We start from the raw sequence: 57671 nt of genomic DNA, 5'->3' as shown, positions 1-57671 counted from the left end.
AATCGAACTTTGGGTAAGAAGCTTGGTGATTCTCATGCAAGTGATTTACTTGAGTTGGTTGAAGACGTCATTAAAGATGCTACAAGTGAGCAAATGTATGTTGATGGTCAGATTAATTTACTTAATAACACTTCTTTGGATGATGTCTCAAGTTTACGCTCTGTTTATGAATTAATTGATCACAATGATTTGATTTCAGATATGGTTGATCAATGTATGAACTCAGACAGTGGTAAGTATCCAATTCGTGTTAGTTTGGGTTCAGATTTGCCAAGTGATTTACTTAAGGACTATAGTCTGCTCACTGCGGAATATAGTGTTGGTTCACATGGTAAAGGCGTAATTGCTTTACTTGGTCCTAACAATATGCCATATTCGCAAGTAATTGGTCTTTTGGAATATTTTAGAAATGAACTTGCTAAGAAACTACTTGAGTATTATGGTAGATTCAAATAAAGGAGGTTAGCCGTGAGTAAAGAAAAATATGCTAGTGAAAAAGATCTAAATAAAGATCAAACTAAAGCTGAAGAAAAAAAGTCTGATACAAAGGCTAATACTACAGATAAAAGTAAGAAGCCTGAGACTTCAAAGAAGCTTGAAACAGAATTAGCAAAAATAAAAGAAGAACAAAAAGAACTAGAAGACAAGTACCTTCGTAGTCAAGCGGAAATGCAGAATATGCAAAATCGCTACAACAATGAACGTGCTCAATTGATTAAGTATGAATCGCAATCCTTAGCTAAAGATATTTTACCAGCGATGGATAATTTAGAAAGAGCATTGGAAACTAAGGTAGATGATGAGGCTTCGCGTCAACTTAAAAAGGGTGTTCAAATGACTTTGGATGCGCTTGTTAAAGCCATGAAGGATCATGGAATTAGTGAAATTGATGCTGAAAAAGCACAGTTTGATCCGAACTTACATCAAGCAGTTCAGACTGTTGCAGCTGAATCTGATGATCAAAAAGATCACGTCGTTCAGGTTCTACAAAAGGGATATTTATATAAAGATCGCACATTAAGACCAGCAATGGTTGTTGTTGCTCAATAATTGAAAGGATGATTATTAATGTCAAAAGTTATCGGTATTGACTTAGGAACTACTAACTCAGCAGTTGCAGTTCTTGAAGGAAAAGAACCTAAGATAATTACTAACCCAGAAGGTAACCGTACTACTCCATCTGTTGTTGCTTTTAAAGATGGTGAAATTCAAGTTGGTGAAGTTGCTAAAAGACAGGCAATTACCAACCCAAACACAATTTCATCAATCAAGCGCCACATGGGTGAAGCTGACTACAAAGTTAAAATTGGTGATAAGGCTTATACTCCTCAAGAAATTTCAGCAATGATTTTGCAATACATTAAGAAGTTTTCTGAAGACTACTTAGGTGAAAAGGTTACTGAAGCTGTTATTACAGTTCCTGCATACTTCAATGATGCACAACGTCAAGCAACTAAGGATGCTGGTAAAATTGCTGGTTTAGATGTTAAGAGAATCATCAACGAGCCTACTGCTTCTTCACTTGCTTATGGTCTTGATAAAGATGCAGAAGATGAAAAAGTTTTAGTATACGACCTCGGTGGTGGTACTTTCGATGTTTCAGTTTTGCAATTAGGTGATGGCGTCTTCCAAGTATTGTCAACAAACGGTGATACTAACCTTGGTGGTGACGACTTTGATAACAAGATTATCGATTGGCTAGTTCAAAACTTTAAGGATGAAAATGGTGTTGATCTTTCTAAAGATAAGATGGCTTTGCAACGTCTAAAGGATGCTGCTGAAAAGGCTAAGAAAGACTTATCCGGAGTATCTTCAACTCACATCTCACTTCCATTCATCTCAGCAGGCGAATCAGGTCCACTTCACCTTGAAACAGATTTAACTCGTGCTAAATTTGATGAATTAACTGCTGATTTGGTTGACCGTACAAAGATTCCATTTGATAATGCCTTAAAGGATGCAGATTTAACTGTAAATGACATTGACAAAGTTATCTTAAATGGTGGTTCAACTCGTATTCCAGCTGTTCAAGAAGCGGTAAAGAGATGGGCTGGCAAAGATCCTGATCACTCAATTAACCCTGATGAAGCTGTTGCCTTAGGTGCCGCAATTCAAGGTGGTGTCATTTCAGGTGACGTTAAGGATGTTGTTTTACTTGATGTTACTCCACTTTCACTTGGTATTGAAACCATGGGTGGTGTCTTCACTAAGTTGATCGAAAAGAACACAACTATCCCAACTTCAAAGAGTCAAATCTTCTCAACAGCTGCTGATAATCAACCAGCCGTAGATGTTCATGTTTTACAAGGTGAACGTCCAATGGCTGCAGATGACAAGACTTTAGGTCGTTTTGAATTAACAGATATTCCTGCGGCTCCTCGTGGTGTTCCTCAAATTCAAGTTACTTTCGATATCGACAAGAACGGTATCGTTAACGTATCTGCTAAGGATATGGGTACTGGTAAGGAACAAAAGATTACTATCAAGAGTTCATCTGGTTTGTCTGATGAAGAAATTCAAAAGATGCAAAAAGAAGCTGAAGAGCATGCTGAAGAAGACAAGAAGAAGAAAGAAGAAGTTGATCTTCGTAACGAAGTTGACCAATTAATCTTCTCAACTGAAAAGACTTTGGATGATGTTAAGGATAAAGTATCTGAAGAAGATACCAAGAAAGTCAAAGATGCTCTTGAAGCTTTAAAGAAAGCTCAAAAAGATAACAACTTGGACGAAATGAAGACCAAGAAGGATGAATTATCTAAGGTTGCTCAAGACTTGGCTGTTAAGCTTTACCAAGCTAATGGTGGTGCTCAAGGTGCTGATGCTGAAGGCCAAGCTGGTCCTCAAAACCCTGGTTCACAAGATGGCAATTCAACAGGTGGTTCTGCTGACGAAGGTGAATTTCATAAAGTAGACCCAGACAAGTAAAGGGTTTATAATTAAATAAATTAGAAAAGAACTGCCGCAATAGTAGTTCTTTTCTTTTGTAAAGTAAGGAGCTTTTAGATGGCACAAGAAGATTATTATGACGTGCTAGGTGTTAGTCGTGATGCCAGTGATAAAGAAATTAACTCTGCTTACCGTAAATTAGCTAAAAAGTATCACCCTGATATAAACCATGAGCCAGGTGCTGAAGAAAAGTATAAGAAAATTAATGAAGCTTATGAAGTTCTTCATGACCAACAAAAGCGTGCACAGTATGACCAATTTGGTTCTGCTGGTGTAAATGGTCAAGGTGGCTTTGGCGGTGGAGCAGGTCAGGGCTATGGTGACTTCAGTGGTTTTGGTGACTTTAGCGATATTTTCGGTGATATCTTTGGTAATGGTGCGCGTCAGCAACATGTTGATCCAACTGCACCTACTAGGGGCGAAGATTTAGATTATACTTTAACCATTGATTTTATGGATGCAATTACTGGTAAGAAGACTCAGGTTTCATATACTCGTAGCGAAACCTGTTCAACTTGTCAGGGTAGTGGCGCTGAAAAAGGAACACATCCAACAACATGTGACAAGTGTCAAGGAACTGGTTATATGACCATTACGCAACAGTCTTTAGTTGGTGTTGTACGAAGACAAACAACATGTGACAAGTGTCATGGCCGTGGTGTAATTATTGAGCATCCATGTCAGACATGTCATGGTAATGGTGTTGTTGATGGCAAGAATACGATTGAAGTTAATATTCCTGCAGGTATTGATAATGGCCAACAATTGCGCTATGAAGGTCAAGGTGAAGCTGGTAAAAATGGTGGACCTTACGGGGACCTATACATCAGTTATCGAATTAAGCCTTCAAAAGAATTTGAACGTAGTGGTAACACAATTTATACAACAGTACCGATTTCATTTGCACAAGCTACTTTGGGTGATGAAATCAATGTTAAAACCGTTCATGGTGAAAAGAAGTTGAAGATTCCAGCTGGTACTCAGCCAAATAAGAAGTTCACTTTACATGGTGAAGGTGTACCATACTTACGTGGCAACGGTAATGGTGACCAAGTAACCACGGTTCAGGTTCAGATTCCTAAGTCAATTAATGAAAAGCAAAGAGAAGCGCTGGTTGAATTTGTCAAAGCCGGTGGAGGATCAATTACCCCACAGGAGAAGGGTTTCTTTGAACGCTTAAAAGATAAATTACAATAAACTGTCAAAGCAATGAGTTTAATAACTTGTTGCTTTTTTGTTTAAGCGGGATTAAAAGATTAGCTGAGATGACAATTAAAAGTTTTATCCCTTTTAGCGAATTTGCTATAATAGGAAAGATAGAGTAAAGGGTGCAATTTATGGATATTAAAAAATTACAAGATTATCAAGAACACATTCGCAATTTTTCTATTGTGGCACATATCGATCACGGAAAATCAACAATTGCTGATCGAATTTTAGAGCTGACTGATACAGTTTCAGAGCGACAATTAAAAAATCAAATGCTGGATGACATGCCACTTGAGCGTCAACGTGGTATTACCATCAAAATGAACTCTGTAGAAATTAAGTATCATGCAAAAAATGGTGAAGACTATATTTTCCACTTAATTGATACGCCAGGTCACGTCGATTTCTCTTATGAGGTTTCGCGTTCTTTGGCCGCCTGTGAAGGAGCATTGTTGGTTGTAGATGCTTCTCAGGGTGTTCAAGCACAGACTTTAGCTAATACATATTTAGCAATTGATGACGATTTAGAAATTTTGCCAGTAATCAATAAAATTGACTTACCTTCCGCAAATCCAGAGCAGGCTAAGGAAGAGATCACTGAAATGCTAGGTCTAGACGCTTCGAACGCTGCCGAGGTTTCTGGTAAGACTGGACAGGGAATTGACGAATTACTCGAACGGATCGTAAAGGATATTCCTGCTCCGTCAGGTGATTTAGAGGCTCCTCTTAAAGCGTTAATTTTTGACTCAAAGTATGATGATTATCGAGGCGTAGTTCTTTCCGTTAGAATAGAAGAGGGAACAGTAAAACCTGGCGATCAGATTAAGATTATGAATACTGACCAAGAGTATGAAGTTACTGAAGTTGGTGTCTCAAGTCCTCATCCAGTAAAAAAAGATTTATTGATTGCTGGTGATGTTGGTTACTTAACTGCTAATATTAAATCGGTTCGAGAGACACGAGTGGGTGATACGATTACTTCAGCTGAACATCCAACTGCAGAACCTCTTCCTGGCTATCGTCAAATACCACCAATGGTATATTCTGGTATGTATCCAGTTGACAATGCTAAATATGACGACTTAAAAGAAGCTCTCCAAAAGCTGCAGTTAAATGATGCTGCATTGGAATTTGAACCAGAAACTTCAACTGCTTTGGGATTTGGATTTAGATGTGGTTTTCTAGGCTTACTACACATGGATGTGGTTCAAGAACGGTTAGAACAAGAATTTGATTTGGATTTAATTATGACCGCGCCTTCGGTTGATTATCATGCAATTATGAATGATGGTTCAACCAAAGTAATTGATAATCCAGCCGATTTACCATCAGCAGGAGAATATAAGGAAGTTCAAGAACCTTATGTTAAGGCAGAAGTAATGGTTCCAAACGATTTTGTCGGACCAGTAATGGAACTTTGTCAACGTAAGCGCGGTGAATTTGTCACAATGGATTATCTTGATAAATACCGTGTCAATGTGATTTACAATATGCCACTTGCTGAAATAATCTATGACTTCTTTGATGATTTGAAGTCTTCGACTAAAGGTTATGCTTCACTTGATTATGAAATTACGGGATATCGTGCAACTGATTTAGTTAAAATAGATATTTTGCTTAATAAGCAGGTAATTGATGCATTGAGTTTTATTGCGCATAGGGATGAGGCACAAGATCGTGCACGTCAAATGACCTCTATGCTTAAGAAGTTAATTCCGCGTCAAAACTTTGAAGTTGATATTCAAGGAGCAATTGGTGCAAAAATTATTTCACGTGCTACAATTAAGCCTTATCGAAAAGACGTTACCTGGAAAATTCACACGGGTGACCCAGACCGTCGTGCTAAGTTATTAGATAAGCAAAAACGTGGTAAGAAACGAATGAAAGCCGTTGGTCGTGTAGAGGTACCACAAGATGCTTTCATGGCTGTCTTACGAATGAATGATGACGATTTAAACTCTAAATAATAAATTGTTTAACAAAATAAGCAAGGCTGCGACTCTATTATCTGATGGATATTAATCCTTATGTATTTTTAGAATATAATCAGATAATGGTGCCGCAGTTTTAATCTGGTATTTTTTATCAAGCAGATAAAGATAAGTGTAAATAGAAAAAAGGCTTAATTAATTTAATGATAGATTGGAAACAGCGCACAGGAGAAGAGCTAGCTCCTGAACTAGTTGAAAAATACCAACTTGGCAATACTGAGGCAAAATTATTTTCTTTGCGTGGTATTAACACTGATGAAAAACTGAATTTTTGGTTTAATGCAACAGAAGAAGACTTAGCAGATCCCAGCTTAATGCACGACTTGGATAAAGCAGTTGCAAGAATCAATGATGCAATTGACAACGGAGAGAAAATAACAATCTATGGTGACTACGATGCTGATGGCATTACCGCAACCAGTATTATGATGGAAACCCTGGCTATCTTAGGTGCAGATGTTCATTTTTTCATTCCTAATCGTTTCCGTGATGGTTATGGTCCCAATATGGCAGCTTATGAAAAAATCGTTGCAGACGGAACCAATTTAATTATTACTGTAGATAATGGGATAACAGGGGTTGAAGAGGTAGCTTACGCTAAGACTCACGGGGTCGATACGATTATTACTGACCACCACAAAATTCAAGAAGATGTACCGGATAGTTATGCAATTGTGCATTGTAATTTTCCTGGCCAAGATTATCCCTTTGACGACTATTGTGGTGCCGGTGTAGCTTATACAATCTGTCGGCAATTAATGCAAGATCCAATGCCGGAACTATTAGAACTTGCAATGATTGGAACAATTGGTGATATGGTAAAAGTTTCTGGTGAAGGTCATATCATCGTAAAAAGAGGACTCCAACAGCTGAATCAGACAGAGCGCCCTGGATTACGTGCTTTAATTAAAAATTCTGGCTTAAATTTTGGACAAATCAACGAAACAGATATCGGTTTCAATATCGCCCCACGACTTAATGCGGTTGGTAGACTTGCTGATGCAAGCTTAGCTGTAGAATTATTACTAAGTGAGGATGAAGAAGAAGCCCAAGAAATTGCAGACCAGGTTGAGAAGCTAAACGATGAACGTAAAGAACTAACGGTCGAGGTTTATCAAAATTGTTTGGAGCAAATCAAAGCAAAGGGCTGGCAATCCAAAGGGACACTAGTAATTTATAATCCTGAATTCCATGAGGGCGTTTTGGGCCTTGTTGCAAACAAGGTTGCTGAGCAGGTGCATAAACCAACAATCGTTTTAACTAAAAATGATGATGGAATTATTAAGGGATCTGGACGCTCTATTGCAGGTTTCAACCTATTTAATGCTCTCGATCCGCTTAAAAAGGATCTATTCTTAAAGTTTGGTGGCCATGATTTTGCCTGTGGTCTTTCTATGGAAGAGAGTAAAATTGAGGCGCTAAGAAAGGCATTTGAAGATAGCTATCATGGCGTTCATGAGCAAATTGTAAAGCCGTATGATATGGAATTGCCTTTTGAAGAACTTACGATTGATTTAATTGATAAAATCGATCAAGTCGGTCCATTTGGAACGGATAACCCGCAACCCATTTTCTGCATATCTCAACCACAAATTAGTGGCTGCTTTTATATGGGCAAAGAGAAAAATCACATTAAAGTAACGGTAACTAAAGGAAATGGAAAACTTGAGGTTGTTGGCTTCAACAAAAAATATCTGACAAAAGTTCTGTTGCCATACATTGATCAGATGTTTATTCAACTCGGTAAGAACACTTTTCGTAATCAAGTTAAGCTGCAAGGCATTATGGAAGGGATGATCTTTGCTGCGCCTAAACTGGCTGTTCCTGCTCCAGTAGTTGATTTAAGGCAAGAAAAATATGTCATGGGTTTTGCTGACCGCTACATGTTATTCGATAAGAAAAACAAATTTGCAGCAATAAATAATTTCGACCTGGATGAAACCAAAATTACTTTAGCCAGTGAATATGATGAAGATGGAGAAGTGGTCGTTTTACTTGATGCTCCTCATAATCAGAATGAGTTAGATTTTGCACTTAGCAATAACTTTGAGCAACTGTACTTGCGCTTTTTAATGGATCAGCTACCTGTAAAGAATATTCCAGATAATAATGCATTTGAGAGTGTTTTACGCTATGTTTATTCCCATCCTGGACTAAGTGCAGAAGATTACCGTCAGGTAGGGCCATTTCTCAATCTAGACTATAATAGTATTCTATTCATTCTTCGGGTACTTTTTGAACTTAATTTCGTTGAAATGAAGCAAGGAAAAATTGTAGGCGTTAAAAATCCGGCTAAGATGCCTTTGACTGCTTCTAAATATTACAATGGTATTAGCTCACAGCTAAGTTTTATCAAACAACTTCGACAAATGCCAAGCAGTCAATTGTTAATGTACGTGAATAAGCAATTAAAACAGCATTAAGACAGATGCGCAAATGTGCAAAAAATGGTAGAATGAGTAAGTAAAACAGCTTAAGTTATAAGATTGTATTTTTGGAGGTTTTTCTTCTTTTGGCAAACGATTTTAAAGAACACATTGCAAGTGTTAATAATTTCCCTAATGAGGGTATTGTATTTCGCGACATTACCCCGATTTTGCAAGATGGAAAATTATTTCGAGAGGCCACTCATGAGTTGGCTGAGTATGCTAAAAATAAGGGTGCTGATGTTATTGTTGGTCCTGAAGCGCGAGGATTTATCGTTGGCTGTCCGGTTGCAACCGAATTAGGCGTTGGTTTTGTTCCTGCCCGTAAGCCACATAAATTACCTAGGGATGTTGAACGTGCTTCTTATGATTTGGAATATGGTTCAAATAGTCTAGAGATGCATAAAGATGCCCTTAAACCAGGTCAAAAAGTGGTAATTTGTGACGACTTACTAGCGACTGCAGGAACATTAACAGCTTGTAAGCAGTTAATTGAAAACCTAGGAGCTGAACTAGTTGGCGCTGCTTTCTATATTGAATTACCTGATTTGCATGGTCGAGAAAAGTTACCTGATTTAGATGTCTTTTCATTAGTTCAATATCACGGCGCTTAAAAAATAAAAAGATTGCACTTTCATAAGTACAATCTTTTTTTGTACTCTTTTTAGAGCAAAATTTTTAACATCAGTGAAAGAGCAAACTATACTAAATATGTTTGAAGGAATAGTTATGGCAAGGAAAATGCCATGATCTTTTCATTTAATTTGGAATGTCGAAATGTTGTTAAAAAAAGAATTAGCCAGCAAAAATAATTCCTAAATGAAAATCATTTTAAGTTCCAAAAAAAGTGTTCAATTTTTTTTACAAGTGAGATTCGAGTGGATATAATGGTACGGTATTTCAAAAAAGGGGATAGAGTAATTTGCAATTAAGAAAAGCAACAATGGCCGATTTTGACCAAATTATCACTATTTTAAAAGACGGTGCTAACCAGTTAGCTGAACGTGGAGTCAATCAATGGCAAGGTGATTACCCTTCAAAAGGCCAAATTGAAGAAGATATTGAACACGGTTGGGCTTTTTTGGCTGAATCTGATGATCATGAGACAGTTGGTGCTATTGCAATTGTTGATGGTCCAGATCATGTTTATGACCATTTAGATGGTAAGTGGCTGTGTGATACTGATAACTACGTAGTAATTCATCGTGTTGCAATTAAATCGAATCATGCTGGAAAAGGCTATGCTACTCAACTTTTGCAAGCTGTAATTAACGACATTAAGGATAATCGTAAAGAAATTGATTCCGTCAGAATAGACACACACGAAGATAATAAGGCAATGCAACATTTAATAGATAAAATGGGCTTCACCAAAGTTGGTCTCCTTCATGGGGTTTACCGTCCAAATGAAACCTCATATGTCTATGAATTGAAAAAGTAATAATTAGTTTTGATGAAGACTCCCAAGTATTTGGAAGTCTTTTTTCTACTAGAAATAAAAAACGCACCAAATTAATTTGATGCGTTTAATAAATATGTATTTAACTTTGCTTACTTTTACCTGTTCTTCATTATTGGTTGGTAAAAGAGGTCAATGATAATTGCAGCTACTAGTGCCACCAAAAATGTAATTGCCAGATTAGTCCAACTAATCTTAACCATTGCAATCCCCAAGATTGCTAAGATGACTGTTAGGATGACGTCACCTAGCTGAGTTAAACCGACAGCTTTGGAAGGATAATCTTGCCAAAAGTAACGTTTTGTTCTTGTAATTAAGATCAGGAACATTGCACTCAAAACAAGATATACGTAAACCATGGTTGAAATCGTCCCGTGATTCCAGCCATGAGTATTCAGATAGGCAATGGCTAGGATACCAATTAAAGTCCAACCAGAAGCTAGTGAAAAAGCAATTTTTGCCAATCTAGCCATATTCCAATTTTCTGGTTTGTAGGTAATATGCGTTCGGTCAGTACCAATCATCATCGTTACCATATTATTCATAATAGTATAAATAACCATTGCGTTTAGAGCCATTGGAATGTAGCCAAAGAAGAGGTAGCCAAAAGTTAGTAACATGGTCAGTTCAGCTGTTCTTGCGAGCTTGGTAAGAGACCAAGTAGTCATTCGTTGGTATACGCGATGTCCCGCATCGAGAATTTTAACGATTGAAGTTAGTCCATCCGTTAAAAGAACCATTTTACCAGAGCGTTTTGCAACGTCGGCCGCATTTGAAACAGCAATTCCGACTTCGGCTTGTCTAAGGGCAGGTGAGTCGTTCACCCCATCGCCAGTCATTCCGACAATATAGCCTTTTTGCTGGAAAAACTTAACCATTTTTAGCTTATCTTCTGGTAAAACGTCTGCAATTCCGGCTAACTTGCTGGTATCAGTTTGATCAGTAAAATCATGAATTGAAATTACTTCGCCTTCTAAGCCAACTTCTTTAGCAACCGCCTCAGCAGTTTTTTGGTTGTCACCAGTTAACATAATAGGCATAACACCACGTTTTTTAAGTTCAGCCAAAGCTGCTTTTGAATCGGAGCGAACTTTGTCTTGTAAAATAAAGACACCGGCTAACTTGTCATCAATTAGTAAGGCAACGGAACGGCCTGCACCAAAATCAATGTCCTTAACTTTAGCAGTAGCAGATTTATCAATAAGTGACAGTTGCTTAAAAGAACCTAATTTGACATTATATCCAGCAATAGTAGCCATTGAGTAGCCAGTACTTGAAGTAAACGGTGTAAAGTCATCAGGTGCTTTGATCTTTAGACCAAGACTAGAAACGTAATCATCGATTGCTGAGTCAATGATTTTTTTATTACGTTGGTCAGTTGCGGCAGCAGCTAATTCTAAAACTTCGTTATCAGTCATCTGACTAAAGTTAGTCCAATTGGCAACTGCAGTCTTGTTTTCAGTAATAGTTCCAGTTTTATCAAGTAAAATTAGATTTAAGTTGGCAGCATCTTGAATACCAGTTAAATCAGCTGTCAAGACACCTTCTTTACTTAGTCGAGTTGCTTCAAATGAGTTCGAGAGGGCAAAGGTTGAGGGCATTGCGACAGGGATAGAGGCAATAAACATCATTGCCAAGAAAGGCAACATTTCGATAAAATTGCTTATCTTCCCACCCTTAAAGAAGAAAGCAATGACTATCACTAGGGTTAAGATTCCATCTAAAATACACAAGTAGTAAATAATTTTGGTTAGAAGTTGCTGTAAGTGTCCAGGAGCAGCAGAGTTGTTAATTAGATTAACGGTCTTACCTGAGCGAGAATTAGCACCAGTTGCAGTTACCGTTGCTAAGCCACTGCCTTCAACAACAGTGGTTCCAGCATAAGCAGTGTCTTTTACCTGCTTTCTAACAGTTTTTGCTTCACCTGTAATTGAGCTTTCATCTGTAGAAATTTGTCCATCGATTAGCTTCACATCAGCTGCAAGAACGTCTCCAGCTTGAATACTAACTAAGTCACCAGGTACAAGGTACTTTGAATCAATATTTTGCCATTTACCATCGCGCATTACGGAAACAGTTGGAGTTAATTTATGCGAGATATTATTTAAAACTCGCCTTGACTGTTTCTTTTTAGATGCTCCGTTCCAAGCCGCAAATAATAGCATGAGTAGGACAAAGAGCGACTGGATCCATTTGCCTAAAATGCACTCTAGTAACAATGCTGCTTCCAAAATCCATGCCGATAAATTCCATAATTTTGATAAAAATTCCTTGAAAAAGTTGAATTGAGGTTCAGGGACTTCATTTAAACCATTTTTAGTAAGGAGTTCATCTGCTTCGGCTTGAGTTAAACCTTTAATATTTTCAGACATAATTTATCCTTCCTTAGTTTTTAAATACTTATCTAAATTAGCATAAAAGGGGCTTTTTTTCTAGCTAAAGGGTTAGCTCATATTAGTTTTTTACCGACATTATACATAACTGAAAAGTAATTTTATCTGCATACAAAAAGCCTGCATTGCTGCAGGCTTTTTTCAGGGTAACAAATTAGTCTTTGTCAACGCTGTCTGGGAAAGTAGCTAAACGCTCGCCTTCACCAAGTTCTTCTTCGATTTCAAGTAAACGGTTGTACTTTTCAACACGTTCTGAACGAGCTGGGGCACCAGTCTTCAATTGTCCACCGTTGATAGCAACAGCGAAGTCAGCGATGAATGTGTCACCAGTTTCACCTGAACGGTGAGAAATCATAGTGTTGTAACCATTCTTACGTGAAAGACGAATAGTTTCCAAAGTTTCAGTAACAGTACCGATTTGGTTTAACTTGATCAATGATGCGTTACCAGCACCTTCCTTGATAGCTTTAGTTAAAAGCTTAGGGTTAGTACAAATAAAGTCATCTAAAACAATTTGAATTCTGTCTTTGTGGCTTTGAGTGAACTTGATCATACCTTCAACGTCGTTTTCGTCGTAAGGGTCTTCGATAGAAATTAATTCTGGGAATTCATCAAGTAACTTGTCGTAGTATTCAGCTAATTGATCATCATCGAATACTTTGCCTTCAAAGTGGTACTTGCCATCTTCTTTGTTGTAGAAGTATGAAGCAGCACAGTCACAAGCAATAGCAATATCTTCGCCAGGCTTGTAGCCAGCTTTAATGATAGCTTCGTGTAAAGCTTGTAAAGCTTCTTCAGAGTTCTTCATGTTAGGAGCGAAACCACCTTCATCACCAAGGCCAGTTTCGTAACCCATATCTTCAAGAACTTTCTTCAAAGTATGGTAAGTGTTAACGATCTTTTCAAAACCATCACGGAAAGAAGTCTTCTTAACTGGAGTGATCATGAATTCTTGAACGTCAATACCGTTGTCAGCGTGCTCACCACCGTTAATAACGTTGTGGAAAGTTTGTGGCATTTCAAGGTCAGTACCGCCAAGGTATCTGTACAAAGGTTGGTTGCTGTCCTTAGCAGCAGCGTCAGCTGTAGCCATTGACACACCTAAAATTGCGTTAGCACCAAGTTCTGCCTTGTTTGGTGTACCGTCTAATTCGATCATTACACGGTCAATGTTAGCTTGGTCGTGAGGGTCTAAGCCTTTCAAAGCTTCAGCAATCTTAGTATTAACATTGTTAACTGCTTTAGAAACACCTTTACCACCAACGCGATCGCCACCGTCACGTAATTCAACAGCCTCATTTTCACCAGTTGAAGCACCTGATGGAACTTCAGCTTTACCTACGACACCGTTTGAAAGGGTAACAAAAGCCTCTACAGTTGGGTTACCACGTGAATCATAGATTTCCAGTGCATGAACATTTTCAATGACTGATTTTAACATCTAAAAACCTCCTAAATAATACATGCTGTACCAAGTAGGTACATACATTAAGAGGAGCAAAGGGCTCCATCTCTACATGACAAATTTTAGCCTAAGTTTGTGATTATGTAAACATTTGTAAACGATTTCTAGCATTAAAAAAATTTAAAAAATAATTAGTCGCTTTTTTAATTCAATTGAATTATTATTTAGCTATACATTTTTTAAAAAAATCAGTTTATTTTCTATACAAGGTGTTTATTATGGAAGAAGTAAAATTAATAATCGATTCTGGTGCCAATGAAAAAGCTAGTGAGAATTTAACCGTTGTACCATTGACCGTTACTATAGCGGGTAAGGATTTTCTTGATAATGAGGACCTTAACATGGAAGAATTTCTTACTAGTATGGAAGAAAACACTGAGGAAGGTAGAACTTCTTGTCCAAGTATCGATGAATGGCTAAAAGCCCTTGAAGGAAGTAAAAGAGCTGTTATGCTAACCATTACCAGTGGCCTCAGCGGCAGTTTCTCATCCGCTTATCAGGCAAAACAAATTTATGAAAAGGACAATCCTGGTAGTAAGGTAATTGTTGTTGATTCAAGGACTGCGGGTCCAGAAATATCGGTTATTCAACGTGAAATTAAACGCTTAGTAGAAGATAAATCAGTTCGTTTTGTAGATATTGAACAAAAAATTTCAGAGTATAAAACCCATACTCACTTATTAGTTATTTTGCAATCATTACACAATTTGGCCTTAAACGGTCGGGTCAACATTGCTGTAGCTAAGATGGCAAAAATGTTGAATATTGATGTTGTTGGCACTGCAAGTGAAGAAGGTAAGCTAGAACCAATTTCAAAAGTGCGAGGAATGAAACGAGCTTTTAAAGAGCTTTTGAAGTTAATGGATGAACGGAAATACAAAGGTGGCCCTGTCATTATTGACCAGTGCAACAACGAAAAAGATGCCAATAGTCTTAAAGAAAAAATTCTCGCTCTATATCCCCAAGCAGAAATAGTCATTCGTCCAATGCGTGGTTTGTGTGCATTCTATGCTGAAGAAGGAAGTCTGATGGTTGGCTTTGATGATCTATAAAGTGCCAAACACTTTTTGCCAATTTTGTAATTGCATATAAAATAACAGCATAGTAAAAGCCCTAGTTATGATAAACTAGGGCTTTTTGTTAGGAAGATTATTTATTTCTTATGATATTTCAAAAAATTGTTCTTAAGTATCTTTATAGTTGGTAAGCTACTTAGATAGCTTTAATTTTAAAAAAGAATAATAAAAATACCGCAGTATTGTTGTAATGACTGCGGCATTTTTTACAAGCCTAAATTACTAATAATAAAAATTGTTGACAAATACTAAAACAAAAAACAGCTAGAGAGGTTGCACCTAGAATATCAGAAGGAAAGTGGGCTTTTAAACTAATACGAGAAATTACAACCATCATCCAAATTAAAATAAGAATCAATAATAATTTGCTACCTAATGTATCTGCAAAAAGTCGCCAAACGATTAAAGCCATGATTGTTGTTCCCAAAACGTGTCCGCTAGGGAAACTATAACCATCTTCTAAACTAGAATGCATTATTGGTCTTTTTCGGTGCATCCATTTTTTTAAAACAATGCCGACAAAGTCGGTAAAACCAAGCGTAAATAAAGCCCAGAATGCTAATAAAGTTTCATTTTTACTCATTAAAAAGCTAGCAAGAAATACATCCCAAACCACTAATAATTTAGGATCATTAATGAAAGCAACGATTTGCCAACTAATTCCGTCACGCTGTCTGACCAATTTGTGATGTAGCCAGTGATCTAACAGGTTAAAGCGCCGTGAATTTCTAACATTGAAAATAAGTAACAGCAGAATTAAAGCGGATAAGCTGGCAAGCCAAATATAAATATCCAAATTACAACCCTACTTTCAGATAAATACCGATTGTATTTTATCAGCTTAATAGTGTTAGTTCCAACTAGGTACATAGCCTTGAACAAAACTTAAGAAATAAATACTTTGTAACTAAATTGGCTAGTTTTTTAAAATGTTGTGTATTCTGTTTAATACTATAATTTCATAAGAAAACATTGGATAGTGGGAGATAGAATGAAGAAGTTTATCAAGAAAAATCAAGTGGCAATCATTTTTTCAATTGCTATACCACTAGTTACCTTTTTATTTGTTGGTGATAAGACCAGTATAGGTGACTGGTTAGGGTTCTTAGGGTCTTATATTGGAAGTATTATCACAGTTATCTTTTCTTACGTGAATACGCAGTATCAATTAAAATCAAGTGAACGGCAAAAGGATATGCTAGCTCTGCGCGGCTTGTTTAATTCCTCTAAAAAATTGTCATTAAGATTCACACGTTATATAGTTTATTAAATCAACTAATGCAAAAGTCGGATAAGCCGTTAGATAAAAAAGTTCTTGCTGTCTTTTTTGAACAGTCAGAAAAATTCTTTGATGAGTCAAAGGATTATCTTGATAACTACAATTCTGCAATCATGGCAACAACCGAGGAAATATCCGGAGAATTGAAGTCTTACAATAGTAATTTTAGTGAAGAAGCTGACAAGACATTTCTGACATTTACAAAATGCTTAGTGCAGGAGATAAGAAAAATACTCAAGGTAATAAAGATGTAGTTGAAGTAAAAAAAGACTACCTAGAAGAAGTAAAACGACTAGAGAAGGAACTAACAATAGTCCATAGAAAAATTAGAAAGCTATATAACCAACTTAAGTCAGGCAAATAATAGTATAAAAATGGGATTGGAGTATTAATAGTAATGAATAAAGTTTATCGATTTCAAAAGCAAAAAGGGAATACAACAATAAAAATGAAAATAGATTTGAGAGTAAAGACAATTTTAAAAACGATAATCATTAGCGTGATTGCAGTAGCTGTGATTTTCAGTTTGGTTAAACTGCAGGGCTAGTTCTAAATGATTTTGCAAATATAATGAGAGAGCTCAATTTGATTAGATCGCAAGTTTAGACAGATTAAGAAAACAATACAATAGAATTGCTTTTGACTCTTTGACAAATTTTACTGCCAAAGAGTGAATGAATATAATCAAGTAGATAATAAACTACTTGATTTTTCTTTTGCCGTAATATAATAGGAGACTTTTAAGGATAATAGTGTTTACTTGACATTAATGAAGGAAAAATTAGAATTAACTGTATAGAATAAAATACTGAACAAAAGGAGATAGAAATTGAATAATAAAACAAACAGGCATGAAACTGTTGGTGAAGCTTTACGTGATATGCACATCATGAACATGCTTTTGCGCTTGCAGACAATTCTACTAACCACATGGGAGATTTGGTTATATATGGACTTACCTATCTTTTCTTGATTCTATTACCTACTGATATCTTTGAAGTTGGCTGGCTATTTATTCTTGCAACACTCGTAGCAGCTATTAGTTTGGTTCGTTTTCAGAACTTTTTAAAGCATAAAATAGCTTCTGGTAAAATGACGACTTTTTGGGTAAATGCTAGCTTGCTTTCAACTGGAATTCGAAGTTTTGTATTTGTTAATGCTCCTTTAACTTTTTTGAGTATTTCTCTGAAATCAAGTGCTAGCATGTTTTTTTCGTTAGTCATCGGTTTAATTACCGGATTTGGCGGAATAGCACTACAGTACCACTATTTAGTAAGGAATAAAGTTATCGACAAACAGAAGGAGTCAAGAAGACAAACGGCCCAAAATTTAGGCAACTATATCAGTGAGACTGCTAAAAAGAGTTATGCCGATCGCTTTTATTTTTTGGATATTGTATGTGGCTATGTGATTTGCCTGAATTATTATTCATATTACAGTATCAACGTAACTAGTTATAAAGTCTGGCAGTTTGGCTTCACAACAGTTGTAGTCCTTTTAGGTACTTGGTTATTTCAAAAGTTCCTATGTTACCGAATTAGCAAAAACCAAATTAGTAAAAGTTTTAAGTGGTGTTCTTTATTAATGACAGGAGCACGTGGTTACTTGATAGTCACAGCTCCCTGGATTGAAATTTGTTTGCTTACAAATGCTCCGATTAATCGGTTGATAATTAATCTCTTGGGCTGTTTTGCTGCAATAATTGGAGTAGGTTTACAGTATTTATTTTTAGTAAAAACAGGGATATTTAAAAGCTTAGTTTAAAAAATCAGTAAAAGTAATTTCTGAAATCTTCCTCAAATTTATGTGGCTAAGTTATTTAAACAAGACAAAAATTTTTCATTTTTGGCATAAATATGAAATTGACTTGACTGCCATGAGGCAACACTATCCTGTTCAGTTCTGCAGTATTTTATTCTAGCTGTAATTGAGGGATTTTGGATTAATTTCGCTCTATTTGTAGCAGTAAGTTTAAAAAAGCAACCACTCAGATGGACCATAACATCAAGCAGTACTTAATCTATGCTTAAAAGGCACGTATATTTAACAATTGGGCTATGTATATTGTATAAGTACAAAAAGATGCTTCGCTAACCGACATTGTAAAATAGAGACATTCAAACAAGAATTGATACATAAGTTTATGATATAATATAAAGCCGAAAGAGGTGGTTATATATGAAAGTTTGTTGTAAGTGTTCTGAGAATTGTAATAAGAATAAAAAGGAGTCTTTAAGAGCAATATATGGTAATCTCAAAAAATCAAAACTTCTTGGAGACGTATTTCTTATATTTTTGGGAATTATTATTTTAGTGAGTGGAAACGAAATTTGCTTTTGCATATCTTCTTTAGTCATTTTAATATGCAGTGCAAGGATTACATATAAAATACTGTTTAACGCAAAAGAGAAATTCAACCAACATACTACTATTCTGATGGGAATAGGGTATTTTCTTTTGACAGCTGTGGTGCTTTTTGGTAATTTGTACTATCGAGGAAGTTTAGAACTATTCAAGAGCTATATATTTGCACTCCCTATTTTGGTTCTCTTATTTGCACTATATTTTTGGCTTGTTTATTTAGCTTGCTGCTTAAAGGTGGTAAAGAAAATAGGAAAAGATAGATATGTTTTTTTAGCAAAAAGTGCTGAATCAATGTTAGAAGCAGTGTTAGTTTGCTTCTCAAGCTCTATAGTGGTCTGGTTGCTTCCTGAAAAAGAGAGTATTATAAAACTCTATTATCATTTTATTAATATTTTTATAAATATTACATATCCACTATTAAATATGTATATAGGGACACGCTTAGAACTTGATGATTATATAGGAAAAATAGATAAAAAAGATTAATTAAATACCCCTAGTATTTGTGGGCATATCACAACAATTTGTTTTTAAGCTGTACAGTGTGGAATGCCCAAAAGAGACTGTAACAGCTATTAACTGAGGACTAACTTCCAGTATTAATTCAGAGTTAGTCCTTTTAATTTGATTCTGGTTCTTTTCTGATTGCGATACCCAAATGTAGTCTTTGATTGTATCTTCCAGTTCATTGAGATTTTTAAATCCATAAAATATTTCTCGTTTGGATACTTCGAAGAAGCCTTCCGAGCATTACCATGAAGGTAATTCCCTTGCGTGATATTGATTGACTAATGCCATAGTCTTTAAGTCATGATTGAAACTTGTAACTTCGGTATCAGCCTTGATTTAAGCCACTCAAGGTTGGATATTTGTGCCAATTTTTCTTTAAAATATCCATCGTTTGCTTAAGAATAGGATTGCGAGAAATAGTATAGGGAACAACACTTTGGTACACCTATCCATTGAGCGGAGAATAATTATATTTTAATACCATTGGGGTGTTGGAAGAGCTAATATAAAATAGCAAAATCATGACCAGACCATAGCAGGTGCTACCATTTTAGCCATTGGCATCGCTTTGCTTCGCGACAGAAACTATTTCTATTGGCTGCCAGAGTGGACTCTTTTTATAAACGACAAAAAACTAGACCTAGCAATAATTTTACTAGGTCCTTTAATTACCGTTGATTCTATGTTTAGAAAGAAGCATAGGGTCTGGCGCATGTTTATTTTAATCTTGGGTGCCTGGACTTTGTGGTTTTTAATTGGATTGCAAATGGGACATGCTATAGGTGTTGTCGAGTTCCGTATGAATGTAACAGCAATCCTTGAAACCGCAATATGCAATATTATGTCTATATTGCATATACCAGAGTTAGAGAGGTGGTAGTGTGCATGATGTGACTAGCCTTATTTATGTTTTTGGGATACTGATCGAAGTAGCAGCTACCTTTTTAGCGGTAACTCATACGTCACATAAAGAAGATACAGATGATATCATTAAAAACCTAAAAACTGAAAGAGATAATTTTAAGAAAGATTACCTTTTAGAGCAAAAAAGGCGCTTAGAAATCGAAACTAAGTACGAAGAATTAAAAAATAAGTTGGAGAACACTGCATAGTGTTCTTTTTTGTTGAAAGGAAACTAAAATGACTCAATTTATTAACTTTTTAAATTCATTATTGCCATACGTTGTCATACTGGCTGTTGGTATTATGGCTGCTTATCCATACGCTAAACAACATAATCCAGCATTTGCAGACAAGATGAAGTGGCTTTATGACATAGCACAATATATATCGTTACTCAACAGGCAATACATACCGATATTTATAGAGCAGAAAAAAGCAGGCAGCCACTGATGTATTACTAGAACAAGCCAAGGCATCTAAGTGAAGATAACTAAAGAAACAGTCGAAGGCATGGTTGAGAAAGCTTATCAAGAAGGTGTAAAAAATGAAGCTAAATAAAAAATATGCACTATCTGCAAATGAGGGTACATATGCTCTTGCCAAAAGAGATATTATTGTTGCTCACTCTACAGCAACTCCTAATGGTGAAGCTGGGGCAATTGCCCACAACATGAAGGTGGGTATTAATACTGCACAGACCTATGTTCATTTAGTTGTTGATTACAAAGAGTGCTATCTGGTAGGTGGCTTAGGCTATGTCGCCTGGGGAAGTGGTTATTACGGTAACCAACTTTCACCTATGCAGATTGAGCTGTGCGAGTTTACCAATAAATCTCAAGCAAAGAAAGCATACCGAAACTATATCGGTCTAATTCGTGAGTATGCTCAAAAATACGGCATTCCTTTAACACTTGATACTAATGCAAAACGTGGCGTTGAGACGCATAACTGGGTAACACATAATTTGGGCAATGCTGATCATTCTGATCCGTATGGTCAGCATTGGTATTAGCAAAACACAATTCGCGCATGACATTGCTCATGGTGTCAGTCGCAAGGCTAACGTAGCGAAAAAGCCAGCTAAAAGTGCAAGCAACAAATCAAACTGGGTTAAGAGACCAGGAACTTTCATTTTGAGTAAAGCTTTGAAGTTGCACACGTCGCCACACATTACCGCCCCTGCAATTGCTAAATTGCCAAATTGCCAAAAGGCATTGTAATTAAATACGATGCAGTATTTCAAGGTCCAAAACGGCTTTGGTTAAGACGACCACGCGCTAATGGCAACGGCTATATCGTGGGCAAGGATAAATACGGTAAAGCATTGGGTAAATTTAAATAATATTAGATTGTCCCACCCGATAGCGATGACTGAGTTCAATTATACCAACTCCATAACTATGCCAAAGATGGTAGATTTCAATTTTATCTTGTTTAGATAATTTAGACATAAAAACGACCCCCAAATTTGTCCTAAATTTGGGGGTCATATCATAGTTAAGAATCATGTCTTTTTATTTTATCAGCAATAATATTGAAAAGACTACGCTCATTATTATATATTTCAAATTTTTTTTTCGACGTCCAATATGATAAGACTAAAGCGGTAATTATAAGAACAAGCAAAAATAACCATATAGTATTTGATAGGTTAAAGTGTAACCAGAAGCATGATAATATAATTAAAAAAGATGGAATTATGACCCATTCAAGTATTAGAACTATTAATGTAAAAGTAGGCACCATTTTTTTATAAAAAGATTCATGAAACTCTTCATCTTCTTTGGTTCTATTACTATATAATAATCGTTTTGTATAATAAATTTGTGAGCTAAATAAAAAAGTAGATTCCAAAAAAACAGTTGCTAAAATAATTAATATGGGCCAAAAATAAGCGGTACCTAGATACTGACATATTAAATCTCGTTTAAAATATATAGCCAAAGTAATTATAATAGATATACAGGAAAAAATTTTTTCTTCTCTTTCACACCAGGCTATATATGTTTGGAATGCTCTTGCTTCATTGGCTTTTGAAATTTCGTTGTTCATTTTCAAACCTCCTAGAAGAAAATGATCAATATAAATATACAATAATTAAGGGAAAAATTAAAGTTTAGTAAATAGGTCACTCAATGATAGATAAAGTCTCATCGTTAAGCATCTATTTTTGTGTTAAGTTTTTATGTTGGCTGTAACCAAATTATATAGTTGAAAGGAATTAAAAGAGCTAGAAAATACAGCCTGACATTGTTGGTCTAATTAAGGGTTATGATGGAGATAAAGTTATTATAGGTGATATGGAAGTAGAGCTTAGTAATATTAACAACATTCATATCCAATAATATCTATTGAGACACCTGTTTAAAAATGTCATAATGTATTATATAAACAATTATGCTAATGGGAGAAAATAAAATGTTAGCTTTTATATCTGGGTAGCTAGGTCTTAGCCTAATTGGTATATCGGTTATATGCTTTATCACGACCATGAGTTGAAGAAATCAGGCAACAAGACAGAAGTACCTATAAAAAAGAGATGGCAATTCTGGGCAATAATAGTAGCAACAATCGTAGTAATAAACTTAATTCCTTCCGATCCTACTGACGAAAGTAACACTAATGCTTCTGATAGAAGCGAGTCTGAAAAAACTTCTAAGGTTGAAAAAGATGATAGCAGTAAAGATGATGACTCAAATGAGCAGGATACTGATGATACGATACTAGTGAAGTTGATAAAAAACATTAAGATGCTACTAAAAGATGACCAAAAAGATGCATCTAACGGCAATGACAAATATGCCTATGCCCTATATATCAAAAAAATAAAATACAGTGAAGATGGTATTGATATCCAAGTTACCTCGAATTTCTTTGATTTATCCAGTGCAGACAAAGATGTTGGTCATTCAAAGATGTTAAATTTTCATAAATATAAATGGTATAAATTAGCTGGTTAAAAACAAAATTTAGCATTAAAACAGCACGGCATAGAGCTACAAAATTATATAAATAAAAGAGCAGTTTTTATAACTGCTCTTTTATATTGGATTCTGAATTACTATAATTAAAAGGTTGGCGAACATTTGGCGATCACATAAATTAAAAATACTAATATATCAAGCTCCAAGACTATATATTTAAGGAGAGTACAGGATTTGAACCTGCGCGCCAAGGAAAACTTGGTTCGCCGGATTTCGAGTCCGGTGCATTACCACTCTGCCAACTCTCCATAACGAATATCATTATACCTTATTTAAATGTTTTTTCAACTTACTATTTTGAATACTAGCCAATACCAAAAGTACATTTGCTTAGCATTTTACTAGTATAAGGTACGAATTTTGCTTCGCCCTTGCTCAATTAACAGTGTATAATAAGAACGTATGTTTGTTGTGGAGGCGGACAAAGTGAAAAAAAGACACGATCAAAAAGAATTTGATCAAGTTTTAGACGATTTTTTTAGAACATATCAAGATCGTGGAATGAAGAAATGGCAAGGCTTTATGCTAAGCGACTATACATCAACCGTTAGTAAGATTGATAAAAAACGCGCTCAAGTTTATGAAAAAAAGCAACCAATGTCCCAGGAGGCAATTAGTGAGTTGCTTCTTAGTGCATACGCTAATCATCATCCCGTATCAGTTCAACTTAAAGTCATCGATAGTGAAGATGATTTTTTGCCGAATCTATTTGGTTTAGTTCAAGGCTATCAAGCAGATCATATTGTCATTTCAGATACATGGGTCGAATTAGAAAATATCAATCATGTTGAGCTATGCTAGTACTTTTATAAGCTCAAGGTGTGACAAACGTGGTGGTACAGGTAAGATATGCTCTTATTCTTTTAAATCCCCAAGGGTCTTAAGATATGTTTTGATTTTTCCTTCGATAAAGGAAATGCTATCATCAATTTCTTTTTCTTTCTTATGCAAATTGTCTAGCTGATTAAAAAGTAAAACAAGCCGGTCAGGAATAGTTTGATCACCTTCATAGCGCAGTTTTGCATATTTTTGCATCTCTTTAATACTCATATCTGTCTTTTTTAAGCGCGAAATAAACTTAATCCAAGCCACATCTTTTTCATAATAACAGCGGCGATTATTTTCATCTCGACTTGGGAAAAGTAGTTTTTGTTTTTCATAATAGCGTAGCGTATCAATTGAAAAGCCACTAAGTTCAGAGAATTGACCAATTGAATATTTCATCTTATTTCCTCCTGAAATAACTCTATTTCAGTATAGTACTTTATCATATTTTAGCATGACAAAATATTTTTAAAATAGCGGTTGACATGGACTGCACTCCAGCAATTATTCTATTAACTGTTGAAAATAAGTTTGTAAAACGAAAAGGAGAAAAGCTATGGAAAATAATGAACGCTATGAAAAAGGTTTAGAAAATTTGGAAAAAGTTGACCGTGAAGGCGGTAAGTCAGTTATTGATTCATTAGCTGGTTTATCCGAAGATGTCGGTCGTTACATCATTGAATTTGCCTTTGGTGATGTATATGATCGTGGTGTCTTAGACCTTAAGCAAAGAGAAATGATTACAATCACATCTTTGCTTTCACAAGGCGATACTGAACCCCAACTAAATGTTCATATTAATGGTGCCTTGAATGTAGGCCTAACACCAGAAGAAGTAATTGAGACTTTTATTCAAACTATTCCTTATGTAGGATTTCCAAAAGTATTGAATGCGATTAATGTTGCTAAAGAAGTATTCAAAGATCGTGGAATTGATTTTACAAAATCAAGTAAAGATTAATAAGTAAAGTCATAAATGAAACTAGTTGCTATAGATGGGCAACTAGTTTTTTAGTTCAATGCTTTTAGCATCCAACTTAAATTGGACCTTATTAAACGATGAATGTAAATTTGCTTCGATTTATTTTAAATTGATATTTATAGCTAAGGAGGCGTAAGGTGGACGATTCATTAACTAAGCGAGCTGCAGTAGTTGATACTCTTCCAACAGTTTTTGGTTACTTAGGAATTGCAACTGCTTTCGGAGTGATTGCTCGTGCCTCGGGATTTTCGACCATTACAGTAATTTTAATGTCAGTCATAATCTATGCCGGTTCAGCACAATTTACCACTGTTAGTATGCTAGCAGCGGGTAGTCCGATTGCTTCAATCGTTTTTACTACCTTTATGGTTAATTCAAGAATGATTTTAATGAGTACAACCGTTGCACCATATTTTAAGAAAGATAGCTTGGGTAAAGGGATGCTAATTGGCACACTTTTAACTGATGAAAGCTTTGCTCTAGCAATGAATAAACTTAATTATACTAACGGGAAAATGAATTTTAGCTGGTTTAATACCGAAAATATTATTTCTTATTCAACTTGAGTAATTGCCACAATGATTGGTGCCTTGCTAGGTAATTTTATCGAGGATCCCAAGAAATTAGGGCTTAATTTTGCAAATGTAGCGATGTTTATCGGCTTGTTATATTTACAGGTAAACAGTGATAAAGCTTTAAACAAGACATTACAAGTAATAGTGGTTTTATTGACATTGGTATTAACTTACATTTCAACCATAATTTTGCCAGCTAGTCTAGTTATTATTGCTGTAACACTTATTGGATGTACATTGGGGATGGTAATAAAACATGTCTTCTTCTAATTATCTATTTTTAACTATTGTCGGCTGTGGAATTGCGACGTGGTTATCACGTGTACTTCCATTTATTTTATTAAAAAATTCACTTTGCCTAAAGTAGTGGTTGAATTTTTATCCTTTGTACCAATTGTTATAATGTCTACAATGTGGTTTAGCAATTTATTCACTGCTCAACCAGGGCAGTTGCCAAAAATTAACATGGAATACCTAATTGCTTCAGTACCAACATTGGTATCAGCGGTTATTAGTAAATCACTTTTAGTAATCGTTATTGTAGGAATAGCTTCTTTAGCTTTGCTGCGATTGTTTTAATAAAATAGCTAGGCTAAAAGTTTTCCGTCTTCCAAAGTTTGTATTAAAAAAATTGTGAGTTATACTAATAAAAGTTGCCAATTTATACTGATAAAGTAAATTGGTCATTAAAATGAATCAAATAAAAATTTGGTTGGAGTCTAAGACTTTCAAGAATTGTCCTCAGGTTTGGGTTGCCTGAGCAATTTTGAAAGTCTTTTTTGTTCATTTCAGAAAGTGGAATTAATAATGCAAATTATGGGAATTTTATGTTTAATTTTGCTATTTGCCTTAATTGGCGGACAGATTGCTAATCGCTGCGGTTTACCAGCTGTAATCGGAGAATTGCTAGCCGGAATTGTTATTGGCCCAGCTATGCTTAACTGGGTACAGCCTAGTGGTTTAATTAAAAGTTTTTCCGACATTGGAGTTGTCTTGCTAATGTTTTTAGCTGGACTTGAAAGTGATCTAGCGATTTTGAAAAAATTATGGAAACCTAGCTTCCTTGTGGCCACTTTTGGAATGGTCGTGCCAATTGTAATTGCTTATTTAACGGGGATTGCTTTTAAATTCTCGCAAACAGAAAGTCTCTTTTTAGGTATTACGTTTGCCGCCACTTCAGTTTCAATTTCTGTCGCTGTTTTGCAAGAAATGAAAAAGTTAGAAACTAAAGAGGGAACGACAATACTTGGAGCTGCTGTGGTTGACGATTTGCTGTCAGTTATTCTCTTAAGTGTTGTAAGTAGCGTTACGGGAACCCACACGGACTCCGCGAACGCGAATCTTGGCCTAGGACTGACTTTACTATTACAGCTAGTTTATTTAGTCGTATTACTAGCTGCAAGTATTTGGCTATTTCCACGCATACTTAAACTGAGTGAACGCCTTCTACTACCAGCGGCGAAACCACTTGTTACGATAATTATTGTTTTACTGGCAGCGTTTGGAGCAGAAAAAGTGGGTCTGAGTAATGTCATTGGTGCTTTCTTTGTAGGATTAGCTTTCAGTAGATTACCTGATAAACAAAAACTGCAAAAAAGTTTTACGGATATTGGTTATAGCTTATTTATTCCTATCTTTTTTGCCAGCATCGGTCTAGAAATGTCAATTACTGGAATTTTTAAGGATGGCTTATTATTTGTCGTCCTATTTGTAGGAAGTGTTATCTCTAAATTAGTGGGTGCAAGTGTAGGAGCTAAAATGGCTGGTTTTTCTAGTAGTAGTGCTTACCAAGTTGGAACAGGAATGATTTCGCGTGGGGAAATGGCACTGGTTGTAGCACAAATTGGCTTGTCCAATCATTTGCTCGCTCCTGCTGCTTATTCAACTGTAGTTGGAGTAATAGTTTTAACCACACTAATCGCTCCAATAATGCTAAAAGGGGCGCTAATGAAAAAGAGATAAGGAAAAGCTGACAACAAGGGCTATTAATTGATTTGTATGATAAAAATGCTATGATAGAAAACGTGTTTTTGCACAAATTAAGAAAAATGGTGGGATAGTGGATAATGAATTTTCAACCAAATACCGACATCTTTAAGCCTAAATGGTATTTAGAACAAATGAGAGGATGGAGCTTCAAGACTTATATGCTTCTGATGCTAGGAATTGGAGTTATTATCGGAACAACAATTTCTACGCCGGTTAATCCAATTAGTTTAATTACGATGGTTGCTGCAATAATGGGTTTTACTTGTACGCTCGCAATTACTAATGCCAAACCGATTAATGGAGTTTTAGGTTTACTTTCTTCAATCATCTATATAATCGTATCGATTTACGCACAAAATTATGCAAATGTTGTCTTGCAAGCGTCCTATATCTTCTTACTCGACTTACCGGTATTGTTGCTACCAGCATGGTCTAAAAACGCTGAAAAGCACATTAGGGGGCTTAAATTTAAACAATGGTGTTTTACCCTGATCTTCTTTTTATTTGTGACAGCTATGCTTTATCTGATGGACACAAGAATATTTATTAGTCCTCGTCCGTGGATTGATGCAATTGCTGGAGCAATTGGGATTACTGGCTCTGTGTTATGTACTTTTAGATTTCGCGAGCAATATTATTTCTGGACGATTCAAGGGATTATGTCAATTATTTTGTGGGGTGTAACAGCATTTCAAGGAGACGCAAATCTAACGCTATTTTTTACATACATCCTATATTTGAGTAATGACGTTCTTGCATTTACTGACAAGCATACGCATTGGTTCCATTAATTTTGATATAACTAAAAAACAAGGTTCAATCATTTGAAACCTTGTTTTTTATTTTGCTAAATGTGCTTTAACTATTTTAATTAAGATCTTAGTTGCGCCTTTTCCTGCTTTATCATCGTAATATGACTGATAGCGCTCGTCTGTCTCATAGCCGTTAACAATACCCAAGTGTATTTCTGGAGTATAATTTGGCATAATTATTTTAAGCCATTTTTGGTGGTTTTGGAAAATCGTATCGCTTAGTTCAGTTTCCTTACTAGGATTTTTTACTACTTGTTGCAGTTCCCGAACTAAGTCAGCTTCAGTTGCTTTCATTTGGTTAAATTTCTCTTCAGAAAAATTGTCAGCTTTACTATTCATTATCTTCTCCTTTTCCTTATTGATTTTATTTAACCACTATAGCAAATTAAATTACAGTATTTTTGTATGAAATGATTAGTGAAAAGGATTATTTAAAAATATGAGAATAAAATTGGTAGAGCTGTAAGCAAAGACTAGCCTTAAATGCGTAAAGCGCGCTATAATGGAGTTGGAGATGAAGTAATGATTACATTTATTTGGGCTGAAGATGAACAACACAAAATTGGTCTAGATGGACATTTACCGTGGTATCTTCCTGAAGATCTGAAGCACTTTAAAACCTTAACGATTAACCATCCGATTATAATGGGACGAAAGACTTTTAATAGTTTGCCACGTATTTTGCCTCAAAGACGGCATATTGTACTATCACAAAATCAAGTTTTTAAAGAAGAGTATGAACATAATCCGCAAGTGGTAGTTGTTTCATCAGTTAACAGTTTAAATAAGTGGATTAATGCGCATCAAACAGAGCAATTGTATGTAATTGGTGGAGTTTCAGTCTTTGAAGCTTTAAAAGACCGCGTAGATTGTCTTGAAAAAACTGCAATTGCTGCAATTTTTCCTGCCGATACTGTAATGCCAGATCTTAATTATGATGATTTTAAATTAAGTAAAAAAGTGCATCATCAAGCTAATAACAAATGTCAATATTCATATGATTTTTTAACTTATCTAAGGAAGAAGGATTAGAATGAAGAAGATGATTATCGCTGCTATTATTCTGCTAATTTGTGTGTTGGTTTTGATTAGTAGCATTATACAAGCAGAGAGTATTAACCATAACTTTTGGTGGCAAGCTATTGGTATGGCTATTGTTACCTTTGCTGTAGGAAGAGTTAATGTCGACTTATTCCATAATTTAAAAATCGACCATCTTAAGTAATTTTTAAAATTTGTAGTTGACAGAACAAAAACTAGGTGCTAAATTAATAAACAATTAAATAATTAATACATCTTGAAAAGCAGAGTAACTATTATGATTACTGATAAAGAGAGCTGGGATTTTGGTGAGACTCAGCCAGTTAGTAGTGGTGAACATGGGCTCGAAATGATGACCGTTAGTGATATTTAGCTACCGGCGGAGTTGCATCCGTTAGCATTGCAAGCTATTGATTGATAGCTAGTGAGAGATTTATTACGTGAGTGATAAATAATTTAAAGGTGGTAACGCGAAGCACTCGTCCTTATAGATAGGACGGGTGCTTTTTTAGTTTGTTTTGGAGGTTTTTTAATGTCGAAGAAGAGAAATAGAAATATTATCATTGGGGTAATAGTCGCAATTATCGTTGTCGTGATAGGTTGGTTTAGCTTTGGTCCTAAACCAAATAATCAAAAGAGTAGTAACCATGTTGTAACGGTCGGAATTGTCAGTGAAACAAAACCCAAACAGGATATTTGGAAGCACGTTGCAGCTACAGCAAAAAAGAAATACGGCGTAACTGTTAAAATTAAGAATTTTACTGATTATACTCAACCTAATAAGGCTGTCAAAAACGGTGATATTGATTTGAACGCTTTCCAACATTACGCATTTTTAGATGCTTGGAACAAGTCAAACCATGGTGGCGTTGTAGCAATTGGTCGAACAGAAATTAATCCAATTAGATTATATTCTAAGAAGTATCATAAACTTAGTGACCTGCCAGATGGTGCAACAATTGCAGTTCCAAATGATGCAAGTAACGAATCTCGTGCACTTTTCGTTTTAAAGAATGCTGGTTTGATTACTTTACCTAAGGGTAAGAAATTACCAACAGTGGCTGATATCGTTAAGAACCCTAAGAAACTTAAGGTTAAAGAAGTAGCAGCAGACCAATGTGGTCGTGTAATTGATTCAGTTGACGCAGCGGTCGTTAACAATGACTTCGCTCGTCCTGCAGGCTTAGGTAAGAAACAGACAATTTTCGTTGAACCAGTTAATAAAGACTCATTAAAATGGGTTAACATCATTTGTGCTCGTAAAGGTGAAGAAAAGAAGAAGGACTACTTAGCAGTTGTTAAGGCTTACCAAACCGAAGAAACAAAGCGTTTGGATAAGAAATATTACGGTGACATGCAAAAAACTGCTTGGGATATCAAGTTTTAGTCATCTTTAACGAATGGAGAAGATTTGTATGGGTATTATTGAATTACAGCATGTTAATGTGGATTTTCCTGATAAGAAAAGAGAGGTTGTGCACGCTGTTCATGATGTCAATTTGACAATAGAAAAAGGCGATATATACGGAGTCGTTGGCTTCTCTGGTGCTGGTAAATCAACATTGGTTAGAACGATTAATCTGTTACAAAAACCAAGTGGCGGCAATATCAAAGTCAATGGCACTGATTTTATTAAAGATGGTAAGCAAGTTATTTCTAATAAGGACTTGCAATTAGCTCGAAGAAAAATTGGAATGATTTTTCAAAATTTTAACCTTTTAAATGAAATTACTGTTGTTGAAAATGTCGCTTTTGCCTTGAAGCATTCTGGTTTAAAAGACAATGAGGTTGAAGAAAAATCATTGAAATTGCTGGAATTGGTTGACTTAAAAGAAAAAGCTGAATTCTATCCAGCTCAACTTTCTGGTGGACAACAACAGCGTGTGGCAATTGCTCGCGCATTAGCCAATGAACCGGATATTCTGATTTCTGATGAGGCAACTAGTGCACTTGATCCACAAAATACCCAACAAATTTTGGATTTACTAAAGAAATTAAAAGATGAACTTAATTTAACAATTGTTTTAATCACTCATGAAATGAGTGCTGTCAAGAAAATATGTGACAAAGTTGCGGTAATGCAACAAGGCGAAATCATCGAAAAAGGTAACCTAAGAGACGTAGTTCTTCATCCGAAAAATACTCTAACCAAGAGTTTTGTTGGTGGATCACTAGAAGTAATTAATACTCTTAAATCACTCAATTTAAGTAATTTAAATGATGAAGAGGCAATTTACCAACTTATTTATAGTGTCGCTAATGTTACCAAAACTATCATCATTGATCTTTACCGAGAAATTGGCGTTGAAGCAAGTATGCTTTATGGTAACGTCGAATTGTTAGACGATGAGCCAATAGGAACATTGCTGGTCTTAGTTAAAGGAGACAATGAGAAGCAGCAACAAACTGTTCAATTTTTAGAGAAAGAACAGGTTGCAGTTACGCGGTTAAATGAGAAAGGTGACTTATATGAGTAGTTGGTTTAATAAAGTTTTTCCAAATGTAATTAATTTAGGTTGGACTGGTGACACAGGCTGGGCATCCAGTATATATCAAACTTTGTTCATGACATTTTGGTCAGCAATTTTTGGGGGAATTCTAGGTATCGTCTTTGGGGTAATCCTTGTTTTGACTAAAGAAAACGGTGTTAAACCAAATAAATTCTGGTTCAATCTCTGTGATAAGATCGTTTCCATCTTTCGCGCAATCCCATTTATTATCTTGCTAGCTTTTATTGCTCCAGTAACTCAAATAATTGCTGGAACCCAAATTGGAATGAATGCTGCACTTGTGCCATTATCTTTAGGAGTTTTTCCTTTTTATGCTAGACAGGTTCAAGTTGCTCTAGAAAGTGTAGATCAGGGTAAGATTGAAGCTGCACAAAGTTTAGGTGCAACAACTTGGGATATTATTTTCAATGTTTATCTGAACGAAGCGCGCTCTGAGTTAGCCAGAGTCTCAACTGTAACTATAATTAGTTTAATTGGTCTAACGGCAATGGCAGGTGCAATCGGTTCAGGTGGACTAGGAAACACAGCTATTTCTTACGGTTATCAGAGGTTTAACAATGATGTTACATTCGTTGCAACTTTACTAGTCGTAATCTTGATTTTTATTGTTCAAATTATTGGTGATTTCTTAGCTAAACATTTAAACCACCAAAATAGATAAACTAACTATAAATAAAAATAAACAACAAAAAAACAACAGGCAGTTTTGCCTGTTGTTTTTTATTTAAGAAATAAGTAATTATTTTACGGCATCCTTTAAAGCTTTACCTGGCTTGAATGCAGGAACTTTAGTAGCAGGAATAGTCAAAGTCTTACCAGTTTGTGGGTTACGACCTTTTCTTTCGGCACGATCACGAACTTCAAATGAACCAAAGCCGATGATTTGAACTTTTTCACCTTTAGCTAGGTTATCCTTGATTGATTCGATTAAAGAATCGATCACTTTTTCTGCGTCTTTTTGCTTAAGACCAGTTTTTGCTGATACTTCTTTAGTAAGTTCAGATTTGTTGATTGAAGCCATATTTTCTTCTCTTTTCTATAAATTTTTTAAACAATTCGACAATTTTGAAAAAAATCATACATAAATGACGAAATGCTCTGTGTCGCTTGATATTTCGCAACTTTTTATATTTTAGCACAGTTCCTGTGTCCTTCAATAGTAAAAAACAAAATAATGTCTCAGTTTATTTTATTTAGAACTCGATTAGTCATTTGTTGGTAGTTTAAGTACAAGGCTTTGTATCTTGAGTGCTTTTCTTTTTGCCAGGGTTTAGGTTTACCACAAAAATGCAAAATACTGGTGTTTTTCATCACCCACTCGGTATTGTATTCACCTGTACTTCGTGTGAGATACACAGAATAGGCTCTTGCGTCATAGTTCCAACGTGTTTCAGGAATCTTCAAAATATCCTCACCATAAAGATAGTTTAGAATATCCTGATCAGGTAAGATTAAAGAATCATGATGTTCTTCGATTGCCTGCGTAATATCTTCAATGTTCACTTTGTGACGCATCAGATCTAAATCCATTAGCATAATGCCAGAATTAAAATAGCCAGTTGTTGTCCCAAGTCTAATGTTATTAATTGAACTCATGATATCTGTTAGTCCTTCATGAACAGATGCAGCAAACATTTTATTCTGAAGATCTAAATCCCATAAAGGCTTAATTGAATTAATAACCAAGATATCAGGATCCAGATAAATAACTCGGTGTAGATTATCTGGTAAAACTTGTCCCGAGAGAAGACGGAAGTACATTTCTTTAGGATAATCATGCAAGTTAAGTAGTGAATCTGGAAAAGTAATATTTTGATTCATTGCGACTGTTTCGAGCTTAACATTAATTTGCTCACAAAATTTTTCGAGTCCAGTTAGGGCAGAATCATCGATGTTATCGTGAATTAGCCAAACGCGGAAATCTTGGTCTAAATTGTTAAGTCTTACTGAATACATCATTACCTCAAGAGGCTTAAGATAGTTTTGGTCAATTGTGACCAAAATTTCAATTGGACTGGATTTTCGCTGTTTCATATAAATCTTCCTTAATAAAAAATATAAATGAGTTACCTTTCTAGTATAAAACAAAATAATAAGAGATACATTCATAGTATAAAAATTTTAATTACTCTAAATACAAGAATTAATTCCGTTAATGTAGTAAAATTAATTCTAATAAGATTATTTTATCAATGAGGTGTAAATATGAACAAGAAAACGCTATTTAGCTTAGTTGGTGCAGCTTCAATTGCTGTTAGTTTAAGTGCAACTGCTCCGGTTTTGGCAGCAGAAACTACTAATCCAAACACAACATCAACTACTACAACTACTCCTTCAGCAGATCAAACAAGTACAACAGATACTTCAAAGACTTCTACTACAGGTCAAACTGGAACAACTGATACCTCAAAGACTCCTGCTACCGGAACAACTGATACAACCAAGCCAACAACTTCGAAGCCAATTAACACCGCGGACTTAAATAAGGCTATGAACCTAAATGGGAAGCTTGCTAAGTTGACTAAAAACTCCTATGTATATGATGCAAAGGGTAAGCGTATTAAAAATGCCAAACTAAAGAAGGGGACAATTATTCCCGTATCTGGTGTTACAACTCCAGATAACAAAGTTCTTATTGGGTATAACAAAAAGGGTAAGTACATTAAGGTTAATAATGTTGAACTTTTTAAGGCTGTTCAGTATAAAGTAAAAAAGAACGCCTATGTATATGACAGTAAAGGTAAGCAGAATATGAGAGTTTACTTACCTAAAGGGAAAAAGGTAACAGTTTTCAGAACCAAAAAAATTAAGGGCGTTAAATATGTTGCGGTTTCAGATTCACTGTATATAAAATGGTCAGTTTTAGATCATAAGAGTGGTAAAGTTGTTTCAGGCTAATCTTTCGCTCTTGAAAAGGGTACCTATCCAATAGGTACCCTTTTTTATTCTAAATTTGTATAGAATATGCATTTGAATTCCAAGTACATACTTTCACAATACAAAATTTTGTTTACAAAGTAACGGCAATGCAATACTATATATTTGTGAAGTATATTATTCTATAAATTTTATTTATAGAAATAACAAAAGTGGGAGAAGAAAAATGAATAATAGTTTGTCTATGCAGTTAATAGGTGAATTTCTAGGAACTGCAATGCTTGTTTTGCTTGGAGACGGTGTTTGTGCTGGAACTAATTTAAACAAGTCTAAGTCAAAAGGAGCAGGTTGGATTGTCATTGCTTTTGGTTGGGGTTTTGCTGTTGCATTCAGCGTTTATAGCGCACGTTGGTTATGTTTAGGCCACTATAATCCTGCAGTTACTTTTTCAATGGCAATTGCTCATAAGTTACCATGGTCTTCAGTCCTACCTTATTTTGTGGTACAAGTACTAGGTGCATTTGTTGGAGCTATTTTAGTATGGTTAACTTATTACCCACACTGGAAAGAAACAGATGATCAAGAAGCAATTTTAGGTTCTTTTGCTACAGTTCCAGCAATTCGAAGCTATGCATGGAACTTTTTCACTGAAGCAATTGCTACTTTCGTTTTAGTATACGGATTGCTAGCATTGACTAATGGTGACTTAGCTGCTGGTTTAAATCCTTTACTTGCTGGTTTCTTAATTACATCAGTTTGTTTATCACTTGGTGGACCTACTGGTGTTGCTTTAAACCCAGCCCGTGATTTTGGTCCTAGATTGGCTCATCAATTATTGCCAATCGCTAACAAGGGACAATCAGACTGGGCTTACAGTTGGGTTCCAGTTGTAGCACCATTAGTTGGTGGGGCACTTGCTGCTTCATTATTTAATGTGTTAGCTTAACAATCAAAAAAAGCACATGACTTAACTAGTCATGTGCTTTTTGTTTGCTTTATAAAAACTAAGGTTTAAAGTGCCGCAATATGTCAATTCCTTTTTTCTGATATTTGTTTGGTACGAAGCTCTTGCGCATTGCAATTTGCATATAGGCATATAATTTTTGTCCTGGCTTCAGTCTGATAACGTGTACACCAGTTTGGTCCTTAAGACTACTTTCCATCACAAGTGCGATACCAACATTTCTTTTAACTAAGTCTATCACCGTTTGCATTGTTTGCGCAGTGTATATGACGTTAGGAATAAAATCACCTAATTTACCGACTTCTTCAAGACACTCTCTAGTTAAGAAACCACGACTACGTGCAACAAATTTTCTATTTTTAAGATCCGCCGCACTAATTTGATGAATATCTCTCCACTGATCTGTTTCACTGGTAATAATTACTAATTCAGTTCTGTTTAGGTTATGGATAAAATACTCAGAATCGTTAATTGGAACCATCCAAGAATAAATAGCGACGTCAGCATTTCCATTTTTTAATTCAGCGAACGCATTAGTGGAACGCTCAATATTGGTATCAATTAAATCAGTTAAGCCTGCTTGATAAAACTTCATGATAATGTCAGCAATGTAAGAATTGCCAGCTTCACCTGAAAAGGCCAGACGCAGTTTTTTATCGCTGGCGTGTCTAACATCATAATTGATATTAGACATGTCCTGCAATAATATTTGAGCTTTTTCATAAAGCATTTCACCCGCGGCTGTTAGTGTAATTTTACTTTTTCTGTTTTTCTGTAAAATTAGTGGATCATCAAACTTTTCAGATAGACGTTTGATTGCCATTGAGATAGTTGGTTGGGTTACATCAAAGAGAGCAGCGGTGGCTGTGTAATTACCCGTCTCTACTAGTTTACAAAAGTATAGAAGATCTTTTTCGTTCATATTATATCTCCTAGTTATAATCAATAACTTTTATAATTCTCTATCTTTTCTGATTATATTAAACTCAAGTTAAACTTGCAAATATTCCTTACTAGACGCTTTATTTGACCTTTTTTGTCTTTAGCTTGTCACAATTTTAGGCCTAGTATAAGATTAACGATAAGAAATGGTAAAGGAAGGAAAAATTATGACCTGGGCAGCAATATCAACCTGGAGAATGTCATTTGATGGCTTAAGTGAAGCTAGTGTACTTTTAGATAAAGGAATTAATGCTGGTGATGCAGTTGAAAAATTAATTAATGTTGTAGAAAACAATGAACACTACAAATCTGTTGGTTTTGGCGGTTTGCCTAATGAAGAGGGTATAGTGCAAATGGATGCTGGCTTTATGGATGGCGATACATTTGCACAAGGATCAGTTGCTGCAATAGAAAATGTTAAAAATGCCGTTTCGGTGGCCCGGAAATTAAGTGAAAATAAAACTAATAGTTTCTTAGTCGGTGATGGCGCAACGAAGTTTGCTGCCAAAAATGGTTTTGAAATGACTAATATGCTAACAGAAAAAGCCAAAAAAGAATGGCAAGAGCGTCTAAATGTTAATCAACAGGGGCAACTCCGTGCCTACGATGGCCACGATACAGTTGGTGCGGTAACGCTTGATCAGCAAGGCTCGATGGCAGCCGCAACATCTACATCTGGTTTATTTATGAAAAAAGATGGGCGTATTGGAGACTCACCTTTATCTGGATCAGGTTTTTATGCTGATAGCCAAGTTGGTGCTGCTGCAGCAACTGGACTAGGTGAGGATATTATGAAGGGATGCTTGTCCTACGAGATTGTTCGTAAAATGGCCGAGGGACAGTCACCTCAAGATGCATGCGATCAGGCACTGTTTTCTTTTGCTAAAACTTTAAAGAATCGTTATGGAAGTTGTGATGCCATTTCGCTGATTGCCTTAAACTCTAAAGGAGAATGGGGAGTTGCAACAAATGTTGAGTTTGCTTTTTGTGTTTCTGATAATAAACACGAGGCAAAAATCATGATTGCTCAACAGGCGGCAAAAGATAGGACTAAAATTTTCCCAATGACGGAAAAGTGGTTGGCAGATTATCAAAAAAGAACAGAGTCGACAATTGATTAGGCTATAAGGAAAAAGATTGAGAATGTTAAAAGAAGCTTGCGTTGAAAATTTTACTAATGTACCTAAAGTGATTGCCGAAGGAGCCAACCGAATTGAGCTTAATAATGATTTGGCTGCTGGTGGTACGACACCCTCATTTGGAGTAACTAAAAAAGTCGTGGAATATGCGCATAACTTGAATATCCCAGTGGTGGTAATGATTAGACCTAGAGCAGGTAATTTCGTTTATACAAAAGATGAAATAGCCATTATGCTTTCAGATATTGAAATGGCTTCACTGGCAGGAGCAGACGGTGTTACTTTTGGCTGTATTGATACTAATGGTGAGCTGGATCAAGAAAATATGAGTAAATTGATTCAACTAGCTCATGTCCTTGATTTGGAAGTTGTTATGCACATGGCTTTTGACGAGATAGCTGAGAATCAGCAACAAAATGCTATTGATTGGTTAAGTTCTAAAAAAGTTAAACGCATTTTGACGCACGGGGGCAGTTTAGAGCAAACTATTTCCGATAATTATCCTCACTTAAAAGAAATTATTAAGTGGGCTAAAAATAAAATTGAAATTCTTCCTGGTGGTGGAATAACTGCTCAAAACATAGCTAAAGTAGCTAGAGAGCTCGATGTTAATCAAATGCACGGGACGAAAATCGTGAGCTAACGCAAAAAAATTATTGACAAAAAATAAGACAATAATTAAAATGAAATTAATATAAAAAGCAATGAAAAGAAGAGTAAGATCATTTAAAGCGTATTAGAGAGTTCTGTTTGCTGAAAATGAACCGTGAGAGTAGTCTGAAAGTAACTTTGAGCTATATGGTGAATTTTTAGTAGCTAATATTGGTGACACCCATTATCGTGTTAGCGTATCGCAGTTATGCCGTACGTGAAGTGACCTAACGATCATTTTGTTCGTTGGTAAAATAGGTGGTACCGTGCTAAAGCACCCTTGATGAAAATCAGGGTGTTTTTTTATTGGTTTTTACAAAGTTCAAAGTTAAAGTACATGCTAGAAAGTGAGAGAAATGAAAAGTATTTTTTAAAGTAGGCATCTATTGAAGACATACAGAAATATGAAAAGGTAGGAGAGTAAAATGGAAGAATTTAAAGACGATATTAATAAAAAGCCATTAAGTTGGAAGGATTACTTAGTAGTCGCATCTTTATTATTTGGTTTGTTTTTTGGAGCTGGAAATTTAATTTTTCCAATCCATTTGGGCCAATTATCTGGAGCAAATTGGGGGATGGCAACTTTTGGCTTTTTAGTGACAGCGGTTTTGTTGCCATTACTGGCTGTCTTAGCGATTAGTGCTAGTCATGCTAAAGGTGTTTATGATATTGGAAAGCCATTAGGGCCTAAATTTGCATTGATTTTTATGGTTTTAATCCATTTGACGCTAGGACCATTATTTGCAACACCACGTACTGCGAGCATTTCTTTTTCGGTCGGGTTAGCACCAGTGCTGCCACAAAAATATGCGAAAATTAGTTTATTAATTTTTTCGGCTATTTTCTTTATTTTAGCTTTTATCATTGCATATAAGCAATCAACTATTTTAAGCAGTATTGGAAAGGTCTTAAACCCACTGTTTCTGATTTTATTATTCTCGGTATTTTTACTTGCAGCTCATTCGCCAATGGGTGCTGCTAAAAATCAAAGTGCTACGGCTGCTTATCAAGCAATGCCATTTTTTAACGGCTTCTTGCAAGGATACAACACAATGGATGCTTTAGCTGGTCTTGCTTTCGGTTATACGATTGTGTCTGCCGTTAATCAATTAGGTAAGACATCTGCTAAGAGTAATGCTAAGGTAACCGCGAGAGCAGGTGTGATTGCTACAAGTGCGATCGGGGTTATCTATATCGGCTTAATTTGGTTAGGTGCAACTACATTAAATCACTTTAAAATTGCGCCCGAGGGTGGAACAACGTTTAATCAAATCGTTACTTATTATTTAGGGGATGTTGGCCATGCACTTCTTGCAACTCTAGTTACACTCACATGTTTGACTACTGCTGTTGGTTTAATTGCAGCATTTGCGCAAGACTTTCACCGTAGTTTCAAAAAGATTAGCTATCACGCATGGCTTGCCATCATGACATTTGTTTCCTTTATCACGGCTAACTTTGGCTTAGATACGATTATTGCTTGGTCCACACCAATGTTGATGTTTTTATATCCAATTGCGATGGTTTTAATCATTTTGTCAATTTCAGGTACTCTTTTTGATCATGATCCAGTTGTTTATTATTGGGGAGTGGGGTTAACACTAATTCCAGCTATTTTTGATATGCTTGCGTCATTTCCTCCAGCAATTAGTCAACAGGGCTGGGCATTAGCACTAAAATCGATTCAATATCGTTTCTTACCATTTTCAGACATTGGCATGGATTGGGTTATTCCAACTGTTCTTGGGCTGGCAATTGGTTTTGCTGTTCACTTTTATCACAAAGCTAAATTGCAAGATGCTTAACCATTCGTATAGTTCAACTTTTAGAGCCTCTTCTTTGACATCACTGCTTGATAAAAGTAGATTTAACTTAAAGAGTTAATTAAATTGATGTAAAAAGAAGTGGGGGCTAATTATTTTGAACGATATGAATATGGGCAATCAAGGTAAAAATAAAAGTGCTCAGTCTGGGACAAAAATGCACCACTCATCAATGCAAATGAGTGGTGGCAACATGATGATGCACGGAAATCAGATGATGGACATGGGAAATCTAAAACAAAAATTTTGGATTTCTCTAGTGCTTGCATTACCGATACTGTTTCTATCACCAGCAATGGGAATTAGTTTGCCATTTCAATTTTCTTTTAACGGTTCTGAATGGATAGTAGCTCTTTTTGCAACTATCCTATTCTTTTATGGTGGCGAACCATTTTTAAAAGGTGCTTTTTATGAGTTAAAAGCAAAAAGACCTGAAATGATGACCTTAATCTCCCTTGGTATTGTTACGGCGTATGTTTATAGTATCTATGCTTTTGTTGAAAACAATATCTTACATAATCAAAATCAGGTAATGGACTTTTTTTGGGAATTGGCAACCCTAATTTTAATTATGTTATTAGGTCATTGGATTGAAATGTCTTCCATGATGAGTGCAAATAGTTCAGTAAATGACCTAGCTAAATTATTACCAGATAAGGTCCATCTTCAAGATAATGATCAGACAAAAGATGTTTCAATTAACGATGTGCAAAAGGATGCAATTGTTTTAGTTAAACCAGGTGAGAGCATACCATTAGACGGAATTATCATTAATGGTTCCAGCGATATTAATGAATCCTTGGTTACAGGTGAATCACAAAGTGTAACACGCAAAGTTAATGATAAAGTAATCGGTGGTTCAATCAATGGTTCCGGCACAATTGTAGTTAAGGTATCCAGTTCAGCTAACTCAGGCTTTTTGGCAAACGTAAACAAGTTAGTTCAGTCATCGCAAATGAATAAATCTAATTTACAGAATTTAGCAGATCGCGTGTCCGGTTGGTTGTTTTATGCAGCACTAATTATTGGTGTCATTGCTCTAATTGTCTGGACTAGTTTAAAAGGAATAAGTAACGGACTGGAGCGGATGGTTACAGTGCTAGTCATTGCCTGCCCACATGCATTGGGTTTAGCTATTCCCCTTGTAAATGCAAAAAGCATGTCAATTGGTGCAAAAAATGGACTGTTGATTCGAAACCGCAATGTAATTGGTATTAGTCAAAAAATTAAATATGTTGTAATGGATAAGACGGGGACACTGACTGAAGGAAAATTTCAGGTTCGTCAGTTTGATACACTAAACCAAACAATCAATAAGGAAGGTGTATTAAGATTAATTGCCTCGCTTGAACAAGATTCAACGCATCCAATTGCAAAGAGTATCTTGCAATTTGCCGATGAAAAGAAAATCAGTCTTTTACCGTTATCAAATAGCAAAACTGCTTCGGGTAAAGGTGTTACTGGAACAATTAATGGCAAGGATTATCAATTAGTCAACGAAAAAACCGCTCGTTCTTTAGTTAATAATTTTCCTAGAATATCTGCTGCTGATTATACGGTAAGCTATCTTTTACAGGACGCAAATCTGCTCGGTTATGTTGCAGTTGGTGATCAAGTCAAGAAAACAGCAATTTCACTAATTAAAGAACTTAAAGCCCAAAACATTATTCCAGTAATGTTAACTGGTGATAATGAAAATGTTGCGGATAGTATTGCAGAAAAGCTGGGAATTACAGAAGTTTACTCAGGGCTTTTGCCAGTAGATAAACAAAAAATTATCGGAAAGTATCAAGCTAATGGCAATAAGGTAATGATGGTAGGGGATGGAATTAACGATGCTCCTAGCTTAGCAAAAGCTGATATCGGTGTAGCTATTGGTACAGGAACAGATGTTGCAATTGATTCTGCTGATGTCGTTTTGGTTAATAGTAATCCAATTGATATCATCAATTTTTTAAAGCTAGCTAAAAACACACAGAAAAAGACAGTTGAAAATTTATGGTGGGGAGCCGGCTATAACATTATAGCCTTACCACTTGCTGCAGGTGTTTTAGCTCCAATTGGAATTCTTCTTCCACCAGCAGTTGGCGCAATCTTAATGTCGCTTTCAACTGTGATTGTCGCTGTCAATGCGGAAACAATCCGAATATAAAACTATCAAAAGGCATCTAAAGAAAGGTGTCTTTTTGTCTTTTATTAACTTTTTAAATAATTAAAATGATAGCACTTTAATTTGAAAAATATTGAACAAAAATTAAATAACGCGTATCATAAATAGTGAGGTCGCGAAAGAAATATTTTTCAGTTAGAATAGAAATATAAGTTAAAAAGGAGAAGCAAATGAGCGAAGAAGAATACCGTGTTGAAAGTGACACTATTGGTCCTGTAAAAATTCCTAAGGACGCATTATGGGGACCCCAAACAGAAAGAAGTCGAAATAACTTTCCAAGTGGGGAACTCATGCCGCTGGCAATTATTCGTGCATTTTTAAACCTGAAAAAGGCTGCTGCTGAGTCAAATGTAGAAGTAGGCGATGAACCAGAAGAAAAAGGTGCAGCAATTGAAGATGCAGTTGACCATCTTTTACAATTAAATGATGAAGATTTGCGTAAAGATTTTCCACTTCACGTATTGCAAACGGGTTCTGGTACTCAAAGCAATATGAATGTTAATGAAGTTGTTGCCAATTTAGCTAATAAATTACACCCTGGCTTAAATATTTTGCCAAACGATGATGTTAACCGTGGTCAATCCTCTAATGATACTTATCCTACGGCAATGAATATCGTTGCTGTTGAAGCACTTGATAAGTTAGAGCCAGCTATTCAGCATTTAATTGACGAATTAAAGATTAAGCAAGATAAATACTGGAAGACTGTAAAAGTAGGACGTACGCACTTGCAAGATGCAACTCCAATTACCTTTGGTCAAGAAGTCTCTGGCTATATTTCTGCTCTGAAACATGACTTATCATACATTCAAGAGTTAAAACCTACTTTATATGAATTAGCAATTGGTGGTACGGCTGTTGGGACTGGACTGAATGCTGCTCCAGGTATGACAGAAAAAATTGTTGCTAAATTATCCGAAGTTTACGGTCATGAGTTCAAAGTTAAGACTAATAAATTCTGGGGCTTAGCTCATCATTCTGGTATTGATGTTGTTCATGGAGCATTAAAGACTCTAGCAGCAGATATGTTTAAAATTGCGCAAGATATTCGCTTCTTAGCTTCGGGTCCAAGAGCTGCTTATCATGAATTAAACATTCCTGCTAACGAACCAGGTTCTTCAATTATGCCTGGTAAAGTTAACCCAACTCAAGCTGAAGCAGTGACCATGGCTGCTGCTAAAGTTTTTGGTAATGACACAACAATCACTTTCGCTGCTTCACAAGGAAACTTCGAAATGAATGTCTTTAAAACCGTCATGATTGCCGCCTTTTTGGATTCATGCGATATTTTGACAGGTACAATTGAAGGCTTTGCCGATAAGATGATTTCTGGTTTAACAGTTAACTCAGAAAAGATGGATGAATTACTAGAAAATTCATTGATGACAGTTACTGCATTGTCACCTCATATTGGTTATCATGCTGCGGCTAAGATTGCACAAGCTGCAGATAAAGAAGGAACAACGCTTAAAGAAGCAGCTTTGAAGAGTGGCGAGCTAACAGAAGAGCAATATGATCAATGGATGGATTACATGCAAATGACTAATATTGATCGAACAGAACCAGAAGAATAAATTTACAGGAGGAATTTGATGGCTAAATTTGTTTTTACACCCAATGATAGTTCTGAAATTGACAACGATTACGATGCTATAATTATTGGTGCTGGTGGAGCAGGACTCACTGCAGCAATTCAAGCAAATGAATTAGGATTAAAAGTGGCCGTTTTTGAGAAAAACGCAGAGCTTGGCGGTAACACTAATCGGGCTTCGTCCGGAATGAATGCTTCTGAAAGTCTTGTTCAAATCAATGAAGGTATCATTGATAACAAAGAAGATTTTTACGAGGAAACGCTAAAGGGTGGTGGACGCTTGAATGATCCAGAACTACTTCGTTATTTTGTTGATCACTCTGCTTTAGCAATTGATTGGTTAAGTGATCATGGAATTGAATTAACTAATCTGACAATTACAGGTGGAATGAGTAAAAAGAGAGCTCACCGTCCTGCTTCAATGGCTCCTGTAGGTAATTATCTTGTATCAGGTGCACTTGAACAGATTCAAAAAGAAAATATTCCTGTGTTTAACAATACTAAAGTGACGAAACTGATCCGTGCTGATAAGCAAAGAGTTACTGGTGTTGAAGTTGAAACACCTGCGGGTACTAAAACAGTAAATGCTAAGGCAATTTTACTAGCAAGTGGTGGTTTTGGTTCTTCTAAAGAGCTTATCAAAAAGTATCGTCCTGATTTGGTTGATTTTAAAACTACTAATCAGCCTGGAGCAACAGGCGATGGCTTAAAACTAGCTGAAGAAGTTGATGCACAGCTTGAACAAATGGACTTTATTCAAGTTCATCCAACTGCACAGACCGATACTGATCACGTGTATTTAATTGGTGAAGGCTTACGTGGTGAAGGAGCAATTTTGGTTAATAAATCTGGTAAAAGGTTTGTTAACGAAATGAATACTAGAAAAATTGTTTCCAATGCAATAAATGATTTGCATGAAGGAGGAGCATATCTAATATTTGATCAAGGCATCAGAGAAAACTTTACTGCAGTCGAATTTTATGATCATGTTGGTCTGGTTAGCCATGGAAATACATTACAAGAAGTTGCGCAAGCAATTGATGTTGATGGTGATAATCTTCAGACAACTGTCGATACTTGGAATGATGCTATTAATCAAAAGAATGACGCTCAATTTGGTAGAACTACAGGAATGGATCGCTCAATTACCAAGGGACCTTTCTTTGCTATTCACATTAATCCTGCCATTCACTACACCATGGGCGGAATTCATATCACTCCGAAGACTGAGGTCTTAGATACTGACGGTAATGTGATTCCGGGCCTATATGCAGCTGGTGAAGTTTCCGGTGGGCTTCATGGCAATAACCGAATTGGTGGAAATTCAATTGCTGAAACAGTGATTTTTGGCCGTCAAGCAGGTATGCAAATGACTGATTACGTAAGAAATAGTAAATAGTTTATTTAAACCAAAAAGTGCTTAGCCTAGTGCTAAGCATTTTTTTATTTAAAAATAAAAAAGCTCTTTCGTTTTTTATAAATTTAAAAAATAAATTACTTTTTTAAAATATTGCAAAAGCAAGAGGCTTTATTTATAATATGTTGTGTAAAGGATTACATACCCAGAATTGAAAGGATTTTAAATTATGTCAAGAAAAGTTTTACTCGTTGGTGATGGAGCAGTTGGTTCAACTTTTGCAAATGACCTTTTACTAAGTACCCAAGTTGACGAATTAGTAATTACGGATGTTGTAAAGGAAAGGCCAATTGGCGATTCAATGGATCTTGAAGACATTACTCCATTTGTTGGTTCATGTAATATTCATGCAGGTGAGTATGCAGATGCAAAGGATGCTGATGTTGTAGTTATTACAGCTGGTATACCACGTAAACCAGGTGAGACTAGATTAGACTTAGTCAATAAGAACGTTAAAATTTTGAAAAGTATTATTCAGCCAGTCGTAGAATCTGGATTTAGTGGAATATTTGTTGTTTCTGCCAACCCAGTTGATATACTGACGACCTTGACACAAAAACTTTCTGGTTTTCCTAAGAACAAAGTTATTGGTACAGGTACATCGCTTGACTCTGCTCGATTAAAAGTAGAACTGGCAAAAAAATTAAATTTATCTGTGGAAAGCGTTAACTCCATTGTGCTAGGCGAACATGGTGACACTTCATTCGAAAACTTTGATGAAACAGTAGTTGATGGTAAACCATTAAGCGAATATAATGAACTTAATTTTTCAGATTTATCTAATATTGAAAGTGACATACGTCAGAAAGGTGGGGAAATTATTAAAAGTAAAGGGGCAACCTTTTATGGCATTGCGATGATGCTAGCAAAAATAGTTAGTGCAATTTTGGAAAATAAAGCAATCGTCTTACCGCTATCAGCACCTATAAATGGTGAATATGGCATTAAACATGACTTATATTTGGGCACTCCAACAGTGATTGATGGTACTGGAATTAGTCATGTGATTGAAACCAAGTTATCAGATAAGGAACTAGCTAAAATGGTTAATTCTGCTGATAAAATGCAGGAAGTTCTAGATGGTATTGAATTGAACTAATTAAAGAGGATTAAAATGCAAGTAGGAAAAAGAATCTTTTTAAAAAGGGAGTTGCCTGACAAAGATGTAATTACGGGTTTTCGTGATATTCCCACCTCAAATATTGCTGATTGTATGAATCGTAAAGGTGCAATGGCTACACGGATTAAGTTAATGTCTAAACCAACAAGGCAAATGTGTGGTCCAGCCTTTACAGTTCATAATCGGCCAGGCGATAATTTAACCATTTATGCAGCTTTAAAGTACTGCCATGAAGGCGATGTAATTGTAATTGATAATGAAGGTGATAACACTCGAGCTGTTATTGGAGAAGTTATGATGACTTGGCTTCGTGATCAAAGACATGTTGCTAGAGTAGTAGTAGATGGTCCTATGAGAGATATTGACAGTTTACGTAATTGGGACTTGCCAATATACGCTGTCAGCACTTCGCCAAATGGCCCATACAAGGAAGGACCTGGAGAAATTAATGTACCAGTTTCTTGTGGCGAAATTAGTGTAAATCCAGGGGATTTGATTGTTGGAGACGCAGACGGTGTTGTTAGAGTAGCTCACGAAAAGGCAGCAAAATTACTGCCTGAGGTTCAGGCCTATAACAAACAAGATAATGCTAAAGCAACAAGTTTCCATGATGGTACAGGTAATATTAATTGGGTAGATGATGAACTGAAAAATAAAAACTATCAGATTATCGACGATATTTATCGCCCGTAAATATAAAGAAGGCTAATTATGAAAACTCTTGAAAAAGTGAATTATAAAGGGTTTATTTTGCCGGTAGTAATTGGAGCAATTTTGTGGCTTCTTACTCCCGTAAGACTTGGTGGATTATCAGCACAAGCATGGGAAATGTTTGCTATTTTTGTGGCTACCATTGTGGGTTGTATCACAAAACCGTTACCAATTGGTGGTACAACGCTGATTGGTTTAATTGTGACTGTTTTAGTTGGTTTAGCTCCCGTTCAAAATGAAGTGAATCCTAAAACAGGTGCAGTGAATGCCGGAATTTTGAGTGCATTTAGCAATTCTGCTTCATGGCTGATTGCAATGGCTTTTATCATAGCCTATGGCATTAGTAAAACAGGCTTAGGAAATCGAATTGCCTATTGGATGATTAGACGCTTTGGTAAACGTTCAATTGGGATTGCTTACGCTATCACTGGATTGGAAATTGTCTTAGGAGCTTTAATTCCATCCAATAGTGCTCGAACAGGTGGTGTTGTTTGGCCAGTGACAGAATCAATTTCTAAGGATTATGATTCACTACCAAATGATCCCTCTCGTAAAAAGATTGGTGCATTTTTAAGTTTTATCGCTTTTCATGCTAATGTGATTTCAACTGCTCTATTCATTACGGGGGCTGCACCTAACATGGTCGCTTCTCAAATGGCTGTTCAAAAAGGCTACACAATGTCTTGGATAAGCTGGTTTACAGCAGCAATTGTCCCAGCTTTAATCGCAACCATTGTTATTCCTTTAATTATCTATAAGATATTTCCACCTGAAATTAAAGAAACTCCAGATGCTAAGAATTGGGCAGACGAGCATCTAGCTGAAATGGGCCCTGTGTCTAAACCTGAAAAAATCATGTCTGTCGTTTTCTTATTAGCTATTATTTTATGGGTGTTATCAGGAATTTTTAAAATTCCACAATTAGATTCTACTTTTGTTGCTTTTCTAGCAGTTGGTTTACTTTTAATAACTGGTGTTTTAACGATGCAAGATGCCTTAAAGCAAACTGGAGCTTGGAATATTTTGATTTGGCTTTCCATTTTGGTTTTTATGGCCGGTAAACTTATTTCATTTGGTTTTATTGACTGGTTTTCAAAAGCAATTCAGACGGGGCTCCATGGTATAAGTTGGGAAATTGTTTTGGCAGTTTTGGTAATTTTAATGTTCTATACGCACTACTTCTTTGCTAGTGGAACTGCCCATATGACGGCTTTATACTTACCATTCCTTTCAGTTGCGGTGGCAACTGGAGCACCGCTTGCTCTTTCAGCAATGTTACTTGCATTCACTGGAGCCATTAATGCTTCAACTACTCACTACGCCAACGGTCCGGCTTCTATTCTAGCCACGACGGGCTATATTAAGCAGGGCGAATGGTGGAAGTTCAACTTTATTTTAGGCCTCGTGTATCTACTGATCTTTGGAGTCATTGGTACCGTATGGATGAAAATCATAGGAATGTGGTAAATGATTGATCAAGCAGATTTGATTACTAATGATGGCATTAGGATCCATTATTATGATACTAAAGCTGATAAGCCTCCAATTCTTGCTATTCCAGGAATTGGAGGGTCTGCACGCTTATGGGAAAAGGCCGTTGATCTTTTTAAAAATGATTTTCGCTTTATTATAGTTGAACCAAGAAATCAAGGTAAATCTGCACGCACATATAAAGGCCAAAGAATTAGTCGCCATGCAGAAGATCTTAAAGAACTTATTCAGAAACTAGGATTAACTGACATAATTGCGATTGGCAATTCTATGGGAGCAGCTACAATCTGGGCTTACATTTCTTTATTTGGAGAAAAGCGCTTTAGAGCTTTAGTTGATCTTGATCAGCCACCTAAAATGATCAACGATTCAACATGGCAATTTGGCTTTAAAGAATTGTCTTGGGAAAATTATCCCGATTACTTAAAAATTGATTTTGGCTCAGGATTTTATACACATATTGATGATGCTTTGTTTCAAAGGGCGAAAAAAGAAGCACTGAAATATCCTTATTATCCTGAAAACAACTTTTTGTGTCGAATCGATCATGCTGAACAAGATTGGCGCGATGTAATCACTAACTTAACAACCCCAATGTTAGTTTTGGCTGGTAAAAACTCACCATTTTTTGACTATCATTTTGCTTATGAAATGGAAAAGTTAAATAGCAACATAACTGCTGCTGTTGTACCTAATTGTGGGCATATTGTTCAAGCTGAACAACCTCAACTTATGTATAACAAAATAGCAGAATTTTTAACCCAAGTAGATTAATGACGCGGTTAGGATGTGACTAATTACGGATAAAATTGTTGATTTATATTTAAATATTCCTGAAACAAGAAAAAAGTGGCAAGACTTTTTAGTTTCTAAAGGCATAAATAACTTTGGCTCACGTGAAATTAACGTGATTGATCACACAGTTGGTCTAATTGATGACAATGGCAAGCTTGTAGGTACTGGTAGTATAGCAGGTAACGTCTTAAAGTACATTGCCGTTACTAATGAAAATGCGGTCCAAGGTGCACGCTTCAGTCAAATAGTAACTGCACTGCAACAATATTTGTATAGTATAAAGTGCTATCACAGTTTTGTTTTCACTAAAGCACAGTATGCTACAAGTTTTTCTCATTTAGGATTTAACGAAGTAGCAAGAACTGACGAGGCTGCTTTTTTAGAAAGCGGTACGCCGAATATAGATGATTTTGTGTCAAACATTCCTAACCCTTATAAAGGAAAAAACAAAAAAGTTGCTGCAATAGTGATGAATGCAAATCCATTCACTAAAGGACACCAACAATTAGTGGAACTTGCTAGTAAGGAAAATGACTTGGTATATGTATTTGTTGTCCAAACGGATGCTTCGCTTTTCAAGACTGATGAGCGCCTTAACTTAGTTAAGCAGGGGACAGCCGATTTTAAAAATGTGTTAGTTATTAGTGGCGGTGACTATATGGTTTCTAAGTCGACGTTCCCAGCGTATTTTTTAAAATCATCTGATGAACTAATAACTACGCAAACTCAAATTGATGCACACGTTTTTAAAAATTTTATTGCCCCTAGTCTATCAATTACAAGAAGATATTTGGGAACAGAACCATTCTCGCGAACGACTAGTTTTTATAATCAAAGCTTAAGTTCAATACTTAATCCTGAAATAGAAGTTAAGATCATTAATCGTTTTCAAGCTAATGAACAAGTAATTACAGCCACATATGTTAGGCAACTAATAAAAGAAGATAAGCTAGCTGAAATTGCATCTTTTGTACCCAATTCCACAATGCAATTTATTAGTGCAAATAAAGAAGCGTTACAAACTAGGATTAGGAAAGGAATGAATATTAATGGAAATTAAAACTACTGGAGTTGCCGGAACTTTGGAATCATCTGATATACAAATTATGATTTCAAAAGGGGATGATGGCATTCAGATTGACCTTGACTCAGAAGTAATTAAGGCGTATGGAGATCAAATTAAAAAGGTCATTACTGATACCCTTGAGAAATATGGTATTGATAATGCCAAGGTTAAAGCAGTTGACAAAGGAGCTCTTGACTGTGTGATTGCTGCTAGAACTTTAGCAGCTGCGCAGAGAGCAACTGAAACTTCAGATAGACCAGAATTGGGGGTATTGCAATAAATGACTTACATTAAAAATCGTTTGCGGCGAACAATGATGTTTGTGCCAGGTAATAATCCGGCAATGGTAAAAGACGCTGGTATTTATGGTGCTGATTCAATTATGCTTGATTTGGAAGATGCCGTTTCTTTAACAGAAAAAGACGCTGCTAGAATGTTAGTCTTTAATGCAATTAAGACAGTTGATTTTGGCGGTGCAGAAATTGTAGTCAGAATTAATGGGCAAGACACACCTTTTTATGATGAAGATGTTAAAGCAATGGTACGAGCTGGGGTTGACGTCATTCGATTACCAAAAACAGAATCGGCTGATATGATTCAAAAGTTAGTTACAGATATTGAAAATGTAGAAAAGGAATACGGTGTAGAAAAAGGTTCAATTGGGGTAATGGCAGCAATTGAAAGTGCTAAAGGGGTACTCAATACACCAGAAATTGCTACAGCAACTCCATTAATGATGGGACTAGCTGTTTCAGGTGAAGACTACACTGCAGATATGCATACACACCGCTATCCAGATGGTCGAGAACTAGAATTTGCGCGTAACATGGTCTTACAAGCCGCCCGTGCAGCAGATGTCTATGCATTTGATACTGTCTTTTCAAATATGAATGACACGGAAGGCTTTTATAGAGAAACTAGGTACATTTATGAATTAGGCTATGATGGTAAGTCTTTAGTTAATCCTCGCCAAATTCCAATGGTTAATGAAGTCTTCAATCCTTCAAAAGAAGAGATTGAAAATGCAATGGCTGTCCAAAATGCGATTAGTGAAGCCAAGGCAAAGGGCTCTGGTGTTATCTCAATGAATGGAAAAATGGTTGATAAACCAGTAGTCGAAAAGGCTAATAGAGTAATCGAAACAGCTAAGGCTTCAAATTTAATTGATGAGGAGGGCAATTACATTGGAAAATAAGGTTAAACGTAATCTACCAGATGAATTGATGTCTGATATGAAATTAAAACCGTTTGAATCAGTTGAAGTTGGAAACCCAGAAATTAAAAGGATTGCGCCAAAAGTTCATGTTACAACCGGTGAAAACAAAGTAGTTGATTCATTAGAAGAAGTTATAAAGAAGACTCTTAAAGATGGAATGACTATTTCGTTTCACCATCACTTTAGAAATGGCGACTTTGCTTTTAATAAGGTAATGGACTTAATTATAAAACTTGGCTACCAAAATTTGACGCTGGCACCATCATCATTAACTAGTGTGATGAATGATAAAGTCATTGAAGCAATTCAAAAAGGAGTAATTACTAATATTACTTCTTCAGGGATGCGGGGCACTTTGGGCGACTTTGTCTCCCATGGTGGTCTTAAAAATCCAGTTGTTTTCAGATCTCACGGAAACCGAGCTCGTTCAATTGAAGAAGGCGAAATTAAAGTTGATGTTGCCTTTTTGGGCGTTCCAAACTCTGATCCCGCTGGTAATGCCAATGGTCAAGAAGGAGACGCTGTTTTTGGCTCATTAGGTTATGCACTTATTGATGCACAATATGCTGATAATGTCGTTCTTTTAACAGATAATATCATCGATTACCCTAATACTCCTGCTTCAATCAAACAGACTCAGGTAGATTATGTGGTTAAGGTAGATCAAATAGGGGATGCAGATAAAATTGGTTCTGGAGCAACTCGTTTTACCAAGGATCCAAAAGAATTGAAAATTGCTGAGATGGTAAATCAAGTTATTGTCAATTCACCATATTACAAGGAAGGATTTTCATTCCAAACTGGATCTGGTGGTGCTGCGCTTGCAGTTACACGCTACTTAAGACAATCCATGATTAATGATGGAATCACAGCTTCTTTTGCTTTAGGCGGTATCACAAAGCCAACCACAGACTTGCTTGATGAGGGCTTAGTAAAAAAGATTATGGACGTCCAGGATTTTGATAAGGGTGCTGCGGCTTCAATGGCAAAAAATAGGAATCAGCAAGAAATTGATGCTTCTTGGTATGCTGATCCGCATAATAAGGGAGCAGTAGTTAATAATTTAGATGTTGCAATTTTGTCTGCACTACAAATTGATACCGATTTTAACGTAAATGTTATGACTGGTTCAGACGGTGTCATACGAGGAGCGATTGGTGGTCATCAGGATGCTGCTAACGCAAAAATGACAATAATTACAGCACCTCTAGTTAGAGGCCGAAACGCAACCGTTGTTCCATCTGTTGAAACAGTTGTTACACCAGGTGATTCAATTGATGTTTTGGTCACTGAGCGTGGCATTGCCATTAACCCGAAAAGAAAAGACCTAATCGAAGCATTCAGTAAGGTTCCTGATCTTAACATCGTCGATATTACAGAATTACAACAGATGGCTGAAAAACAAGTTGGTGTTCCAAAACCATTAGAATACACTGACAGAACAGTTGCTTTGATTCAGTATCGTGACGGAACAATTATTGACACAATAAAACAAGTGAAAGATTAAAAGTAAAAAGTGGGGACAACGATACTTGTACCCACTTTTTATTTATAATTATTAAAAAGGAGGGAATATCAAGTTGGTAAAATCAATCTTTACTGAAGGTCAAAAACAGGACATTTTAGCTGTTTTAGCTGATAAAGATAAGCGTGTAGACATGCAAAAACAGTTATTTCGGCAATTTCCTAATAAGACGCTCTTAGATGTTAAACTCAATATCCCAGGGCCAATAAAAAACAACTGCTACTTAGAGCAGTTGTTCTCAGCTGGAATAACTAATTTGGAAACAATCATGCAAGCGCATCGCTTATCTTTTCAGTTAGCTGAAAGTTGGGATAAGCCGACAGGTTGCGAGAATTTTTATTTACTCAGTAACGATGCAACTGAAGTTAAGCAAACTGCTATTGAGTTTGAGAAGCAGTCAAAACTAACTAGACTGTTTGATGCCGACGTCTTAGTAAAAACGGGTCAAACAGTGGGAATTATTTCCAGGTCAACTTTGAAATTACCTAGCCGCACTTGTTTTCTGTGTAATCGACCAGCCAAGGAATGCGCGCGTGCAAGAAGTCACACCGTTGACGAGTTGCAGAATTATATAAGTAAAATCTTTGGTGAAGTGTTTAACTAAAACTCTTATTTTTACGTAAAACTTGTTCAGCGATTCCACTATTGGTTATCAGATGCGTAATCATGTCGCCTCTGAGTGCTCCAAGAAGTGCATCTTCTTTGAAATGATTTTTTACGATGATAAAACGATTAGGTACCTGCATTAAAGTATCTAAGTTAATCCCGCAAATATGTGGTTCAATTGGTTTGTAAAAGTTACCATTAATGTCATAGGGACGACCGAAAACAATTCCCGCAACTTGATGACTATCAACATTTTGCAAGACACTTTTAGCATAATTATCCATAAAAAACTCGTTAGATTCAAGAGATTGCATAGTTCCAAGGCTTGCGCAGACCATGTCAAGTTGGTCAAACATTTCTTCGGCGTGGATATAAAATGGTTCTTTCTTTAATTCTGTTACTGTACTTGTATTAACAGAATAAAGTGGAGCAGGAAAAGTTAAACATTTAGCATTAAATTTGTCTGCAGCTTCCTGCACCAATTGATTTTTCCTTTTTCCTGCATTGACAGCTTGACCTAGGAGCTGCACGAATGTTAAATCCTCACGATTAACTTCAGAAAAGTCGTTAATAACATCGCGTAAAAGTGCACCCCACGTTAAACCAACTACGTGCGCAGATTTTGTATAATTTTGAATTTGCTTTGCAGCATAGCTAACAATTACTTCATTATCTTGGTTTTTGGTTTCCAGATCTTCTAGGATGTAAACTTCCTTTAGATTGAATTGCTTGCGAAATTCACTTTCCAGTTTTTGCGATCTCTTTGGTGTTTGTGCAATACTAATTTTTACAATGCCCTTGTTTCTTGCGTCTTCAAGTGACTTTGTAATCAAATAACGCGATAAGTTATATTTCTCTGATATATCTGCAATATTCATTTGACTTAAAAAATAGTCATGTGCAATATTGGCAAGCTGTTCATCTGTTAATAATGTCATTTTTAGATTCCTCATCTTTGATCTTATTTTTAAATTATATTCGAAAAAAGCGCTTCATTCTACATTAAAAACAGGATTTAGCTTAAAATAACAATTTAAAAAACCACTTTTAATATTCTTATTTTCTATTCGAGTATATCACAGAAGGTTCCGTCAGTAATTTTTTGTAAATCATTTGGATTTAAAAAAACACTCCTGCCAATTTTTCCACTTGAAACAGCAATTTCTGTTTCTTTTTCCATACTTGAATCAAGAAAAATTGGAAAATGGTGATTAAAATGGATTCCAATTGGCGTATTGGCACCGTGAACATACCCGGTAGTTTTCACAAGATCCTTTAAAGGAAGCAATTCGCATTTTTTGTTACCTGAATTTTTAGCTAGCTTTTTCATGCTTAAATGCTCAGTAACAGGAATAACACCAACTAGAGGACCGGTGTTATTGCCTGAACAGACAAGTGTCTTATAGACCAAATGTTCATTCTCGTTTAAAATAGATGTATCCATTTGCGCTACACCACCAGAATCTTCGTGTGTAGCAAATTTTGCTGGACGATAAGATATATTGTTGCGTTCAAGTATTTTTTCTACCAACGTTTTTTCAATATTATTTTTCTTCTTAGACATAATTATCACCTTAGTTAAATATTAGCATTGATGAGGGTGGTTGAAAAAGGGAGTTTAGTCATGAAATTATTAGTTATAAAAATAGAAACAAGTCATGAAGTTGAAGATGCGCTTACTGTCTTTAGTCAAGACGAATTGAACTGCCTAGGCACTGAAACACGTAAACGCTCTGATTTTGAAAATGCAGGTGAACAGAAAGATTCAACCATTGTACAACTTGATGAAATTGAAAACTTGCCTGAAGATTTAGAGTTCTTTTCATATTTTAATGAAGATGCGGATCGCGATATTTTAATTGAAAGTTATCAAGCTAAATTAACGGAGTTAAAGTCTTATGGTTTAGACATAGGCTTAAATCAAATCAGTTCTTCTTATATTGAAGACAAAGACTGGAATACGGTTTGGCAAAAATTCTATCATGTAATCAATTTTTCGCGTCACTTGGCAATTGTTCCAGAATGGGAAAATTATCAACCAAAATTTCCTGATCAAAAATTAATCAATTTGGACCCAGGCTTGGCTTTTGGTACTGGCGGACATAAGACAACTCAGCTGGCAATGATGGGGCTAGAACGTGCGCTTATTGAACCTAAGAGTGTGATTGATGTTGGAACTGGGTCTGGAATTTTAGCAATTGCTGCTTCACTTCTTGGCGCAAACAAAGTTGAAGCAACAGACATTTCAGATGAGGCAGTTACATCAGCACAGACTAATATTGCACTTAATCACATAGGTAATATTGAGGTTAGAAAAGCAAGTTTATTAAAAGACGTCCATGGAAAATTTGATATTATCGTTGCTAATATTTTAGCGGAAATTTTGCTCGACTTAATCCCGCAATTAGATGAACACTTGAATGAAAATGGGCAAGTAATTTTTTCCGGGATAGATTATTTACAATTAGATAAAATCAAAGACGCACTTATTAAAAACGGCTTCCACATTGTTCTAACAATGCAACAGGATCGTTGGGTTGGATTAGTAATCGAGCGTATCGAAAAATAAAAGTTAAATTTAGATAAAAAGTACTATAATATTTAATTAAGTTAAGTAAGGAAAAAGAATTGATCGATAAATTAGAACAAATAGCACTAATTAAAAAATTGAATCAACATAAACCGATGCCGATTATTTGGTGGACATGCTTAGTGCTTGTTTTGCCTCTCTTATGTAGTTTATTAGGAATTCAAACAGTTTGGCGTGTAGGTTTATTATTTGGTGTTTTTAATTGCGTGGTCAGCTATCAAGTAGGAAAGTTAATTAAAACACTTACCCTGAAGCCATATTGGCTGTTTTTTTTACCAATTTGTTTTTGTTTACTAGTATTGTTAAAGTATGCAAAATACAATCTGTTATTTGGACTAATTTATCTAATTTTTGAAGTCTTTGGCTTGATGGACAGACAAATCTATAAATAGAAGGGGCGGATTCGATGTCAAAATACGTTGAAATGACGCATGAACAGGTAATTGATGCCTGTAAAAAATATCTTGATGATGAGCAGATTGCTTTTATCGAAGAAGCATATCAATTTGCAAAGAAAGCGCACGCAAATCAGAAACGTGCTTCTGGACAACCGTATATTGTCCATCCAACTCAGGTAGCTGGTACATTAGCTAATTTAGGTCTTGATCCAGATACAATCGCTGCAGGTTTTTTACATGACACTGTTGAAGATACAGATGTAACTAATGATGAATTAAAAGAAAAATTCGGAAAAGACGTTGCTTTTATTGTTGACGGTGTGACCAAGCTAAATAAATACGAGTACAAGTCTCACCAAGAGTTTTTAGCCGAAAACCACCGAAAGATGTTAATCGCAATGGCTAAAGATATTCGTGTAATTATGGTTAAACTAGCCGATCGTTTACACAATATGCATACGCTTGAGCATTTAAGACCTGATAAGCAACGGCGTATTGCTTCAGAAACGATGGACATTTATGCGCCACTTGCTGATCGTTTGGGTATTGGAACAATTAAATGGGAACTTGAAGACTTGAGTTTTCACTATTTAAATCCTAAGGAATATTACCGTATCGTTAATTTGATGAGTTTAAAGCGAAGTGAACGCGAAAACTATATCAATGATACGATAAATACCTTGAAAAGTAGTTTAGATAGCTTAGGAATCAAGTATGACATTCAAGGACGTCCAAAACACATTTATTCCATTTATAAAAAAATGGTTAATAAGCATAAGGATTTCAATGAAATCTATGACTTACTAGCTGTGCGCGTTATCGTAGATACTGTCAAAGATT

60 protein-coding genes, 1 tRNA gene, 3 pseudogenes and 2 other annotated features (2 of these 66 cut by a window edge) are annotated in these 57671 nt (G+C 35.8%); of the genes and pseudogenes, 51 read left to right on the top strand and 13 right to left on the bottom strand.

Annotation, left to right across the window (positions count from 1 at the left end):
* From hrcA to CRG87_RS02770, 8 genes are all read left to right on the top strand, one after another.
* Positions 1–456: the end of a heat-inducible transcriptional repressor HrcA gene (gene hrcA / locus CRG87_RS02805; protein ID WP_074425233.1), read on the top strand. 594 nt of this gene lie to the left of the window's left edge; 456 of the gene's 1050 nt are visible here — the last part of the coding sequence; its start codon lies off the left edge, out of view; its stop codon occupies positions 454–456.
* Positions 457–468: 12 nt separating this feature from the next.
* Positions 469–1050, top strand: coding sequence for a nucleotide exchange factor GrpE (gene grpE, locus CRG87_RS02800; RefSeq protein WP_074425234.1), 582 nt, complete (start codon positions 469–471; stop codon positions 1048–1050).
* Between the two features lie 18 nt (positions 1051–1068).
* Positions 1069–2925, top strand: coding sequence for a molecular chaperone DnaK (dnaK, locus tag CRG87_RS02795; RefSeq protein WP_074425235.1), 1857 nt, complete (start codon positions 1069–1071; stop codon positions 2923–2925).
* 78 nt (positions 2926–3003) lie between these two features.
* Complete coding sequence (dnaJ, locus tag CRG87_RS02790; RefSeq protein ID WP_046307029.1) at positions 3004–4143, top strand: molecular chaperone DnaJ; 1140 nt, start codon at positions 3004–3006, stop codon at positions 4141–4143.
* A 140-nt stretch (positions 4144–4283) separates the two neighbouring features.
* The gene (lepA, locus tag CRG87_RS02785) at positions 4284–6122 is read left to right on the top strand and encodes a translation elongation factor 4 (RefSeq protein WP_074425237.1); all 1839 of its coding nucleotides are present in this window, start codon (positions 4284–4286) and stop codon (positions 6120–6122) included.
* A gap of 170 nt (positions 6123–6292) precedes the next feature.
* Positions 6293–8569: a single-stranded-DNA-specific exonuclease RecJ gene (gene recJ / locus CRG87_RS02780; protein ID WP_074425716.1), complete on the top strand. Its 2277-nt coding sequence runs from the start codon at positions 6293–6295 to the stop codon at positions 8567–8569.
* A gap of 89 nt (positions 8570–8658) precedes the next feature.
* On the top strand, positions 8659–9186 hold the full coding sequence (locus CRG87_RS02775; protein WP_074425238.1) for an adenine phosphoribosyltransferase: 528 nt from the start codon (positions 8659–8661) through the stop codon (positions 9184–9186).
* A gap of 308 nt (positions 9187–9494) precedes the next feature.
* Positions 9495–10013, top strand: a complete 519-nt coding sequence (locus CRG87_RS02770) for a GNAT family N-acetyltransferase (RefSeq protein ID WP_074425239.1) — start codon at positions 9495–9497, stop codon at positions 10011–10013.
* A gap of 116 nt (positions 10014–10129) precedes the next feature.
* Here CRG87_RS02770 and CRG87_RS02765 read toward each other — a convergent pair whose 3' ends face one another.
* The gene (locus CRG87_RS02765; protein ID WP_074425240.1) at positions 10130–12403 is read right to left on the bottom strand and encodes an HAD-IC family P-type ATPase; all 2274 of its coding nucleotides are present in this window, start codon (positions 12401–12403) and stop codon (positions 10130–10132) included.
* Positions 12404–12578: 175 nt separating this feature from the next.
* Positions 12579–13865: a phosphopyruvate hydratase gene (gene eno, locus CRG87_RS02760; protein ID WP_046307019.1), complete on the bottom strand. Its 1287-nt coding sequence runs from the start codon at positions 13863–13865 to the stop codon at positions 12579–12581.
* A 242-nt stretch (positions 13866–14107) separates the two neighbouring features.
* Here eno and CRG87_RS02755 point away from each other — a divergent pair, with 242 nt between their 5' ends.
* The gene (locus CRG87_RS02755) at positions 14108–14941 is read left to right on the top strand and encodes a DegV family protein (protein WP_074425241.1); all 834 of its coding nucleotides are present in this window, start codon (positions 14108–14110) and stop codon (positions 14939–14941) included.
* A 238-nt stretch (positions 14942–15179) separates the two neighbouring features.
* Here the strand turns inward: CRG87_RS02755 and CRG87_RS02750 are convergent, their stop codons facing one another.
* Positions 15180–15761 (bottom strand): phosphatase PAP2 family protein, encoded by a 582-nt coding sequence (locus CRG87_RS02750; protein ID WP_046307014.1) that lies wholly within the window; start codon positions 15759–15761, stop codon positions 15180–15182.
* A 195-nt stretch (positions 15762–15956) separates the two neighbouring features.
* Here CRG87_RS02750 and CRG87_RS02745 point away from each other — a divergent pair, with 195 nt between their 5' ends.
* The 5 genes from CRG87_RS02745 (at position 15957) to CRG87_RS02730 (ending at position 19094) form a co-directional block, all read left to right on the top strand.
* A complete protein-coding gene (locus tag CRG87_RS02745) occupies positions 15957–16235 on the top strand; it encodes a hypothetical protein (protein ID WP_074425242.1) in 279 nt (92 codons plus the stop codon).
* 8 nt (positions 16236–16243) lie between these two features.
* Positions 16244–16498 (top strand): hypothetical protein, encoded by a 255-nt coding sequence (locus CRG87_RS02740; RefSeq protein WP_046307011.1) that lies wholly within the window; start codon positions 16244–16246, stop codon positions 16496–16498.
* 575 nt (positions 16499–17073) lie between these two features.
* Positions 17074–17217 carry a hypothetical protein gene (locus CRG87_RS08030; protein ID WP_165775959.1) on the top strand — a complete coding sequence of 48 codons (144 nt, stop codon included), beginning with the start codon at positions 17074–17076 and terminating at the stop codon, positions 17215–17217.
* The gene (locus CRG87_RS02735; RefSeq protein WP_074425243.1) at positions 17214–18008 is read left to right on the top strand and encodes a hypothetical protein; all 795 of its coding nucleotides are present in this window, start codon (positions 17214–17216) and stop codon (positions 18006–18008) included. The genes CRG87_RS08030 and CRG87_RS02735 overlap by 4 nt, the downstream gene beginning before the upstream one ends.
* 414 nt (positions 18009–18422) lie before the next feature.
* A complete protein-coding gene (locus CRG87_RS02730) occupies positions 18423–19094 on the top strand; it encodes a hypothetical protein (RefSeq protein WP_074425244.1) in 672 nt (223 codons plus the stop codon).
* Here the strand turns inward: CRG87_RS02730 and CRG87_RS08265 are convergent.
* Positions 19095–19340: pseudogene (locus CRG87_RS08265) on the bottom strand (hypothetical protein); the annotation flags it as partial.
* 668 nt (positions 19341–20008) lie between these two features.
* On the opposite strand from CRG87_RS08265, the gene CRG87_RS02720 reads away from it, so the two are divergent.
* From CRG87_RS02720 to CRG87_RS08125, 5 genes are all read left to right on the top strand, one after another.
* Positions 20009–20230, top strand: a complete 222-nt coding sequence (locus CRG87_RS02720; protein ID WP_165775958.1) for a hypothetical protein — start codon at positions 20009–20011, stop codon at positions 20228–20230.
* Between the two features lie 28 nt (positions 20231–20258).
* The gene (locus CRG87_RS02715; RefSeq protein ID WP_074425247.1) at positions 20259–20471 is read left to right on the top strand and encodes a hypothetical protein; all 213 of its coding nucleotides are present in this window, start codon (positions 20259–20261) and stop codon (positions 20469–20471) included.
* A gap of 94 nt (positions 20472–20565) precedes the next feature.
* Complete coding sequence (locus CRG87_RS02710; RefSeq protein WP_074425248.1) at positions 20566–21033, top strand: N-acetylmuramoyl-L-alanine amidase; 468 nt, start codon at positions 20566–20568, stop codon at positions 21031–21033.
* Positions 21014–21241, top strand: coding sequence for a hypothetical protein (locus tag CRG87_RS08130; protein ID WP_074425249.1), 228 nt, complete (start codon positions 21014–21016; stop codon positions 21239–21241). Before CRG87_RS02710 ends, CRG87_RS08130 begins: the two co-directional genes overlap by 20 nt.
* Positions 21223–21363: a hypothetical protein gene (locus CRG87_RS08125; RefSeq protein WP_228150044.1), complete on the top strand. Its 141-nt coding sequence runs from the start codon at positions 21223–21225 to the stop codon at positions 21361–21363. The genes CRG87_RS08130 and CRG87_RS08125 overlap by 19 nt, the downstream gene beginning before the upstream one ends.
* 155 nt (positions 21364–21518) lie before the next feature.
* Here CRG87_RS08125 and CRG87_RS02700 read toward each other — a convergent pair whose 3' ends face one another.
* Complete coding sequence (locus CRG87_RS02700; RefSeq protein WP_074425250.1) at positions 21519–22073, bottom strand: hypothetical protein; 555 nt, start codon at positions 22071–22073, stop codon at positions 21519–21521.
* A gap of 422 nt (positions 22074–22495) precedes the next feature.
* Here CRG87_RS02700 and CRG87_RS02695 point away from each other — a divergent pair, with 422 nt between their 5' ends.
* The gene (locus CRG87_RS02695; RefSeq protein WP_074425251.1) at positions 22496–22981 is read left to right on the top strand and encodes a hypothetical protein; all 486 of its coding nucleotides are present in this window, start codon (positions 22496–22498) and stop codon (positions 22979–22981) included.
* Positions 22982–23164: 183 nt separating this feature from the next.
* Here CRG87_RS02695 and CRG87_RS02690 read toward each other — a convergent pair.
* A tRNA-Ser gene (locus CRG87_RS02690) sits at positions 23165–23253 on the bottom strand.
* 178 nt (positions 23254–23431) lie between these two features.
* Between CRG87_RS02690 and CRG87_RS02685 the strand changes: the two genes are divergently transcribed.
* The gene (locus tag CRG87_RS02685; RefSeq protein ID WP_083213182.1) at positions 23432–23806 is read left to right on the top strand and encodes a hypothetical protein; all 375 of its coding nucleotides are present in this window, start codon (positions 23432–23434) and stop codon (positions 23804–23806) included.
* Between the two features lie 54 nt (positions 23807–23860).
* On the opposite strand, the gene CRG87_RS02680 is transcribed toward CRG87_RS02685, so the two are convergent.
* Positions 23861–24229 carry a MerR family transcriptional regulator gene (locus CRG87_RS02680; RefSeq protein WP_074425254.1) on the bottom strand — a complete coding sequence of 123 codons (369 nt, stop codon included), beginning with the start codon at positions 24227–24229 and terminating at the stop codon, positions 23861–23863.
* Positions 24230–24386: 157 nt separating this feature from the next.
* Here CRG87_RS02680 and CRG87_RS02675 point away from each other — a divergent pair, with 157 nt between their 5' ends.
* The 5 genes and pseudogenes from CRG87_RS02675 (at position 24387) to pnuC (ending at position 28167) form a co-directional block, all read left to right on the top strand.
* Positions 24387–24791 carry a carboxymuconolactone decarboxylase family protein gene (locus CRG87_RS02675; RefSeq protein WP_074425255.1) on the top strand — a complete coding sequence of 135 codons (405 nt, stop codon included), beginning with the start codon at positions 24387–24389 and terminating at the stop codon, positions 24789–24791.
* A gap of 158 nt (positions 24792–24949) precedes the next feature.
* Positions 24950–25657 (top strand): annotated as a pseudogene (locus CRG87_RS02670) (AzlC family ABC transporter permease).
* Positions 25644–25966: pseudogene (locus tag CRG87_RS02665) on the top strand (AzlD domain-containing protein). Before CRG87_RS02670 ends, CRG87_RS02665 begins: the two co-directional pseudogenes overlap by 14 nt.
* 216 nt (positions 25967–26182) lie before the next feature.
* Complete coding sequence (locus CRG87_RS02660; protein ID WP_228150043.1) at positions 26183–27349, top strand: cation:proton antiporter; 1167 nt, start codon at positions 26183–26185, stop codon at positions 27347–27349.
* A gap of 104 nt (positions 27350–27453) precedes the next feature.
* A complete protein-coding gene (pnuC, locus tag CRG87_RS02655) occupies positions 27454–28167 on the top strand; it encodes a nicotinamide riboside transporter PnuC (protein ID WP_074425257.1) in 714 nt (237 codons plus the stop codon).
* 48 nt (positions 28168–28215) lie between these two features.
* On the opposite strand, the gene CRG87_RS02650 is transcribed toward pnuC, so the two are convergent.
* On the bottom strand, positions 28216–28527 hold the full coding sequence (locus tag CRG87_RS02650) for a TipAS antibiotic-recognition domain-containing protein (protein WP_074425258.1): 312 nt from the start codon (positions 28525–28527) through the stop codon (positions 28216–28218).
* A gap of 183 nt (positions 28528–28710) precedes the next feature.
* Between CRG87_RS02650 and CRG87_RS02645 the strand changes: the two genes are divergently transcribed.
* The 5 genes from CRG87_RS02645 (at position 28711) to CRG87_RS02625 (ending at position 32400) form a co-directional block, all read left to right on the top strand.
* On the top strand, positions 28711–29220 hold the full coding sequence (locus CRG87_RS02645) for a dihydrofolate reductase (protein WP_074425717.1): 510 nt from the start codon (positions 28711–28713) through the stop codon (positions 29218–29220).
* Position 29221: 1 nt separating this feature from the next.
* Positions 29222–29413: a hypothetical protein gene (locus tag CRG87_RS02640; protein WP_046306992.1), complete on the top strand. Its 192-nt coding sequence runs from the start codon at positions 29222–29224 to the stop codon at positions 29411–29413.
* A 63-nt stretch (positions 29414–29476) separates the two neighbouring features.
* Positions 29477–29719 (top strand) — a binding site (T-box leader).
* A gap of 42 nt (positions 29720–29761) precedes the next feature.
* The gene (locus tag CRG87_RS02635; protein WP_074425259.1) at positions 29762–30616 is read left to right on the top strand and encodes a MetQ/NlpA family ABC transporter substrate-binding protein; all 855 of its coding nucleotides are present in this window, start codon (positions 29762–29764) and stop codon (positions 30614–30616) included.
* A 28-nt stretch (positions 30617–30644) separates the two neighbouring features.
* The gene (locus tag CRG87_RS02630; RefSeq protein ID WP_074425260.1) at positions 30645–31706 is read left to right on the top strand and encodes a methionine ABC transporter ATP-binding protein; all 1062 of its coding nucleotides are present in this window, start codon (positions 30645–30647) and stop codon (positions 31704–31706) included.
* Positions 31699–32400, top strand: a complete 702-nt coding sequence (locus CRG87_RS02625; protein WP_074425262.1) for a methionine ABC transporter permease — start codon at positions 31699–31701, stop codon at positions 32398–32400. The genes CRG87_RS02630 and CRG87_RS02625 overlap by 8 nt, the downstream gene beginning before the upstream one ends.
* Before the next feature lie 78 nt (positions 32401–32478).
* Here the strand turns inward: CRG87_RS02625 and CRG87_RS02620 are convergent, their stop codons facing one another.
* Positions 32479–32760: an HU family DNA-binding protein gene (locus CRG87_RS02620; RefSeq protein WP_046306988.1), complete on the bottom strand. Its 282-nt coding sequence runs from the start codon at positions 32758–32760 to the stop codon at positions 32479–32481.
* 158 nt (positions 32761–32918) lie between these two features.
* The gene (locus tag CRG87_RS02615) at positions 32919–33773 is read right to left on the bottom strand and encodes a glycosyltransferase family 8 protein (protein WP_074425263.1); all 855 of its coding nucleotides are present in this window, start codon (positions 33771–33773) and stop codon (positions 32919–32921) included.
* Positions 33774–33944: 171 nt separating this feature from the next.
* Between CRG87_RS02615 and CRG87_RS02610 the strand changes: the two genes are divergently transcribed.
* Together CRG87_RS02610 and CRG87_RS02605 are read left to right on the top strand one after the other, a co-directional pair.
* Positions 33945–34637, top strand: a complete 693-nt coding sequence (locus CRG87_RS02610; RefSeq protein WP_074425264.1) for an SLAP domain-containing protein — start codon at positions 33945–33947, stop codon at positions 34635–34637.
* Between the two features lie 205 nt (positions 34638–34842).
* Complete coding sequence (locus CRG87_RS02605) at positions 34843–35562, top strand: MIP/aquaporin family protein (protein WP_074425265.1); 720 nt, start codon at positions 34843–34845, stop codon at positions 35560–35562.
* A 58-nt stretch (positions 35563–35620) separates the two neighbouring features.
* Here the strand turns inward: CRG87_RS02605 and CRG87_RS02600 are convergent, their stop codons facing one another.
* Positions 35621–36502, bottom strand: coding sequence for a LysR family transcriptional regulator (locus CRG87_RS02600; RefSeq protein WP_074425267.1), 882 nt, complete (start codon positions 36500–36502; stop codon positions 35621–35623).
* Between the two features lie 187 nt (positions 36503–36689).
* Between CRG87_RS02600 and CRG87_RS02595 the strand changes: the two genes are divergently transcribed.
* The 15 genes from CRG87_RS02595 (at position 36690) to citX (ending at position 53841) form a co-directional block, all read left to right on the top strand.
* Complete coding sequence (locus CRG87_RS02595; protein WP_074425268.1) at positions 36690–37643, top strand: N(4)-(beta-N-acetylglucosaminyl)-L-asparaginase; 954 nt, start codon at positions 36690–36692, stop codon at positions 37641–37643.
* A 22-nt stretch (positions 37644–37665) separates the two neighbouring features.
* Complete coding sequence (locus CRG87_RS02590) at positions 37666–38304, top strand: copper homeostasis protein CutC (RefSeq protein WP_074425270.1); 639 nt, start codon at positions 37666–37668, stop codon at positions 38302–38304.
* A 52-nt stretch (positions 38305–38356) separates the two neighbouring features.
* Positions 38357–38597 (top strand) — a binding site (T-box leader).
* Between the two features lie 140 nt (positions 38598–38737).
* The gene (brnQ, locus tag CRG87_RS02585; protein ID WP_074425271.1) at positions 38738–40117 is read left to right on the top strand and encodes a branched-chain amino acid transport system II carrier protein; all 1380 of its coding nucleotides are present in this window, start codon (positions 38738–38740) and stop codon (positions 40115–40117) included.
* A 124-nt stretch (positions 40118–40241) separates the two neighbouring features.
* Entirely contained in the window at positions 40242–42287 is a 2046-nt protein-coding gene (locus tag CRG87_RS02580; RefSeq protein WP_074425718.1) for a copper-translocating P-type ATPase, read from the top strand.
* Between the two features lie 188 nt (positions 42288–42475).
* Positions 42476–43879 carry a class II fumarate hydratase gene (locus CRG87_RS02575; RefSeq protein ID WP_074425272.1) on the top strand — a complete coding sequence of 468 codons (1404 nt, stop codon included), beginning with the start codon at positions 42476–42478 and terminating at the stop codon, positions 43877–43879.
* Positions 43880–43897: 18 nt separating this feature from the next.
* Positions 43898–45295, top strand: a complete 1398-nt coding sequence (locus CRG87_RS02570) for a flavocytochrome c (protein WP_074425273.1) — start codon at positions 43898–43900, stop codon at positions 45293–45295.
* Between the two features lie 187 nt (positions 45296–45482).
* Positions 45483–46412 (top strand): L-lactate dehydrogenase, encoded by a 930-nt coding sequence (locus CRG87_RS02565; protein WP_074425274.1) that lies wholly within the window; start codon positions 45483–45485, stop codon positions 46410–46412.
* A 15-nt stretch (positions 46413–46427) separates the two neighbouring features.
* Positions 46428–47126: an RraA family protein gene (locus CRG87_RS02560; protein WP_074425275.1), complete on the top strand. Its 699-nt coding sequence runs from the start codon at positions 46428–46430 to the stop codon at positions 47124–47126.
* An 18-nt stretch (positions 47127–47144) separates the two neighbouring features.
* A complete protein-coding gene (locus tag CRG87_RS02555) occupies positions 47145–48611 on the top strand; it encodes a DASS family sodium-coupled anion symporter (RefSeq protein WP_074425276.1) in 1467 nt (488 codons plus the stop codon).
* Positions 48612–49409 (top strand): alpha/beta fold hydrolase, encoded by a 798-nt coding sequence (locus tag CRG87_RS02550; RefSeq protein WP_074425278.1) that lies wholly within the window; start codon positions 48612–48614, stop codon positions 49407–49409. It begins immediately after the preceding gene.
* Positions 49410–49431: 22 nt separating this feature from the next.
* A complete protein-coding gene (gene citC, locus CRG87_RS02545) occupies positions 49432–50490 on the top strand; it encodes a [citrate (pro-3S)-lyase] ligase (protein ID WP_074425279.1) in 1059 nt (352 codons plus the stop codon).
* Positions 50480–50776, top strand: a complete 297-nt coding sequence (gene citD / locus CRG87_RS02540; RefSeq protein ID WP_074425281.1) for a citrate lyase acyl carrier protein — start codon at positions 50480–50482, stop codon at positions 50774–50776. Before citC ends, citD begins: the two co-directional genes overlap by 11 nt.
* A complete protein-coding gene (locus CRG87_RS02535; RefSeq protein WP_074425283.1) occupies positions 50777–51691 on the top strand; it encodes an aldolase/citrate lyase family protein in 915 nt (304 codons plus the stop codon).
* Positions 51681–53219: a citrate lyase subunit alpha gene (gene citF, locus CRG87_RS02530; protein ID WP_101138664.1), complete on the top strand. Its 1539-nt coding sequence runs from the start codon at positions 51681–51683 to the stop codon at positions 53217–53219. The genes CRG87_RS02535 and citF overlap by 11 nt, the downstream gene beginning before the upstream one ends.
* Before the next feature lie 73 nt (positions 53220–53292).
* On the top strand, positions 53293–53841 hold the full coding sequence (citX, locus tag CRG87_RS02525) for a citrate lyase holo-[acyl-carrier protein] synthase (RefSeq protein ID WP_074425285.1): 549 nt from the start codon (positions 53293–53295) through the stop codon (positions 53839–53841).
* Here the strand turns inward: citX and CRG87_RS02520 are convergent.
* Both CRG87_RS02520 and CRG87_RS02515 read right to left on the bottom strand, forming a co-directional pair.
* A complete protein-coding gene (locus CRG87_RS02520) occupies positions 53834–54781 on the bottom strand; it encodes a sugar-binding transcriptional regulator (RefSeq protein WP_074425287.1) in 948 nt (315 codons plus the stop codon). The genes citX and CRG87_RS02520 overlap by 8 nt on opposite strands.
* Before the next feature lie 125 nt (positions 54782–54906).
* The gene (locus CRG87_RS02515) at positions 54907–55407 is read right to left on the bottom strand and encodes an aminoacyl-tRNA deacylase (protein WP_074425288.1); all 501 of its coding nucleotides are present in this window, start codon (positions 55405–55407) and stop codon (positions 54907–54909) included.
* A gap of 60 nt (positions 55408–55467) precedes the next feature.
* On the opposite strand from CRG87_RS02515, the gene prmA reads away from it, so the two are divergent.
* The 3 genes in view from prmA to CRG87_RS02500 are tightly spaced (at most 59 nt apart) and all read left to right on the top strand, a layout consistent with a single transcriptional unit that may run on beyond the window.
* Positions 55468–56412, top strand: coding sequence for a 50S ribosomal protein L11 methyltransferase (gene prmA / locus CRG87_RS02510; protein WP_074425289.1), 945 nt, complete (start codon positions 55468–55470; stop codon positions 56410–56412).
* 59 nt (positions 56413–56471) lie between these two features.
* Positions 56472–56825: a hypothetical protein gene (locus CRG87_RS02505; protein WP_228150042.1), complete on the top strand. Its 354-nt coding sequence runs from the start codon at positions 56472–56474 to the stop codon at positions 56823–56825.
* Positions 56826–56839: 14 nt separating this feature from the next.
* Positions 56840–57671 carry the 5' end (the start) of a RelA/SpoT family protein gene (locus CRG87_RS02500; RefSeq protein WP_074425292.1) on the top strand. The gene runs 1406 nt beyond the window's last position, so only the first 832 of its 2238 coding nucleotides appear in the window; it begins with the start codon at positions 56840–56842; the stop codon falls past the right edge of the window.

It is taken from the genome of Lactobacillus apis (assembly GCF_002837055.1).
GTDB lineage: Bacteria > Bacillota > Bacilli > Lactobacillales > Lactobacillaceae > Lactobacillus > Lactobacillus apis.
Note: the sequence above shows the minus strand (reverse complement) of the source record. Positions and strands in the feature narration are given on the sequence as shown.

Coding starts and splice junctions, on each gene's coding strand:
- dnaK (WP_074425235.1), top strand. CDS start 1,069: ATGTCAAAAGTTATCGGTATTGACTTAGGAACTACTAACTCAGCAGTT.
- dnaJ (WP_046307029.1), top strand. CDS start 3,004: ATGGCACAAGAAGATTATTATGACGTGCTAGGTGTTAGTCGTGATGCC.
- lepA (WP_074425237.1), top strand. CDS start 4,284: ATGGATATTAAAAAATTACAAGATTATCAAGAACACATTCGCAATTTT.
- CRG87_RS02765 (WP_074425240.1), bottom strand. CDS start 12,403: ATGTCTGAAAATATTAAAGGTTTAACTCAAGCCGAAGCAGATGAACTC.
- eno (WP_046307019.1), bottom strand. CDS start 13,865: ATGTTAAAATCAGTCATTGAAAATGTTCATGCACTGGAAATCTATGAT.
- CRG87_RS02755 (WP_074425241.1), top strand. CDS start 14,108: ATGGAAGAAGTAAAATTAATAATCGATTCTGGTGCCAATGAAAAAGCT.
- CRG87_RS02745 (WP_074425242.1), top strand. CDS start 15,957: ATGAAGAAGTTTATCAAGAAAAATCAAGTGGCAATCATTTTTTCAATT.
- CRG87_RS02740 (WP_046307011.1), top strand. CDS start 16,244: ATGCAAAAGTCGGATAAGCCGTTAGATAAAAAAGTTCTTGCTGTCTTT.
- CRG87_RS02730 (WP_074425244.1), top strand. CDS start 18,423: ATGAAAGTTTGTTGTAAGTGTTCTGAGAATTGTAATAAGAATAAAAAG.
- CRG87_RS02715 (WP_074425247.1), top strand. CDS start 20,259: ATGACTCAATTTATTAACTTTTTAAATTCATTATTGCCATACGTTGTC.
- CRG87_RS02710 (WP_074425248.1), top strand. CDS start 20,566: ATGAAGCTAAATAAAAAATATGCACTATCTGCAAATGAGGGTACATAT.
- CRG87_RS08130 (WP_074425249.1), top strand. CDS start 21,014: ATGGTCAGCATTGGTATTAGCAAAACACAATTCGCGCATGACATTGCT.
- CRG87_RS02700 (WP_074425250.1), bottom strand. CDS start 22,073: ATGAACAACGAAATTTCAAAAGCCAATGAAGCAAGAGCATTCCAAACA.
- CRG87_RS02695 (WP_074425251.1), top strand. CDS start 22,496: ATGCTTTATCACGACCATGAGTTGAAGAAATCAGGCAACAAGACAGAA.
- CRG87_RS02680 (WP_074425254.1), bottom strand. CDS start 24,229: ATGAAATATTCAATTGGTCAATTCTCTGAACTTAGTGGCTTTTCAATT.
- CRG87_RS02675 (WP_074425255.1), top strand. CDS start 24,387: ATGGAAAATAATGAACGCTATGAAAAAGGTTTAGAAAATTTGGAAAAA.
- pnuC (WP_074425257.1), top strand. CDS start 27,454: ATGAATTTTCAACCAAATACCGACATCTTTAAGCCTAAATGGTATTTA.
- CRG87_RS02650 (WP_074425258.1), bottom strand. CDS start 28,527: ATGAATAGTAAAGCTGACAATTTTTCTGAAGAGAAATTTAACCAAATG.
- CRG87_RS02645 (WP_074425717.1), top strand. CDS start 28,711: ATGATTACATTTATTTGGGCTGAAGATGAACAACACAAAATTGGTCTA.
- CRG87_RS02640 (WP_046306992.1), top strand. CDS start 29,222: ATGAAGAAGATGATTATCGCTGCTATTATTCTGCTAATTTGTGTGTTG.
- CRG87_RS02635 (WP_074425259.1), top strand. CDS start 29,762: ATGTCGAAGAAGAGAAATAGAAATATTATCATTGGGGTAATAGTCGCA.
- CRG87_RS02630 (WP_074425260.1), top strand. CDS start 30,645: ATGGGTATTATTGAATTACAGCATGTTAATGTGGATTTTCCTGATAAG.
- CRG87_RS02625 (WP_074425262.1), top strand. CDS start 31,699: ATGAGTAGTTGGTTTAATAAAGTTTTTCCAAATGTAATTAATTTAGGT.
- CRG87_RS02620 (WP_046306988.1), bottom strand. CDS start 32,760: ATGGCTTCAATCAACAAATCTGAACTTACTAAAGAAGTATCAGCAAAA.
- CRG87_RS02615 (WP_074425263.1), bottom strand. CDS start 33,773: ATGAAACAGCGAAAATCCAGTCCAATTGAAATTTTGGTCACAATTGAC.
- CRG87_RS02610 (WP_074425264.1), top strand. CDS start 33,945: ATGAACAAGAAAACGCTATTTAGCTTAGTTGGTGCAGCTTCAATTGCT.
- CRG87_RS02605 (WP_074425265.1), top strand. CDS start 34,843: ATGAATAATAGTTTGTCTATGCAGTTAATAGGTGAATTTCTAGGAACT.
- CRG87_RS02600 (WP_074425267.1), bottom strand. CDS start 36,502: ATGAACGAAAAAGATCTTCTATACTTTTGTAAACTAGTAGAGACGGGT.
- CRG87_RS02595 (WP_074425268.1), top strand. CDS start 36,690: ATGACCTGGGCAGCAATATCAACCTGGAGAATGTCATTTGATGGCTTA.
- CRG87_RS02590 (WP_074425270.1), top strand. CDS start 37,666: ATGTTAAAAGAAGCTTGCGTTGAAAATTTTACTAATGTACCTAAAGTG.
- brnQ (WP_074425271.1), top strand. CDS start 38,738: ATGGAAGAATTTAAAGACGATATTAATAAAAAGCCATTAAGTTGGAAG.
- CRG87_RS02580 (WP_074425718.1), top strand. CDS start 40,242: ATGAATATGGGCAATCAAGGTAAAAATAAAAGTGCTCAGTCTGGGACA.
- CRG87_RS02575 (WP_074425272.1), top strand. CDS start 42,476: ATGAGCGAAGAAGAATACCGTGTTGAAAGTGACACTATTGGTCCTGTA.
- CRG87_RS02570 (WP_074425273.1), top strand. CDS start 43,898: ATGGCTAAATTTGTTTTTACACCCAATGATAGTTCTGAAATTGACAAC.
- CRG87_RS02565 (WP_074425274.1), top strand. CDS start 45,483: ATGTCAAGAAAAGTTTTACTCGTTGGTGATGGAGCAGTTGGTTCAACT.
- CRG87_RS02560 (WP_074425275.1), top strand. CDS start 46,428: ATGCAAGTAGGAAAAAGAATCTTTTTAAAAAGGGAGTTGCCTGACAAA.
- CRG87_RS02555 (WP_074425276.1), top strand. CDS start 47,145: ATGAAAACTCTTGAAAAAGTGAATTATAAAGGGTTTATTTTGCCGGTA.
- CRG87_RS02550 (WP_074425278.1), top strand. CDS start 48,612: ATGATTGATCAAGCAGATTTGATTACTAATGATGGCATTAGGATCCAT.
- citD (WP_074425281.1), top strand. CDS start 50,480: ATGGAAATTAAAACTACTGGAGTTGCCGGAACTTTGGAATCATCTGAT.
- CRG87_RS02535 (WP_074425283.1), top strand. CDS start 50,777: ATGACTTACATTAAAAATCGTTTGCGGCGAACAATGATGTTTGTGCCA.
- CRG87_RS02520 (WP_074425287.1), bottom strand. CDS start 54,781: ATGACATTATTAACAGATGAACAGCTTGCCAATATTGCACATGACTAT.
- CRG87_RS02515 (WP_074425288.1), bottom strand. CDS start 55,407: ATGTCTAAGAAGAAAAATAATATTGAAAAAACGTTGGTAGAAAAAATA.
- prmA (WP_074425289.1), top strand. CDS start 55,468: ATGAAATTATTAGTTATAAAAATAGAAACAAGTCATGAAGTTGAAGAT.